Source organism: Agrobacterium sp. 16-2014-1-2a, assembly GCF_053522705.1.
This window is the reverse complement of sequence record NZ_JBNWBX010000005.1, coordinates 57,672-114,702: the sequence shown is the minus strand read 5'-3', so window position 1 is coordinate 114,702 and position 57,031 is coordinate 57,672. Positions and strand designations below refer to the sequence as shown.

The 57,031-nt window shown below is 58.5% G+C and carries 51 protein-coding genes (2 of these 51 only partly in view); 37 read left to right on the top strand and 14 right to left on the bottom strand.

Annotation, left to right across the window (positions count from 1 at the left end):
- The 3 genes in view from ACQZ45_RS16540 to ACQZ45_RS16530 are tightly spaced (at most 7 nt apart) and all read left to right on the top strand, a layout consistent with a single transcriptional unit that may run on beyond the window.
- On the top strand, positions 1-177 hold the 3' portion of the coding sequence (locus ACQZ45_RS16540) for a YciI-like protein (protein WP_003516711.1). 117 nt of this gene lie to the left of the window's left edge; only the last 177 of its 294 coding nucleotides appear in the window; its start codon lies beyond the left edge, outside the window; it ends in the stop codon at positions 175-177.
- A 6-nt stretch (positions 178-183) separates the two neighbouring features.
- The gene (locus ACQZ45_RS16535; RefSeq protein WP_003516712.1) at positions 184-627 is read left to right on the top strand and encodes an EVE domain-containing protein; all 444 of its coding nucleotides are present in this window, start codon (positions 184-186) and stop codon (positions 625-627) included.
- A 7-nt stretch (positions 628-634) separates the two neighbouring features.
- Positions 635-1,279 carry a class I SAM-dependent methyltransferase gene (locus ACQZ45_RS16530; RefSeq protein WP_003516713.1) on the top strand — a complete coding sequence of 215 codons (645 nt, stop codon included), beginning with the start codon at positions 635-637 and terminating at the stop codon, positions 1,277-1,279.
- A gap of 5 nt (positions 1,280-1,284) precedes the next feature.
- On the opposite strand, the gene ACQZ45_RS16525 is transcribed toward ACQZ45_RS16530, so the two are convergent.
- Complete coding sequence (locus ACQZ45_RS16525) at positions 1,285-1,653, bottom strand: hypothetical protein (RefSeq protein ID WP_448742382.1); 369 nt, start codon at positions 1,651-1,653, stop codon at positions 1,285-1,287.
- Positions 1,654-1,959: 306 nt separating this feature from the next.
- Between ACQZ45_RS16525 and sdhC the strand changes: the two genes are divergently transcribed.
- The 16 genes from sdhC (at position 1,960) to ACQZ45_RS16445 (ending at position 19,113) form a co-directional block, all read left to right on the top strand.
- The gene (sdhC, locus tag ACQZ45_RS16520) at positions 1,960-2,352 is read left to right on the top strand and encodes a succinate dehydrogenase, cytochrome b556 subunit (RefSeq protein ID WP_003516715.1); all 393 of its coding nucleotides are present in this window, start codon (positions 1,960-1,962) and stop codon (positions 2,350-2,352) included.
- Between the two features lie 14 nt (positions 2,353-2,366).
- Positions 2,367-2,747, top strand: a complete 381-nt coding sequence (gene sdhD / locus ACQZ45_RS16515; RefSeq protein ID WP_003516716.1) for a succinate dehydrogenase, hydrophobic membrane anchor protein — start codon at positions 2,367-2,369, stop codon at positions 2,745-2,747.
- Between the two features lie 7 nt (positions 2,748-2,754).
- A complete protein-coding gene (gene sdhA / locus ACQZ45_RS16510; RefSeq protein ID WP_003516717.1) occupies positions 2,755-4,596 on the top strand; it encodes a succinate dehydrogenase flavoprotein subunit in 1,842 nt (613 codons plus the stop codon).
- Between the two features lie 15 nt (positions 4,597-4,611).
- On the top strand, positions 4,612-5,391 hold the full coding sequence (locus tag ACQZ45_RS16505; protein WP_003516718.1) for a succinate dehydrogenase iron-sulfur subunit: 780 nt from the start codon (positions 4,612-4,614) through the stop codon (positions 5,389-5,391).
- Between the two features lie 205 nt (positions 5,392-5,596).
- Positions 5,597-6,139 (top strand): protease inhibitor Inh/omp19 family protein, encoded by a 543-nt coding sequence (locus ACQZ45_RS16500; protein ID WP_003516719.1) that lies wholly within the window; start codon positions 5,597-5,599, stop codon positions 6,137-6,139.
- A gap of 87 nt (positions 6,140-6,226) precedes the next feature.
- Positions 6,227-7,390, top strand: coding sequence for a cell division protein ZapE (gene zapE, locus ACQZ45_RS16495; protein ID WP_448742381.1), 1,164 nt, complete (start codon positions 6,227-6,229; stop codon positions 7,388-7,390).
- 176 nt (positions 7,391-7,566) lie between these two features.
- Positions 7,567-8,529: a malate dehydrogenase gene (gene mdh / locus ACQZ45_RS16490; RefSeq protein WP_003516723.1), complete on the top strand. Its 963-nt coding sequence runs from the start codon at positions 7,567-7,569 to the stop codon at positions 8,527-8,529.
- A gap of 131 nt (positions 8,530-8,660) precedes the next feature.
- The gene (gene sucC, locus ACQZ45_RS16485) at positions 8,661-9,854 is read left to right on the top strand and encodes an ADP-forming succinate--CoA ligase subunit beta (protein WP_003516725.1); all 1,194 of its coding nucleotides are present in this window, start codon (positions 8,661-8,663) and stop codon (positions 9,852-9,854) included.
- 17 nt (positions 9,855-9,871) lie between these two features.
- Complete coding sequence (sucD, locus tag ACQZ45_RS16480; protein ID WP_003516727.1) at positions 9,872-10,774, top strand: succinate--CoA ligase subunit alpha; 903 nt, start codon at positions 9,872-9,874, stop codon at positions 10,772-10,774.
- Between the two features lie 176 nt (positions 10,775-10,950).
- Positions 10,951-13,947: a 2-oxoglutarate dehydrogenase E1 component gene (locus ACQZ45_RS16475; RefSeq protein ID WP_003516728.1), complete on the top strand. Its 2,997-nt coding sequence runs from the start codon at positions 10,951-10,953 to the stop codon at positions 13,945-13,947.
- A 53-nt stretch (positions 13,948-14,000) separates the two neighbouring features.
- On the top strand, positions 14,001-15,233 hold the full coding sequence (gene odhB / locus ACQZ45_RS16470) for a 2-oxoglutarate dehydrogenase complex dihydrolipoyllysine-residue succinyltransferase (protein WP_019566052.1): 1,233 nt from the start codon (positions 14,001-14,003) through the stop codon (positions 15,231-15,233).
- Positions 15,234-15,301: 68 nt separating this feature from the next.
- Entirely contained in the window at positions 15,302-15,715 is a 414-nt protein-coding gene (locus tag ACQZ45_RS16465; RefSeq protein ID WP_013636885.1) for an MAPEG family protein, read from the top strand.
- A 14-nt stretch (positions 15,716-15,729) separates the two neighbouring features.
- Positions 15,730-16,374 (top strand): LysE family translocator, encoded by a 645-nt coding sequence (locus tag ACQZ45_RS16460; RefSeq protein ID WP_003516732.1) that lies wholly within the window; start codon positions 15,730-15,732, stop codon positions 16,372-16,374.
- A 64-nt stretch (positions 16,375-16,438) separates the two neighbouring features.
- Positions 16,439-17,845 carry a dihydrolipoyl dehydrogenase gene (lpdA, locus tag ACQZ45_RS16455; protein WP_003516734.1) on the top strand — a complete coding sequence of 469 codons (1,407 nt, stop codon included), beginning with the start codon at positions 16,439-16,441 and terminating at the stop codon, positions 17,843-17,845.
- A gap of 112 nt (positions 17,846-17,957) precedes the next feature.
- Entirely contained in the window at positions 17,958-18,458 is a 501-nt protein-coding gene (locus ACQZ45_RS16450) for a cytochrome b (protein WP_003516735.1), read from the top strand.
- A 166-nt stretch (positions 18,459-18,624) separates the two neighbouring features.
- On the top strand, positions 18,625-19,113 hold the full coding sequence (locus tag ACQZ45_RS16445; RefSeq protein ID WP_003516737.1) for a DUF2867 domain-containing protein: 489 nt from the start codon (positions 18,625-18,627) through the stop codon (positions 19,111-19,113).
- On the opposite strand, the gene ACQZ45_RS16440 is transcribed toward ACQZ45_RS16445, so the two are convergent.
- Both ACQZ45_RS16440 and ACQZ45_RS16435 read right to left on the bottom strand, forming a co-directional pair.
- On the bottom strand, positions 19,097-20,191 hold the full coding sequence (locus tag ACQZ45_RS16440) for a TraB/GumN family protein (protein ID WP_013636881.1): 1,095 nt from the start codon (positions 20,189-20,191) through the stop codon (positions 19,097-19,099). The two genes, ACQZ45_RS16445 and ACQZ45_RS16440, sit on opposite strands and share 17 nt — an antisense overlap.
- A gap of 80 nt (positions 20,192-20,271) precedes the next feature.
- Positions 20,272-21,219 (bottom strand): tyrosine recombinase XerC, encoded by a 948-nt coding sequence (locus ACQZ45_RS16435; RefSeq protein WP_041694501.1) that lies wholly within the window; start codon positions 21,217-21,219, stop codon positions 20,272-20,274.
- A gap of 144 nt (positions 21,220-21,363) precedes the next feature.
- Between ACQZ45_RS16435 and ACQZ45_RS16430 the strand changes: the two genes are divergently transcribed.
- From ACQZ45_RS16430 to fdhD, 8 genes are all read left to right on the top strand, one after another.
- Positions 21,364-23,580, top strand: coding sequence for a primosomal protein N' (locus tag ACQZ45_RS16430; protein WP_113291882.1), 2,217 nt, complete (start codon positions 21,364-21,366; stop codon positions 23,578-23,580).
- 77 nt (positions 23,581-23,657) lie between these two features.
- Positions 23,658-24,044: an AGROH133_08824 family phage infection protein gene (locus ACQZ45_RS16425; protein WP_113291854.1), complete on the top strand. Its 387-nt coding sequence runs from the start codon at positions 23,658-23,660 to the stop codon at positions 24,042-24,044.
- Positions 24,045-24,305: 261 nt separating this feature from the next.
- A complete protein-coding gene (locus ACQZ45_RS16420) occupies positions 24,306-24,872 on the top strand; it encodes a F0F1 ATP synthase subunit delta (RefSeq protein WP_448742380.1) in 567 nt (188 codons plus the stop codon).
- The gene (atpA, locus tag ACQZ45_RS16415; protein WP_003516747.1) at positions 24,872-26,401 is read left to right on the top strand and encodes a F0F1 ATP synthase subunit alpha; all 1,530 of its coding nucleotides are present in this window, start codon (positions 24,872-24,874) and stop codon (positions 26,399-26,401) included. Before ACQZ45_RS16420 ends, atpA begins: the two co-directional genes overlap by 1 nt.
- Before the next feature lie 30 nt (positions 26,402-26,431).
- Positions 26,432-27,310: a F0F1 ATP synthase subunit gamma gene (locus tag ACQZ45_RS16410; RefSeq protein ID WP_003516748.1), complete on the top strand. Its 879-nt coding sequence runs from the start codon at positions 26,432-26,434 to the stop codon at positions 27,308-27,310.
- A 23-nt stretch (positions 27,311-27,333) separates the two neighbouring features.
- The gene (atpD, locus tag ACQZ45_RS16405) at positions 27,334-28,788 is read left to right on the top strand and encodes a F0F1 ATP synthase subunit beta (RefSeq protein ID WP_003516750.1); all 1,455 of its coding nucleotides are present in this window, start codon (positions 27,334-27,336) and stop codon (positions 28,786-28,788) included.
- Positions 28,789-28,915: 127 nt separating this feature from the next.
- The gene (locus ACQZ45_RS16400; protein WP_003516751.1) at positions 28,916-29,326 is read left to right on the top strand and encodes a F0F1 ATP synthase subunit epsilon; all 411 of its coding nucleotides are present in this window, start codon (positions 28,916-28,918) and stop codon (positions 29,324-29,326) included.
- A 275-nt stretch (positions 29,327-29,601) separates the two neighbouring features.
- On the top strand, positions 29,602-30,417 hold the full coding sequence (gene fdhD / locus ACQZ45_RS16395) for a formate dehydrogenase accessory sulfurtransferase FdhD (protein ID WP_003516752.1): 816 nt from the start codon (positions 29,602-29,604) through the stop codon (positions 30,415-30,417).
- A 43-nt stretch (positions 30,418-30,460) separates the two neighbouring features.
- On the opposite strand, the gene ACQZ45_RS16390 is transcribed toward fdhD, so the two are convergent.
- The 5 genes from ACQZ45_RS16390 to ACQZ45_RS16370 all read right to left on the bottom strand — a co-directional run bounded on the left by ACQZ45_RS16390 (position 30,461) and on the right by ACQZ45_RS16370 (position 39,808).
- A complete protein-coding gene (locus tag ACQZ45_RS16390; RefSeq protein ID WP_035252390.1) occupies positions 30,461-32,233 on the bottom strand; it encodes a methyl-accepting chemotaxis protein in 1,773 nt (590 codons plus the stop codon).
- A 372-nt stretch (positions 32,234-32,605) separates the two neighbouring features.
- Complete coding sequence (locus tag ACQZ45_RS16385) at positions 32,606-33,082, bottom strand: chemotaxis protein CheW (RefSeq protein ID WP_003504949.1); 477 nt, start codon at positions 33,080-33,082, stop codon at positions 32,606-32,608.
- A 167-nt stretch (positions 33,083-33,249) separates the two neighbouring features.
- Positions 33,250-37,410: a translocation/assembly module TamB domain-containing protein gene (locus tag ACQZ45_RS16380; protein ID WP_113291856.1), complete on the bottom strand. Its 4,161-nt coding sequence runs from the start codon at positions 37,408-37,410 to the stop codon at positions 33,250-33,252.
- 45 nt (positions 37,411-37,455) lie between these two features.
- Positions 37,456-39,381 (bottom strand): autotransporter assembly complex protein TamA, encoded by a 1,926-nt coding sequence (locus ACQZ45_RS16375; RefSeq protein ID WP_019566066.1) that lies wholly within the window; start codon positions 39,379-39,381, stop codon positions 37,456-37,458.
- A gap of 175 nt (positions 39,382-39,556) precedes the next feature.
- Complete coding sequence (locus ACQZ45_RS16370) at positions 39,557-39,808, bottom strand: YMGG-like glycine zipper-containing protein (protein ID WP_003492347.1); 252 nt, start codon at positions 39,806-39,808, stop codon at positions 39,557-39,559.
- Positions 39,809-40,179: 371 nt separating this feature from the next.
- On the opposite strand from ACQZ45_RS16370, the gene hemA reads away from it, so the two are divergent.
- Positions 40,180-41,397, top strand: coding sequence for a 5-aminolevulinate synthase (gene hemA, locus ACQZ45_RS16365; RefSeq protein ID WP_019566067.1), 1,218 nt, complete (start codon positions 40,180-40,182; stop codon positions 41,395-41,397).
- 35 nt (positions 41,398-41,432) lie between these two features.
- On the opposite strand, the gene dxr is transcribed toward hemA, so the two are convergent.
- Positions 41,433-42,626 (bottom strand): 1-deoxy-D-xylulose-5-phosphate reductoisomerase, encoded by a 1,194-nt coding sequence (dxr, locus tag ACQZ45_RS16360; RefSeq protein ID WP_112153241.1) that lies wholly within the window; start codon positions 42,624-42,626, stop codon positions 41,433-41,435.
- Positions 42,627-42,789: 163 nt separating this feature from the next.
- Between dxr and ACQZ45_RS16355 the strand changes: the two genes are divergently transcribed.
- Both ACQZ45_RS16355 and ACQZ45_RS16350 read left to right on the top strand, forming a co-directional pair.
- On the top strand, positions 42,790-43,491 hold the full coding sequence (locus ACQZ45_RS16355; RefSeq protein ID WP_065662999.1) for a phosphatase PAP2 family protein: 702 nt from the start codon (positions 42,790-42,792) through the stop codon (positions 43,489-43,491).
- A 27-nt stretch (positions 43,492-43,518) separates the two neighbouring features.
- Entirely contained in the window at positions 43,519-44,775 is a 1,257-nt protein-coding gene (locus ACQZ45_RS16350) for an FAD-dependent oxidoreductase (RefSeq protein ID WP_038492321.1), read from the top strand.
- Between the two features lie 6 nt (positions 44,776-44,781).
- On the opposite strand, the gene ACQZ45_RS16345 is transcribed toward ACQZ45_RS16350, so the two are convergent.
- The 4 genes from ACQZ45_RS16345 to ACQZ45_RS16330 are packed head-to-tail and all read right to left on the bottom strand — an operon-like array spanning position 44,782 to position 48,679.
- The gene (locus ACQZ45_RS16345; RefSeq protein ID WP_113291858.1) at positions 44,782-45,708 is read right to left on the bottom strand and encodes an ROK family protein; all 927 of its coding nucleotides are present in this window, start codon (positions 45,706-45,708) and stop codon (positions 44,782-44,784) included.
- Between the two features lie 3 nt (positions 45,709-45,711).
- Positions 45,712-46,878, bottom strand: a complete 1,167-nt coding sequence (gene nagA, locus ACQZ45_RS16340; protein ID WP_065659919.1) for an N-acetylglucosamine-6-phosphate deacetylase — start codon at positions 46,876-46,878, stop codon at positions 45,712-45,714.
- Positions 46,875-47,897 (bottom strand): SIS domain-containing protein, encoded by a 1,023-nt coding sequence (locus tag ACQZ45_RS16335; RefSeq protein ID WP_113291859.1) that lies wholly within the window; start codon positions 47,895-47,897, stop codon positions 46,875-46,877. Before ACQZ45_RS16335 ends, nagA begins: the two co-directional genes overlap by 4 nt.
- A 26-nt stretch (positions 47,898-47,923) precedes the next feature.
- Positions 47,924-48,679 (bottom strand): GntR family transcriptional regulator, encoded by a 756-nt coding sequence (locus ACQZ45_RS16330; RefSeq protein WP_013636867.1) that lies wholly within the window; start codon positions 48,677-48,679, stop codon positions 47,924-47,926.
- 439 nt (positions 48,680-49,118) lie between these two features.
- On the opposite strand from ACQZ45_RS16330, the gene ACQZ45_RS16325 reads away from it, so the two are divergent.
- The 5 genes from ACQZ45_RS16325 (at position 49,119) to ACQZ45_RS16305 (ending at position 54,622) form a co-directional block, all read left to right on the top strand.
- Complete coding sequence (locus ACQZ45_RS16325; protein ID WP_003516769.1) at positions 49,119-50,300, top strand: Gfo/Idh/MocA family protein; 1,182 nt, start codon at positions 49,119-49,121, stop codon at positions 50,298-50,300.
- 12 nt (positions 50,301-50,312) lie between these two features.
- Entirely contained in the window at positions 50,313-51,197 is an 885-nt protein-coding gene (locus ACQZ45_RS16320) for a carbohydrate ABC transporter permease (protein WP_003516771.1), read from the top strand.
- Positions 51,194-52,051, top strand: coding sequence for a carbohydrate ABC transporter permease (locus tag ACQZ45_RS16315; protein WP_003516772.1), 858 nt, complete (start codon positions 51,194-51,196; stop codon positions 52,049-52,051). The genes ACQZ45_RS16320 and ACQZ45_RS16315 overlap by 4 nt, the downstream gene beginning before the upstream one ends.
- 40 nt (positions 52,052-52,091) lie before the next feature.
- On the top strand, positions 52,092-53,324 hold the full coding sequence (locus ACQZ45_RS16310) for an extracellular solute-binding protein (protein WP_003516773.1): 1,233 nt from the start codon (positions 52,092-52,094) through the stop codon (positions 53,322-53,324).
- Between the two features lie 185 nt (positions 53,325-53,509).
- Entirely contained in the window at positions 53,510-54,622 is a 1,113-nt protein-coding gene (locus tag ACQZ45_RS16305) for an ABC transporter ATP-binding protein (RefSeq protein WP_003516776.1), read from the top strand.
- Positions 54,623-54,768: 146 nt separating this feature from the next.
- On the opposite strand, the gene ACQZ45_RS16300 is transcribed toward ACQZ45_RS16305, so the two are convergent.
- Positions 54,769-55,254 (bottom strand): hypothetical protein, encoded by a 486-nt coding sequence (locus ACQZ45_RS16300; protein WP_013636865.1) that lies wholly within the window; start codon positions 55,252-55,254, stop codon positions 54,769-54,771.
- Between the two features lie 243 nt (positions 55,255-55,497).
- On the opposite strand from ACQZ45_RS16300, the gene ACQZ45_RS16295 reads away from it, so the two are divergent.
- Both ACQZ45_RS16295 and ACQZ45_RS16290 read left to right on the top strand, forming a co-directional pair.
- Complete coding sequence (locus tag ACQZ45_RS16295; protein WP_003516783.1) at positions 55,498-56,361, top strand: MurR/RpiR family transcriptional regulator; 864 nt, start codon at positions 55,498-55,500, stop codon at positions 56,359-56,361.
- Positions 56,362-56,476: 115 nt separating this feature from the next.
- On the top strand, positions 56,477-57,031 hold the 5' portion of the coding sequence (locus tag ACQZ45_RS16290; RefSeq protein WP_003516784.1) for an SDR family oxidoreductase. Its footprint extends 228 nt past the window's final position; 555 of the gene's 783 nt are visible here — the first part of the coding sequence; the start codon lies at positions 56,477-56,479; its stop codon lies beyond the right edge, outside the window.

Below are 57,031 nucleotides of genomic sequence, written 5' to 3'. Positions count from 1 at the left end.
GCCGGACCGTTTCTGGATGCCGAAGGCAAGCCGAATGGCAGCCTTGTCATCGTGGAAGCTGCCGACATCGATGCGGCTAAGGCCCTTGCCGATGCCGATCCCTATGCAAAGGCCGGCCTGTTCGAAAGCGTGGATGTGAAGCCCTATAACTGGGTCTTCAACAATCCGGGGGCGTGACCGGCCATGGCGAATTACTGGCTTTACAAGTCTGAGCCGTTCAAATGGTCCTGGGAAATGCAGAAGGCCAAGGGCGAGGCCGGCGAAGAATGGACCGGCGTGCGCAATTATCAGGCCCGCAACAACATGCGCGCCATGAAAATCGGCGACAAGGGTTTTTTCTACCACTCGAATGAAGGGCTGGATGTCGTCGGCATCGTGGAAGTCTGCGCCCTTTCGCACCCGGATTCGACCGCAGAGGGCGATCTGAAGTGGGATTGCGTGGATATCCGCGCCGTTTGCGACATGCCGAAACCGGTTTCGCTGAAGGATGTGAAGGCCAATCCGAAACTCGAAAAGATGTCGCTGGTCACCTCCATGCGGCTTTCGGTGCAGCCGGTGACGGAAGAGGAATATCTCGAAGTCTGCCGCATGGGTGGCCTTTCCAATCCACCGAAATCTCCGGACTGAGCTTTCGGTGAGGACCGATCCTGAACGCTTCATTCTCGACAATACCGGCATCATGCATCCACCACATGTGCCGGAATTGCGCCTCCATCTTGCGACCGAAGCCCATGAGCTGTGGCTGAAGACGGAGGAGGAGCTGGAAGAGATCGGCCTGCCGCCGCCATTCTGGGCTTTCGCCTGGGCTGGTGGACAGGGACTTGCCCGCTACGTTCTCGATCACCCTGAAAGTGTCTCCGGCAAGCGTGTGCTGGATTTCGCCAGCGGTTCCGGACTGGTCGCCATTGCCGCCGTAAAGGCGGGCGCCGCGGCTGTTGTCGCCGCCGATATCGATCCGTGGACGGAAACGGCCATTCGGCTGAATGCTGCTCTCAACGGTGTGGCCATCGATTTTACCGGCCGCAATCTGGTTGGGACGCCGGTTGAGGCGGATGTTCTGCTGGCCGGCGACGTGTTTTATGATCGCGCCTTTGCCGATCTCCTCGTGCCTTGGTTTCTGGAACTGGCGGATAGAGGCGTGACCGTACTCGTCGGCGATCCGGGGCGGGCCTACCTGCCCAAACAGCGCCTTTACGCCGAGGCAACCTATCAGGTGCCGGTGACGCGGGCTCTGGAAGACAGTGAAGTCAAAAAGACCACCGTCTGGCGTTTTGTCTGATCATATCAGGGCCTGATGATGCAGACGCCGTGCTGGTAATCGCAGGCGTCGCCTGTCGTTTCGGCGCGGACGTTGATGATTTTCGCCTTCGGTGCCAGCTGCGCGCCCATATTGACGGTTGCGCCTTGTCGCGAAAGCCCACCATTGATCGCGAAATAATTGCCGTTCCCACGGACCCTCAAGGCGGATATTCCACCCACATAAGTGCCGCCGGAAAGGGTGGAGGGCAGTCCGTCCGTGGAGAAGCTCAACTGTGACTGACGATCCTGATAATGGTGGCGACTATAAAAATCACCTGCCGCAGCAGGAGGCAGTGCCGTGAAAATAATGCCTGCAGTCATCACCGCCAGAGCTGCGATTCGATGCTGTAACATGAGCCTCATTCTCCGGATTTTTTCGGTTAACGAATAGTAAATTACATGATTTCGAAATTACGTAAAGGTAAATATTTTGAAGGCGTAAATCTTGGAAATGCTCGTTTTTTTATTTTCGAGCAAAAAAATTCCAAAAAAAATTCGTGAACCAATCGATTAAATTGGAATCGGTCATGAAATGTGCTTGTCGTGATGCTCCCATGTGATTAAACGTCGCGGTTGGTGCAATGCACATTCTTTCGTCATGTGCTGTTGCTTGGGGGCGCCCGATCTGACGGGTGCACGGGAAAACGCCGCGAGGTTCTGATGGCGAACGTGACAAATAACCGGCCTCTGTCGCCGCATCTTCAAATTTACAAGCCGATTCCGACGATGGTCGCATCCATCGTGCACCGCATCACGGGTGCGGCGCTTTATTTCGGAACGCTTCTTGTCGCCTGGTGGCTTATCGCACTTGCTTCCGGCCCTGCCTATTACGACTGGGTCAGCTGGGCAATCGGTACGATCATCGGCAAGCTTATCCTGATCGGATATACCTGGGCTCTCGTTCACCACATGCTGGGCGGCCTTCGCCACTTCATGTGGGATCTCGGCCATGGCTTCGAGAAGAACTTCAACACGAAACTCGCCAAGGCGACCTTTGTAGCGTCGATCTGTCTGACCGCGCTGATCTGGGTCATCGCCCTGATCGTGCGCTAAGGAGATAGCCTGTCATGGATATGCGTACACCTCTCGGAAAGGTTCGTGGCCTCGGCTCCGCCAAGGAAGGCACCGACCATTTCTGGCGCCAGCGCCTTACGGCCGTCGCCAACGTGCCCTTGCTGATCTTCTTCGTGGTCTTTCTCATCAAATATGCCGGCGCTCCCTATCCGGAAGTTGCGGCGGCGCTTTCCAACCCTCTCGTTGCGGTCATCATGGGTCTGGTGCTGGTTTCCGGCCTCATTCACATGAAGCTCGGCATGCAGGTCATCATCGAAGACTACGTTCACGGCGAGGTTTCGAAGCTCGTTCTTCTGATGCTCAATACGTTTTTCGCGGTTCTCATTGGCGGTCTTTGCATCTTCGCCATTCTGAAAATCGCATTCGCAGGATAAATCGGCCATGGCATCGATCAGTTCACCTTCCCAGAATGGCAAGGCTTACACCTACGTCGATCACTCCTATGACGTGATCGTGGTGGGCGCCGGCGGCGCGGGTCTGCGCGCAACGCTCGGCATGGCGGAACAGGGGTTCCGCACGGCCTGCATCACCAAGGTTTTCCCAACGCGCTCCCACACGGTCGCGGCGCAGGGCGGCATCGCCGCTTCTCTCACCAACATGACGCCCGACTGTTGGCAGTGGCACCTTTACGACACCGTAAAGGGCTCCGACTGGCTGGGCGACGTCGACGCGATGCAATATCTCGCCATGGAAGCGCCAAAGGCGGTCTATGAGCTGGAGCATTACGGCGTGCCCTTCTCGCGTAATGCCGAAGGCAAGATCTACCAGCGCCCGTTTGGCGGCCATATGCAGAACTACGGCGAAGGCCCGCCGGTGCAGCGCACCTGCGCCGCTGCCGACCGTACCGGCCACGCCATTCTGCACACGCTTTATGGCCAGTCGCTGCGCAACAATGCGGAATTCTTCATCGAATATTTCGCGCTCGACCTCATTATGGCGCCCGATGGCCGCTGCACGGGCGTCGTGGCGTGGAACCTCGATGACGGCACGATCCATCGCTTCTCCGCCAAGATGGTGGTGCTGGCGACCGGTGGTTACGGCCGCGCCTATTTCTCGGCGACCTCGGCTCATACCTGCACCGGCGACGGCGGCGGTATGATCGCACGTGCCGGGCTGCCGCTTCAGGATATGGAATTCGTTCAGTTCCACCCGACCGGCATTTACGGCGCGGGCTGCCTGATCACCGAAGGCGCGCGCGGCGAGGGCGGTTATCTCGTCAACTCCGAAGGCGAGCGCTTCATGGAGCGTTATGCTCCTTCGGCGAAGGACCTTGCTTCGCGTGACGTGGTGTCTCGCTGCATGACCATGGAAATCCGCGAGGGTCGTGGCGTCGGCAAGAACAAGGACCACATCTTCCTGCATCTCGATCACCTTGATCCGGCGATCCTGCATGAGCGTCTTCCGGGTATTTCCGAAAGCGCCAAGATTTTCGCCGGCGTTGACGTGACGCGCGAGCCGATCCCGGTCTTGCCGACCGTTCACTACAATATGGGCGGCATTCCGACCAACTATTGGGGCGAAGTGCTGAACGCCAACGCCGAGAACCCGGAACGCATCGCTCCCGGCCTGATGGCCGTTGGCGAAGCCGGTTGCGCCTCGGTTCACGGCGCGAACCGCCTCGGCTCCAACTCGCTGATCGACCTTGTGGTCTTCGGCCGCGCTGCCGCCATCCGTGCAGCCCAGGTCATCGACCGCGATTCGCCGGTTCCTGCTCTCGACACGGCTGCCTGCGACAAGATCATGGATCGCTTCGACAGCCTGCGTTATGCCAACGGCTCGACGCCGACGGCGGTGCTGCGTGACAAGATGCAGCGCGCCATGCAGGACGATGCCGCCGTATTCCGCACACAGGAATCGCTGGAAAGCGGTTGCCAGCGCATTTCCGCCATTTGGAAGGAACTGCCTGACGTCAAGGTTACCGACCGGTCGATGGTCTGGAACTCCGATCTGGTGGAAACGCTCGAGCTCCACAATCTGATGGCCAACGCGATCACCACGGTCTACGGCGCGGAAGCGCGCAAGGAAAGCCGCGGTTCGCATGCCCGCGAGGATTTCGTCGATGGTCCGTTCGGCGGTCGCGACGATGTGAACTGGCGCAAGCACACGCTTGCCTGGGTCAGCCCTGAAGGTGATGTCAAGCTCGACTACCGCCCTGTTCACACCGACCTGATCGCCGACGGCATCGATCCGAAAAAGATCGAGCCGAAGGCTCGCGTCTACTGATTTGAGGAACTGGATATGGTTGAACTCGCTCTCCCCAAGAATTCCCAGATCAGCGAAGGCAAAGTCTGGCCGAAGCCGGATGGTGCCAAGAACGTTCGCGAATACCGGATCTATCGCTGGAACCCGGATGATGGCCAGAACCCGCGCATCGATACCTATTATATCGATATCGACGATTGCGGGCCGATGGTTCTCGATGCGCTGCTGTACATCAAGAACAATATCGACCCGACGCTGACGCTGCGCCGCTCCTGCCGTGAAGGCATTTGCGGTTCCTGCGCTATGAACATCGACGGCACCAACACGCTCGCCTGCACCAAGGGCATGGAAGAGATCAAGGGAACGGTGAAGGTCTATCCGCTGCCGCATATGCCAGTGGTGAAGGACCTCGTTCCGGACCTGTCGAACTTCTACGCGCAGCACCGCTCCATCGAGCCGTGGCTGAAGACGGTTTCGCCGACGCCTGCCAAGGAATGGAAGCAGAGCCATGAGGACCGCCTGAAGCTCGATGGTCTCTACGAGTGCATTCTGTGCGCCTGCTGCTCCACTTCCTGTCCCAGCTACTGGTGGAACGGCGACCGTTACCTCGGCCCCGCCGTTCTGCTGCAAGCCTATCGCTGGCTGATCGACAGCCGCGACGAAGCAACCGGCGAACGTCTTGATGATCTCGAAGATCCGTTCCGTCTTTATCGCTGCCACACCATCATGAACTGCGCGCAGGCTTGCCCGAAGGGTCTCAACCCGGCCAAGGCGATCGCGGAAATCAAGAAGATGATGGTCGAGCGTCGCGTCTGAAGACGATTCGTTTGGACAGAAAATCTATCGGGCCGCGGTTTGGACCGCGGCCCTTTTTTACAACCGGGCGCGGGAAATTTCGGTAAAAATCGACCGAAATGGTAATTATCCCAGCCATCGCTTGCGCAAGATAAGGCTTTGGTAATAATTCAGCCTTCTTGTTTGATCATGGTCTTTCCGGAAGCGAGAGAATCGGGAGCTTGATATGCAATTCAGATATGTGGTGACGGGTCTTGCGGTTGTAATGAGCCTGGCCGGTTGCCAACGTACCTCCTACGATTACAACAACAACACCAGCAACAATCCCGGTTATACGCCGCCGTTGCAGGCACAGCCGGTTCCCTCCGTTCAGTCTGGCGCCCTGCCGCCACCCGGTGGTGCTTCCGGCAGTCAGTTCCCGTCAGCACCCGCTTCTGCGACGCCTGGCGGCACTGATATGGCGTCTGCCGCTCCGCCGACAACGGCGCTTGATGTCACCAAGGAATCCATGGTTGGCAACTGGCGCGTTTCCAATGGCGGCGCCAATTGCGACATGTTCCTGACGCTTACCAATCTCGGCAGCGGTTCTCGTGGCGGCACGCGTGGCTGCTCCGGCGAACTCACGGCGATGGGGTCCTGGGAAGTGTCCGGCAAGATGGTCCTCTTCAAGAACCGTTCCGGCGATACGATCGGCCGCGTCTACAAGAGCGCCGATGCGCGTTTTGACGGCACGACGAATAGCGGCCAGCCGCTGAGCCTCAGCCGATAGAGCATCTCCGGTGCATCCGGATCGCCTCGCCTGTTTCAAGCCATTCCATTCGTCGCGGGCGTCCGTCCGCGACCGGGGCGCTTTTCCATGAAGCCATTGCCTGACTACAACCATAGTGTCGTTGAACAGCTCAACGCATTGACGGCAGCTGGCACTTTGCAGGCGGATGCCGCGCAACGCGGCGTTGCGGCCCACCTCGACCGTATCCTTGCCGATTTGAAAGCGCGCAAACCCGCCAGGAAAAAAAGCGCACTCGGCTGGATGTTCGCTCGCAAGGCTGGCCCGTCCGCCTTCGTCAAGGGACTGTATGTCCATGGCAGCGTTGGCCGCGGCAAGACGATGCTGATGGACATGTTCTACGAGATGGCGCCCGTCTCTTCCAAACGGCGCTGCCATTTTCACGAATTCATGGCTGATGTCCATAATCGCGTGCACGCGCATCGGCAGAAGCTCAAGAATGGCGAAACCAAGCAGGCCGATCCCATTCCTCCAGTGGCAGCCCAGCTTCTGGCGGAAGCGGAGCTTCTTTGCTTCGATGAGTTCACCGTCACGGATATTGCCGATGCGATGATCCTCGCCCGGCTGTTCAGCGAGCTTTTTGCCAATGGCTGCACATTGGTAACAACGTCCAATGTTGTGCCCGACAATCTTTACAAGGACGGGCTTAATCGCGGCCTGTTTCTGCCCTTTGTCGATTTGCTGAAGAAGCATGTGGAAGTGGTGACGCTGGACAGTCCCACCGATTACCGCATGGAAAAGCTGGAAAGCCTGCCGGTCTATGTCACGCCACTCGACGGTGCGGCGGATCAGGCGATGGATATGGCCTGGCGGCACATGACCGGTGGCCATCTTGTCGCGCCAACCGAAATACCGATGAAGGGCCGCTCCATTCTGGTGCCGCGCGCCAGCGGCCGTGTGGCCCGCTTTTCCTTCTCCGACCTTTGCGAAAAGCCGCTCGGCGCTTCTGATTTTCTCGCGATAGCCAATCGTTTCGATACAGTCTTCATCGACCACATCCCGTTTCTCAATGCCGACAAACGGAACGAAACCAAGCGTTTTATCATTCTCATAGACGCGCTGTACGATCACCGCGTCCGCCTCTTCGCCTCCGCTGCGGCCATGCCCGAAGACCTGCTCGGCAAGCGCAAGGGCACCGAAGGTTTCGAGTTCGATCGCACCGCCTCGCGCCTGTTTGAGATGCGCAGTGCAGATTATCTGGTGCTCCACCATGAAAAACGGCAGAAAGTTTGACACTTTCGTGACGCATTCTCTTACGTTTACGTAAGAAAATAATGATCTAAACGATTGAAAATATTCATGCCAAAAGAATCTGTTGCCAATTTTGGTCAATGGGGCTAATCGAAGTGCGACAATTTGGCTGCCGGTGGCGTGGTGAAATTGAATTGAAGCTCTAGAGGAAGCATTCGATGGCTCGCAAAAAGATTGCACTTATTGGTTCTGGCATGATCGGCGGCACGCTGGCGCATCTCGCCAGCCTGAAGGAACTGGGCGATATCGTCCTCTTCGATATTGCCGACGGCATCCCGCAGGGCAAAGGTCTGGATATTGCCCAGTCCGGACCGGTTGAAGGTTTCAATGCCAAGCTCACTGGCGCGTCCGACTACGCTGCCATCGAAGGCGCTGATGTCTGCATCGTCACCGCAGGCGTCGCCCGCAAGCCCGGCATGAGCCGCGACGATCTTCTCGGCATCAATCTCAAGGTCATGGAGCAGGTCGGCGCCGGCATCAAGAAATATGCCCCGAACGCTTTCGTCATCTGCATCACCAACCCGCTGGACGCCATGGTCTGGGCGCTTCAGAAGTTTTCCGGTCTTCCGAAGAACAAGGTCGTCGGCATGGCCGGCGTTCTCGACAGCGCTCGCTTCCGCCTGTTCCTCGCCGAAGAGTTCAACGTTTCGGTTCAGGACGTAACGGCATTCGTTCTCGGCGGCCACGGCGATACGATGGTGCCTTTGGCGCGTTACTCCACCGTTGGCGGCATTCCGCTGACCGATCTCGTCAAGATGGGCTGGCTCACCGCCGAGCGTCTCGAAGAGATCATCCAGCGCACCCGCGACGGCGGTGCGGAAATCGTCGGCCTGCTGAAGACCGGCTCGGCCTATTACGCGCCAGCCGCTTCGGCGATCGAAATGGCTGAATCCTACCTCAAGGACAAGAAGCGCGTTCTGCCCGCGGCTGCCCATCTGTCGGGCCAGTACGGCGTGGACGATATGTATGTCGGCGTGCCCACCATCATCGGCGCCGGTGGTATCGAGCGCATCATCGAGATCGAGCTGAACAAGGATGAAGAAGCCGCCTTCCAGAAGTCCGTCGGCGCTGTTGCCGGTCTCTGCGAAGCCTGCATCAACATCGCTCCGTCGCTGAAGTAATAGCCTGACGCATCGGCGCAAAACCGGATTGGATTTTTGCAAGGCACGATGCGTAGATTCAACAGCTTGAAGCGCCCTGCGTCAGATAAGGATGCAGGGCGCTTCAAGCGGCTCCAAACAGGGATTATTCCATGAATATTCACGAATATCAGGCCAAGGCTCTTCTGAAGGGCTATGGTGCGCCGGTCGCTGAAGGCGTCGCCATCCTCAAGGTTGAAGAAGCCGAAGCCGCCGCAAAGCAGCTTCCCGGCCCGCTCTACGTCGTCAAGAGCCAGATTCACGCCGGCGGCCGCGGCAAGGGCAAGTTCAAGGAACTCGGCCCCGACGCCAAGGGTGGCGTTCGTCTCGCAAAGACGATCGAAGAAGTCGTTTCCCACTCCAAGGATATGCTCGGCAACACGCTGGTAACGGCGCAGACGGGCGATGCCGGCAAGCAGGTCAACCGCCTTTACATCGAAGACGGTGCGGATATCGCTCGCGAGCTTTACTGCTCGCTGCTGGTCGATCGCTCGGTCGGTCGCGTTGCTTTCGTGGTTTCCACCGAAGGCGGCATGGATATCGAAGCTGTTGCCCACGACACGCCCGAGAAGATCCACACCATCGCCATCGACCCGGAAAAGGGTGTGAGCGACGCTGACGTTGCCGCGATCTCCAAGGCGCTCGAGCTTGAGGGTGTTGCTGCGGAAGACGCTAAGGCGCTGTTCCCGATCCTCTACAAGGCCTTCAACGAGAAGGACATGGCTCTCCTCGAGGTTAACCCGCTGATCGTCATGGAAAACGGTCATCTGCGCGTTCTCGATGCCAAGATGTCCTTCGACGGCAACGCGCTGTTCCGCCATGACGACGTCAAGGCGCTGCGCGACGAGACCGAAGAAGACGCCAAGGAAATCGAAGCCTCCAAGTGGGACCTCGCTTACGTTGCGCTCGATGGCAACATCGGCTGCATGGTCAATGGTGCCGGTCTCGCAATGGCGACGATGGACATCATCAAGCTTTACGGCAAGGAGCCGGCAAACTTCTGTGACGTCGGCGGCGGCGCCGGCAAGGAGAAGGTTGCTGCAGCTTTCAAGATCATCACTGCTGACCCGAAGGTCGAGGGTATCCTCGTCAACATCTTCGGCGGCATCATGAAGTGCGACGTCATCGCCGAAGGTGTTATCGCCGCGGTGAAGGAAGTCGGTTTGCAGGTTCCGCTCGTTGTTCGCCTCGAAGGCACCAACGTCGAACTTGGCAAGAAGCTCCTGAACGAATCGGGCCTTGCGATTACGGCTGCTGACGACCTGGACGACGCAGCCAAGAAGATCGTCGCGGCGATCAACGGCTAATTGAGGGACCGGAAATAATGTCTATTCTTGTTAATAAAGACACCAAGATCCTCGTTCAGGGTCTGACCGGCAAGACCGGTACCTTCCACACCGAACAGGCGCTTGCTTATTACGGCACGCAGATGGTTGGTGGTATTCACCCGAAGAAGGGTGGCGAAACCTGGACCGGCTCCAAGGGCGAAAGCCTGCCGATCTTCGCAACGGTTGCCGAAGCCAAGGAAAAGACCGGTGCAGACGCATCCGTGATCTATGTTCCGCCGGCAGGTGCAGCCGACGCCATCATCGAAGCCATCGAGGCTGAGATCCCCTTCATCACCTGCATCACCGAAGGTATTCCGGTGATGGACATGGTGCGCGTCAAGGCTCGCCTCGACCGTTCGAACTCGCGCCTGCTCGGCCCCAACTGCCCGGGCATCATGACGCCTGAAGAATGCAAGATCGGCATCATGCCGGGCTCGATCTTCCGCAAGGGTTCGGTCGGTATCGTTTCGCGCTCCGGCACGCTGACCTATGAAGCCGTATTCCAGACATCCAACGAAGGCCTCGGCCAGACGACGGCTGTCGGCATCGGCGGCGACCCGGTCAAGGGCACCGAGTTCATCGACGTCCTGGAAATGTTCCTGGCCGACGAAGCCACGCAGTCGATCATCATGATCGGCGAAATCGGCGGTTCGGCTGAAGAAGATGCGGCACAGTTCCTGATCGACGAAGCCAAGAAGGGCCGCAAGAAGCCGATGGCTGGCTTTATCGCGGGCCGTACGGCTCCGAAGGGCCGCACCATGGGCCACGCCGGCGCTGTCGTTTCCGGCGGCAAGGGTGATGCGGAATCGAAGATCGCAGCAATGGAAGCTGCAGGCATCAAGGTATCGCCTTCCCCGGCGCGCCTCGGCAAGACGCTGGTTGAAGTCCTCAAGGGCTGAGACCACATGAGACCGGTAACGGGCGGTGCGGCTTTAACGCCACGCTGCCCGAAGCCGCAAAGAACGACAGACAGACGGCATACCGCCCCGGCGGCAGACAGCAATAATCAAGCGGCAGGCCGATAAACGGCCCTAACGGCATCGAGGAGGCGGACGGACAAGTCCGCAAGAACACAATGGCAAGGCAAGAAGCGAACGAGCAGTTTCAGATCACGTCGTTTCTGGACGGCGCGAATGCAGCCTATATCGAGCAGCTCTATGCCCGGTACGAAGAGGATCCCTCTTCCGTGTCGCCGGAGTGGCAGAGCTTCTTCAAGGCGTTGTCCGACAATCCGGAAGACGTGAAGAAGGCAGCCAAGGGCGCCTCCTGGAAGCGCGCCAACTGGCCGATCCCGGCAAACGGCGACCTGGTATCCGCGCTTGATGGCAACTGGGCTACGGTCGAGAAGGCCATCGAGAAGAAGGTTCAGGCGAAAGCCGAGGCCAAGAGCGCCGATACCGGCAAGGCCGTCAGCCCGGCCGAAGTGCTTCAGGCGACCCGTGACAGCGTCCGCGCCATCATGATGATCCGCGCCTACCGCATGCGTGGCCATCTGCACGCCAAGCTCGACCCGCTTGGCATCGCCAGCGCCGTTGAGGACTATAACGAGCTTTCGCCGAAGTCTTATGGCTTCGAGGAAAGCGACTACGACCGCAAGATTTTCATCGATAACGTCCTCGGTCTCGAATACGCGACCGTGCGCGAAATGGTCGATATTCTCGAGCGCACCTATTGCTCGACGCTCGGCGTCGAATTCATGCATATGTCCAACCCGGAAGAAAAGGGCTGGATCCAGGAACGCATCGAAGGTCCGGACAAGGGTGTGGACTTCACGCCGGAAGGCAAGAAGGCCATTCTGTCCAAGCTCGTCGAAGCCGAAGGTTACGAGCAGTTCCTCGACGTGCGTTTCAAGGGCACCAAGCGTTTCGGCCTCGATGGCGGTGAATCGCTGATCCCGGCACTTGAGCAGATCATCAAGCGCGGCGGCCAGGACGGTCTGGAAGAAGTCGTGCTCGGCATGGCTCACCGCGGCCGCCTGAACGTTCTGACCAACGTGATGGGCAAGCCGCACCGCGCCGTGTTCCACGAGTTCAAGGGCGGTTCGTTCAAGCCTGATGACGTCGAAGGTTCCGGTGACGTGAAGTACCATCTCGGTGCCTCCTCAGACCGCGAATTCGACGGCAACAAGGTTCACCTCTCGCTGACGGCAAACCCGTCGCACCTTGAAATCGTCAACCCTGTCGTCATGGGCAAGGCCCGCGCCAAGCAGGACCAGCTTGCCAAGACATGGGACGGCGACATCATTCCGCTATCGGAACGCGCCAAGGTGCTGCCGCTCCTGTTGCACGGCGATGCCGCTTTTGCGGGTCAGGGCGTGGTTGCCGAAATTCTCGGCCTCTCCGGCCTGCGCGGTCACCGCGTTGCCGGTACCATGCACTTCATCATCAACAACCAGATCGGCTTCACGACGAACCCGGCCTTCTCGCGCTCGTCGCCCTATCCGTCCGACGTTGCCAAGATGATCGAGGCGCCGATCTTCCACGTTAACGGTGATGATCCGGAAGCGGTGGTTTATGCGGCAAAGGTTGCAACCGAATACCGCATGAAGTTCCACAAGCCTGTCGTCATCGACATGTTCTGTTACCGTCGCTTCGGCCATAACGAAGGCGACGAGCCTGCGTTCACGCAGCCGAAGATGTACAAGGTCATCCGTGGCCACAAGACTGTTGCCCGCATCTATGCTGACCGCCTGATTGCGGAAGGCCTGATCACCGAAGGCGATTTCGAGAAGATCAAGGCCGATTGGCGCGCCCATCTCGAGCAGGAGTTCGAGGCAGGCCAGTCCTACAAGCCGAACAAGGCCGACTGGCTGGATGGTCAGTGGTCCGGTCTGCGCGCCGCCGACAATGCCGATGAGCAGCGTCGTGGCAAGACCGGCGTGCCGATGAAGCAGCTGAAGGAAATCGGCAAGAAGCTGTCGACCATTCCGGAAGGCTTCAGCGCACACCGCACGATCCAGCGCTTCATGGAAAACCGTGCCCAGATGGTAGAGACCGGCGAGGGGCTGGACTGGGCGATGGCTGAGGCTCTGGCCTTCGGTTCGCTGGTCGTAGACGGCCACAAGATCCGTCTGTCCGGTCAGGATTGCGAACGCGGCACCTTCTCGCAGCGCCACTCGGTTCTCTATGATCAGGAGACAGAAGAGCGTTACATCCCGCTTGCCAATCTTTCGCCGACGCAGGCCCGTTACGAAGTCATCAACTCGATGCTTTCGGAAGAAGCGGTTCTTGGTTTCGAATATGGCTATTCGCTTGCCCGCCCGAATGCACTGACGCTCTGGGAAGCCCAGTTCGGCGACTTCGCCAACGGCGCCCAGGTTGTGTTCGACCAGTTCATCTCTTCGGGTGAACGCAAGTGGCTGCGCATGTCCGGTCTCGTCTGCCTCCTGCCGCATGGTTATGAAGGTCAGGGTCCGGAACATTCGTCCGCCCGTCTGGAACGCTGGTTGCAGATGTGCGCCGAAGACAACATGCAGGTTGCCAACGTCACGACGCCGGCTAACTACTTCCATATCCTGCGCCGCCAGATGAAGCGTGACTTCCGCAAGCCGCTCATCCTGATGACGCCGAAGTCCCTGCTGCGTCACAAGCGCGCCACCTCGTCGCTTGCGGAGCTTGCAGGCGAGTCCTCCTTCCACCGTCTCCTGTGGGACGATGCGGAGGTCATCAAGGATGGTCCGATCAAGCTGCAGAAGGATTCGAAGATCCGCCGCGTCGTCATGTGCACGGGCAAGGTCTATTACGATCTGCTCGAGGAGCGTGAAAAGCGCGGTATCGACGACATCTACCTGCTGCGTGTCGAACAGCTCTATCCGTTCCCGGCCAAGGCGCTCATCAACGAGCTTTCCCGTTTCCGTAACGCGGAAATGGTCTGGTGCCAGGAAGAGCCGAAGAACATGGGTGCGTGGTCGTTCATCGATCCCTACCTTGAATGGGTTCTGGCGCATATCGACGCCAAGTACCAGAAGGTCCGTTACACGGGCCGTCCGGCTGCCGCCTCTCCGGCGACCGGCCTGATGTCCAAGCATCTGGCGCAGCTTGCTGCGTTCCTGGAAGACGCGCTGGGAGAGTGAGAACTCTCCCGCATCGCCCCGCAAAAAAGACACCCGAATAACGGAACTAGATCATGGCCACTGAAATCCGCGTACCAACCCTCGGCGAATCCGTCAGCGAAGCGACCGTCGGCACCTGGTTCAAGAAGGTCGGCGATACCGTCAAGGCCGACGAACCTCTCGTTGAACTCGAAACCGACAAGGTTACCGTCGAAGTTCCGGCACCCGCCTCCGGCGTGCTGACCGAAATCGTCGTGCAGAACGGCGAAACCGTCGGTCTCGACGCCCTTCTCGGCCAGATCGCCGAAGGTGCTGCCGGCGCTGCAACTTCTGCACCCGCGGCAAAGCCTGCTGCGCCTGCTGCTGCACCGGCACCTGCCGCAGCCGTGGCCGCCGCTCCGGCTGGCAGCGCCATGCCGCCGGCACCTGCCGCCGGCAAGCTGCTCGCTGAAAACAACCTTTCCGCCGATCAGGTCGACGGTTCGGGCAAGCGTGGCCAGGTTCTGAAGGGCGACGTTCTCGCCGCTGTTGCCAAGGGTGTTTCGGCACCTGCCGCCGCTCCGGTCGCTGCTGCTGCTCCCCGTCCGGTTTCGGCCGAGCAGGATCAGGTTCGCGAAGAGCGCGTCAAGATGACCCGCCTGCGCCAGACGATCGCACGTCGCCTCAAGGATGCACAGAACACGGCCGCCATGCTGACCACCTATAACGAGGTGGACATGAGCGCCGTCATGGATCTGCGCAACCGCTACAAGGACGTTTTCGAGAAGAAGCACGGCGTCAAACTCGGCTTCATGGGCTTCTTCACCAAGGCCGTGACCCACGCGCTGAAGGAACTGCCCGCCGTCAACGCTGAAATCGACGGCACGGACATCATCTACAAGAACTATTGTCACGTCGGCATGGCTGTCGGCACCGACAAGGGTCTCGTCGTTCCGGTCATTCGCGATGCCGACCAGCTCTCCATCGCTGGTGTCGAAAAGGAACTCGGCCGTCTCGCCAAGGCAGCGCGCGACGGTTCGCTCGGCATGGCCGACATGCAGGGCGGCACCTTCACCATCACCAATGGCGGCGTCTACGGCTCGCTGATGTCCTCGCCGATCCTCAATGCGCCGCAGTCGGGCATCCTCGGCATGCACAAGATCCAGGAGCGTCCGGTCGCCATCGGTGGTCAGGTCGTCATCCGTCCGATGATGTATCTTGCGCTCTCCTACGATCACCGTATCGTTGACGGCAAGGAAGCCGTGACCTTCCTCGTTCGCGTCAAGGAAAGCCTCGAAGATCCGGAACGTCTGGTTCTCGATCTCTGATCGGTCTTGCTTTTCGTTTCAGCGGGGTTTCAAGTCGATCCCGCTGAAATGCCATCAGGAGAGCGAAAGTGCAGCCGACATTTCTTGCCGCGTCACCCTTTTTGCCGCTGATCGGGCTCAGCGTTCTGCTGCTGGCCGCCCACATTGCGCTGCAGGGAATGACGGCAACGCGTGAATTCGGGCTGGACTGGAATGCCGGTCCGCGGGATGCTGAAAAGAAGCCGCAGGGCAGGGTTGCCGGACGCGCCGCGCGTGCCTCGGCGAATTTTCGCGAGACCTATCCCGCTTTCATTGCGCTCGCCTTCGGTGTCATCATGGCTGGCGATCCGTCCGGGCTGGCCTTCACCGGCGCTTTGATCTGGCTGATCTGCCGGGTGGTCTATATTCCACTTTATCTCGCTGGTGTGCCCTATATCCGCTCGCTGGTCTGGCTCGGTTCGATGCTCGGTCTTGGGCTGATGCTTTTCGTGTTGATGTTTTAGAGGTTGATTTTCCCATGCATCAGTATCTGATCGAACTTGCATCCCTGATGGCGATCTTCTTTTTCGCGATCGTTTCTCCCGGCGCCGATCTGGCGATGGTCATGCGTCAGGCCATGGTGCATGGGCGCAAGCAGGCCATCATCACCAGCTTCGGTGTTGGCACATCCCTGATGTTCCACGTCACCTATACGATCCTTGGACTTGGTCTCATCATTTCCCAGTCGATCTATCTCTTCAACATCGTCAAGTGGTTGGGTGTCGCCTACTTGATCTATATCGGCATCAAGGCGCTGCGCGCCGGCAAGACCGAATTGCCGGCTGCGGAAGGCGAAGATGGCGTTCGGGCCAGAAGCGGCCAGACTGCATTGAAGGCCTTCACGCTCGGTTTTGCCGCCAACGCGCTTAACCCCAAACCGGTGTTTTTCTTCCTGTCGATCTTTTCGACGGTGGTTCACGCGCATACGCCTGTTGGCATCAAGTTCGGATATGGGCTCGTCATGGCAAGCTGCCTTATCCTGTGGTTCGTCGGCGTCAGCCTGTTCATGACGACGCCTCGCATGCGCGCAGCTTTTCAGCGCGCCAGCCAATGGATCGACCGCACCAGTGGCGTGGTCTTCATCGCTCTCGGTATAAAACTCGCAACGGAAAAAGCGGCCTGAGTTTCAGGTCAAACGGAAGCAGGGCGGTTCAAAATCCTGCCCGCAATCAATCAGGAACAGAAACATGGCATATGATGTAGTGGTAATCGGTACGGGTCCCGGCGGTTATGTTTGCGCGGTCAAGGCGGCACAGCTTGGCTTGAAGGTCGCAGTGATCGAAAAGCGCGCGACCTATGGCGGCACCTGCCTCAATGTCGGCTGCATTCCTTCCAAGGCATTGCTGCACGCTTCCGAAACCTTCGCGCATGTGGCCCATGGCGTTGATACGCTTGGTATCGAAGTCGCCGCTCCGAAGCTGAACCTCGAGAAGATGATGGGGCACAAGGACAGCGTGGTGAAAGCCAATGTCGACGGCGTTGCCTTCCTGTTCAAGAAGAACAAGATCGATGCCTTCCAGGGCACGGGCAAGGTTGTATCCGCCGGCAAGGTCTCCGTCACCAACGACAAGGGCGAGAGCCAGGAAATCGAAGCCAAGAACATCGTCATCGCCACCGGTTCTGATGTTGCTGGTATTCCCGGCGTCCAGGTGGATATCGATGAAAGCGTCATCGTTTCCTCCACCGGCGCGATTGCGCTTTCCAAGGTTCCGGAAAAGCTCATCGTGGTGGGCGGCGGTGTCATCGGCCTCGAGCTTGGTTCGGTCTGGTCGCGTCTTGGCGCGAAGGTCACCGTCGTCGAATATCTCGACACCATTCTCGGCGGCATGGATAGCGAAGTCTCCAAGCAGGCTCAGCGTCTGCTCGCCAAGCAGGGTCTCGATTTCAAGCTCGGTGCCAAGGTGACGGGCGTTGAAAAGACGGGAACTGGCGCAAAGGTGGTGTTCGAGCCGGTCAAGGGTGGCGCGGCTGAAACGCTGGAAGCCAACGTTGTGCTGATCTCCACCGGTCGCAAGCCCTACACCGAGGGTCTCGGCCTTGCGGAAGCCGGTGTCGTGCTCGACAGCCGCGGCCGTGTCGAAATCGACGGCCACTTCAAGACCAATGTGGATGGCATCTACGCCATCGGCGACGTGGTGAAGGGCCCGATGTTGGCACATAAGGCGGAAGACGAGGGCGTCGCTCTTGCGGAAATTCTTGCCGGCCAGCGCGGCCATGTGAACTACGATGTCATTCCGGCCGTGGTCTATACGCAGCCGGAAGTCGCTTCCGTCGGCAAGACGGAAGAAGAACTGAAGGCCGCTGGTATCGCCTACAAGGTCGGCAAGTTCCCCTTCACCGCCAATGGTCGCGCCCGCGCCATGCAGGTGACTGATGGGTTCGTGAAGATCCTCGCTGACAAGGAAACCGACCGGGTTCTCGGCGGCCATATCGTTGGTTTCGGCGCTGGCGAAATGATCCACGAGATCACCGTGCTGATGGAATTCGGTGGTTCCTCGGAAGATCTCGGCCGTACCTGCCATGCGCATCCGACCATGTCGGAAGCGGTGAAGGAAGCGGCGCTGGCAACTTTCTTCAAGCCGATCCATATGTGATTTTAGCCAATATTAAATTTCAGCCATAAAGCGAACCCCGGCTTGCAATGCAGGCCGGGGTTCAGCATATTTGCGCCATAGCCTGTCTAACCTTTTGATAAAAGGCAATAAAATGGCGTCCTCCACTCAAGTTTCCTTCTCCGTTCCGCAGCGTATCCTTCACTGGACGATGGCGCTTCTGATCTTTTTCAACCTTCTGTTTCCAGATGGCATGGCCCATGCGTATCGGTTGATGCGGCGGGGTGAAACGCTGACGCCGGAACAGATCTCCTCGGCCAATATTCACGCGTATGTCGGCTTTGCCGTCCTGTCCCTTGCGGTTCTGCGCCTCTGTCTGCGGTTTTTCCAGGGTGTGCCGCCGCATCCCGCCAATGAACCGCGCGCTTCTCAAATCGCCGCGAAGGTCGCGCATTTCACCTTTTACGCGCTGTTTTTTGCCCTGCCATTGTCGGGCATTGCGGCCTATTATTTCGGCGCGCGAGTAGCAGGAGAATTGCATTCCGGGCCGTTCAAGGGGCTGATGTGGGTGTTGATCGCCGGCCACGTCGCCGCAGTTCTGGTTCACCAGTTCTACTGGCGCACCAATGTTCTGAAGCGTATGACGCACGGCTAAAGCACTACGCTTTTCCAAAAGCGAAAACGCTCTATCTCTCTGTCTCTTCGTATTTTCTGAAGCTAAACCCGCTCGAATTGCCATTAGCGGCGGTTTGTCACGTTCCCGGATGATCGGAAATAGTGATGATGAGCCTCGCCACACAAGGCGGCAATGAGGTTATGGGATGCGGGACAGCGAAGACATATTGCCGGGCGCGGACTGGCGGGATTGCTTTGAAGGAGAGATGGTGACGGCCGCATCGAGTTCACTCGATGTGAGCAGACTTCTCCTCGATCATCCTCCGGCATGGATCAGCGGCCTTATGGCGCTTCGAAACCGTCTCGTATCGCTTTTCGGTCTCAGAACGGTCGAGCTGGCGGCGGGTACTTCGGCGGGCGGATTTCCAGTGCTGTCGTCTACTGCGGACCGGACCGTGCTCGGCTTTGACGACAACCATCTCGATTTCCGTATCGTCGTCGATGTGGAACAGGAGCCTGGTCGGCAGATCGTGAAGGTCACTACTATCGTCCGGCGCAAGAACCTGTTCGGGCGTCTCTATCTTTTCGTCGTCGGGCCGTTTCATCGTCGCATCGTGCCGGCGACGATGCGGCCGTTTTGCGCCAATGTCCGCCCCGTCAAGACCGGAGACGAGTGGATCAGTCGACCCGTGTGAGGGTAAAGCCCTGCGCACGCAGGAGTTCAATTACGCCTTCTTCGCCCGGCAGGTGCAAAGCGCCGACGGCCATGAAGACATTGCCTTTGGCAAGCTCAGGGGCCGATCGCTCCGCCATGACGTGGTTGCGATCGGTGATGATGCGTTGCTCGAAGGCGGCGTAGCCTTGGTCATTTTCAGACGCTTTCTTGGGATCGATGCTCTTCAGCATGGGCATGGTCATGCCGATATCACCGCTGACATAAAGATCGGTCATTGTCGTCATGATGTCGTCCATGCGGTCGCCCAATTCGAGCGTTTCGATCAGCGCCTGCAGATGAAATTCCATTGGCAGCTCAGACATGGCCGCAAGCTGCTCCACCATGGTCTCCAGCCCGACAAGATGCTTTCCGTCCGCGACCGCATCTTCAGCGAGCTTCTTATCCAGGAAAGACAGGCCAGTGGCCTTGCGGGCAAATTCGCAGGCGGGAAGGGCGACGAAACTCGACAGCATCCATGGCTTCATGCGCGAAACGGCACTCAGCGGAATGCCGCGCTCCTTAAGACCCTTTTCAAGGCGTGCGACATTTTCGGGTGACAGGATGTCGGTGATCGACTTGCCGTCCAGAAACATGGTGAGGTCGGGTCTTGTCAGCAGCGATGCCGCAATTTTCTTGTCATCGACGATTTCGTCCGATTCCACGATGACCGTCGCGGCTTTTTCAAACGCGGGTGTTGCGGCGGCTGGCATGCCAAGAACACGTGGATCGGTGACATGCATGGTGCCGAGAAGAAAGGACGGTGCCGTCCCAGCTTTTTCGATGCGCCAGAAGTTGCCCTTGCCGTTCGGGATAGCTGCCGCTTCCTGTTCGATCTTCGCGAAGCCCTGCGGGTCGCTCTTGCGCATCTCCACGAGAATATCGCTGCCCGTGCAGCTTATCTCCTGTTCGGCGGCTTGCGCCTCACCCAACGATAGCAACGTCGCGAAGAGGATTGCGACAGCAGTGACGTGCAGCGCGGCGAGCAACCAGAGCAGGGTGTCGCCGGTCTTGCCCATCAGGGTGGCGGTGAGATTTTGTGGCTTTATCAGGCTTTGCATAGGTACTATCCGGTTCTAGTCCACTTATAGAACGGCGGCTTGGACGTCTGATTAATGACTATGGTTAAGCATTTCCTGCTTCATGCGCGCGGGTGGGCATTATCGTAGATTTCCAGCAATCTTGCGGTATCGACGCCGGTATAGATCTGCGTGGTGGAGAGGCTGGCATGGCCGAGCAGTTCCTGAATGGTGCGCAGGTCGCCGCCGCCGGCCAGTAGATGGGTGGCGAAGGAGTGGCGCAGCGCATGCGGTGTGGCGTTTTCCGGCAGGCCGAAAGCGCCACGCAACTTCTGCATCTCGCGCTGGATGATGGCAGGTTGCAGCTTGCCGCCGCGCGCGCCTAGGAATAGCGGCTGGTCGGCAGCCAGATGATATGGGCAGAGCTTTTTGTAGGCCTCAACCGCTTCCGTTACCACCGCCAGCAAAGGCACCATCCGGGTCTTGTTGCCTTTGCCGGTGATGCGAAGGCTGCGGGCGTCGGGCGTGAAATCGGCCGGAGCCAGCCCGAGCGCCTCGGAGATGCGAAGACCGCAGCCATAAAGAAGCGAGAGAACCGCAGCGTTACGGGCGGCAATCCACGGCTCTTCATTCAATTGTGCCTCGGTGGTGGTTATTTTCAGCGCCTGCCGGTCCGTCAGCGGTTTCGGCAGAGATTTCGGCTGTTTCGGCGAGCGCATGGCGGTGGCCCCGGCCGCATTCACCAGACGTTTCTTTTGCAGATAGTGGAGAAAGGAACGCAGGCCCGCCAGATGCCGCCCCAGCGAGCGTGCGCCGGCGCCTTCCTTGCGACGACTGGCCAGAAAGGCGCGAAGATCGACCGGGCGCAGATCGGCGATATCGGCGATTGAAGCTGGCTTGCCGATATAACCGGTGAGGAATGTCAAAAACTGGCGAGTGTCGCGCTCATAGGCCTCGACGGTATTGTCCGCAAGGCGGCGTTCACCGGCAATCGCGGCAAGCCAGGATTGGCGCTCGTTCAAGAGATCGGGTGTGGCAAAAGTCAGAATTTCGGTCACGGGGCGCTCCATTCCTCTTCCAACGCTATGCCCTTATGGTCAGTATTTGGTTAAGGCTCGCGCCTGGGCTTCGCATCTGGCGTGGACTTTACCGGGGTCAGCCATTACATCCGGGCGGTTTCCTTTTTCATTCCGCCGGGGCATGTTCGCCACATCATGGCAAAAGATTCGTCCGATCTGTTTGGGGCTCTGTTCGACCCGCCGTCGCTCACGCGCACGGTGCCCGTTCTCGTGCCGATGCCGGCGCCGGGACCCTACAGTTATGCCGTGCCTGACGATATGGTGGTGGAGACCGGCTCCATCGTTCAGGTGCCGCTTGGACCACGGCAGGTCTTCGGCGTGGTGTGGGACGATGCAGGAGAGAAGAGCGTCGATCCGAAAAAGCTGCGGCCCATCACCAAGAGTTTCGAGTGCCCGCCGCTGAAAGCGGAAATGCGGCGCTTCATCGACTGGGTTGCCGCTTACACGCTTTCTCCGCCCGGCCTTGTGGCGCGCATGGCCCTACGCGCGCCCGCCGCCTTCGATCCCGAACCCATGATCGAGGGGCTGCGGCTGACCGAAGGCAGGCCGGAGCGCCTTACTCCCGCGCGCGAGAGAGTGATGGAGCTGGCGGCCGAGGTCCATGGCTGGACGAAGAGTGGCCTTGCCCATGCCGCCGGCGTTTCTACCAGCGTTGTCGATGGTCTGGTCAAGCAGGGCGTATTCGAGACGGTTTTTCTGCCCGCGCCGCCCGTTGTGGCCGAGCCTGATCCTGACTATGCCGAGCCGCGACTGGAAGGCCCGCAGAAACAGGCGGCATCGGAAATTCTCGAGGATGTGCGCAAGGGTGGTTTCCATGTTTCACTGATTGATGGTGTGACCGGCTCCGGCAAAACCGAGGTCTATTTCGAGGCGGTGGCGGAAACGCTGCGACAAGGCAAGCAGGTCCTCATCCTGTTGCCGGAAATCGCGCTGACCGCGGCCTTCCTGGATCGCTTTCACGACCGCTTCGGCGCCAAGCCGGCTGAATGGCATTCTGACCTGTCGCCGCGCATGCGCGAAAAGGTCTGGCGACAGGCGGTGACGGGTGAGGTGAAGGTGGTGGCCGGCGCGCGCTCGGCGCTGTTCCTTCCCTTCGACAATCTCGGCCTCATCATCGTCGATGAGGAGCATGACCCGGCCTACAAGCAGGAAGACCGCGTCTTTTACAACGCCCGCGACATGGCGGTCGTCAGAGCCCGGATCGGGGATTTCCCGGTGGTGCTGGTCTCCGCCACGCCGTCAGTGGAAAGCCAGGTCAACGGCAGTTCTGGCCGCTATAATACCATCCATCTGCATACGCGCTTCGGCGATGCGGCGATGCCCGATCTGCATCTGATCGATATGCGTCGCCATCCGCCGGAAAGGGGAGGGTTTCTTTCGCCGGTTCTCCTGCGCGGCATCGGCAAAACCATCGAAAAGGGCGAGCAGTCCCTGCTCTTTCTCAATCGTCGCGGTTACGCGCCGCTGACGCTCTGCCGGGTCTGCGGTCACCGTTTCCAGTGCCCGCAATGTTCGAGCTGGCTGGTGGAGCACCGGTTCCGCAATCAACTGCAATGCCACCAGTGCGGTCACAACGAACCGACGCCGGACCATTGCCCGGAATGCGGCACCTTCGATCATCTGGTGGCCTGCGGGCCGGGGGTAGAGCGGATCGCGGAGGAGGTGGAGAAACATTTTCCCGAGGCCCGCACCATCGTGCTCTCCTCTGACCTGATGGGCGTCAAGCGGCTGCGTCTGGAGCTGGAGGCGATCGTCAAGGGAGAGGCGGACATCGTCATCGGCACGCAGCTGGTTGCCAAGGGGCACAACTTCCCCCTTATGACGCTTGTCGGTATTGTCGACGCCGATCTCGGGCTTGCCAATGGCGATCCGCGCGCAGCGGAGCGAACGTTCCAGCTGCTCTCGCAGGTGACCGGTCGCGCCGGGCGAACCGGGCTGAAAAGCCACGGCCTGTTGCAAACCTACCAGCCGCAACACCCTGTCATGCAGGCAATCGTGTCCGGCGATGCATCTGCCTTTTACGAAAGGGAGATCGTGGAGCGGGAAAAAGCCGTTCTTCCGCCTTTCGGACGGCTTGCCTCAATCATCGTTTCCGCCGATACGCGTGCGGAGGCCGAAACCCATGCGCGGGGTTTAAGGGCAGCAGCACCGCAGGTTACGGGCATCATGCTGCTCGGCCCGGCGGAAGCGCCGCTGGCGCTTATCCGTGGCCGGCACCGTTTTCGTCTGCTGGTGCATGGGCGGCGCAATTCCGACATGCAATCCTTCCTTCGAACGCTTCTGGCCAATGGCCCGAAGGAACGGGGCAGCGTGCATGTGCAGCTCGATATCGATCCGCAAAGTTTCCTTTGAACTTTATCAATGGGGACGTTTTCCCGCTGTCATGACCGTGTCATAACGCAGCAGGCAAAAATGATTTGGGGAACGAGATGGAGTTTTATTTTCCCGCCGAATTCGGCGAGCAGCTGGCCTTCGGCGCTGCGGTGGTGTCGGTCGTGATCGGCCTCTTTTTCATGTTTGCACCAGGCGTTACTCTGCGTGCCTTCGGTCTGCAGGCGATCGGCGAGCGCCGGGATGGTTACGCGCTTGTGCGCTCGTCGCTTGCCGGTTTTTATCTCGGCCTCGGTGCTTCCGCCCTGCTTCTGGCGCAGCCCATGGTCTATCTCGCCTTCGGTGCGGCTTTCGGTCTCAGCGTGTTCGGCGGCATTCTCTCCATTCTCTCGGATGGAGGCGCAACAGCGCGGAATTTCATACTTCTGGTTGTACACCTTCTGTTGTCTGCACTGTCGTTGAGCTACGTGTTCGGACTGGTCTGAGACGGGCTTTTTGGCTTTTGTGCCGCACCTGCGGCGCATCCTGGGCGGAATCGGAAAATTTAAACGCATTCCCCCTTGCCCAAACGGCGCTTTCCGCTATTACGCGTGTTGCGAGTCCCGGCGTCCTATGCTAGACGGACCGCGAAATTGGGAAAAGGCAGGGGGGAATTCCGGTCTTTTTCGGGGAAATTGAAACGATTTCAAGAATTTGATGCGGAGGATCCCCCTCGCTGATGTTCTTGGACGATTAGCAGGGAAAAAGTGCCCGTGGCAGATACCTCCCATGGAACATCCGGTGTAGCCGAAAGGTATGCATCGTCGCTTTTCGAGCTTGCTTTGGAAGCGGGTGCGGTCGAGGCAGTTGGAGCCGATCTGGACAGGTTCGGCGCACTTCTCGATGGAAGTGACGATTTGAAGCGTCTGGTTGCGAGCCCGGTGTTTTCTGCCGAGGATCAGTTCAAGGCAATCACCGCAATCTGCGAGAAGGCCGGTATTGCTGGTCTTACTGTCAATTTCCTCAAGGTCGTTGCGAATAACCGCCGTCTGTTTGCCGTTCCCGGCATGATCCGCGCCTATCGCTCCATTGCTGCTGCCCATCGCGGCGAAATTACCGCCGAGGTCACCTCGGCACATGCGCTCGACGAAGCGCAAGAAACTGAACTGAAGGCGGCGCTGAAGAGCGTTACCGGCAAGGATGTGACGGTTTCCGTTACCGTTGATCCTTCGATCCTCGGTGGCCTGATCGTCAAGGTTGGTTCTCGCCAGATCGATACGTCTCTTCGCACCAAACTTTCCACCCTTAAGCTTGCACTGAAAGAGGTTGGCTGATGGATATCCGCGCCGCGGAAATTTCCGCAATTCTGAAAGATCAAATCAAAAATTTCGGCAACGAGGCGGAAGTCTCGGAAGTCGGTCAGGTGCTTTCCGTCGGTGACGGTATCGCCCGCGTCTATGGTCTCGACAATGTTCAGGCCGGCGAAATGGTCGAGTTTCCTGGCGGCGTTCGCGGCATGGCGCTCAACCTCGAAGCCGACAACGTCGGTGTGGTTATCTTCGGTTCCGACCGTGCCATCAAGGAAGGCGACACCGTAAAGCGGACTGGCGCTATCGTTGACGTTCCGGTTGGCCCGGAACTGCTCGGCCGCGTCGTTGACGCCCTTGGCAACCCGATCGACGGCAAAGGCCCGATCAATGCCGCCAAGCGTTCGCGCGTGGACGTCAAGGCTCCCGGCATCATTCCGCGTAAGTCGGTTCATGAGCCGATGTCGACCGGCCTCAAGGCTATCGACGCCCTCATCCCGGTTGGCCGCGGCCAGCGCGAGCTCGTCATCGGAGACCGCCAGACCGGCAAGACCGCGATCATTCTCGACGCGATCCTGAACCAGAAGGCCATTCACGACAATGGTCCGGAAGGCGACAAGCTTTATTGCGTCTACGTTGCTATCGGCCAGAAGCGTTCGACCGTTGCCCAGTTCGTAAAGGTTCTGGAAGAGCGCGGCGCCCTGCAGTATTCGATCATCATTGCTGCCACGGCTTCCGACCCGGCTCCGATGCAGTACCTTGCACCGTTTGCCGGTTGCGCCATGGGCGAATACTTCCGTGATAACGGCAAGCACGCCCTCATCGGTTATGACGACCTTTCCAAGCAGGCCGTTGCTTACCGTCAGATGTCGCTTCTGCTGCGCCGTCCTCCGGGCCGCGAAGCTTATCCGGGCGACGTCTTCTACCTTCACTCCCGTCTTCTGGAGCGCGCTGCAAAGCTCTCCGACGAAATGGGTGCTGGCTCTCTGACGGCTCTGCCTGTCATCGAAACCCAGGGCAACGACGTTTCGGCGTTCATTCCGACCAACGTGATCTCGATCACCGACGGCCAGATCTTCCTTGAAACCGACCTGTTCTACCAGGGTATCCGTCCGGCCGTTAACGTCGGCCTGTCGGTTTCGCGCGTTGGCTCTGCGGCCCAGATCAAGGCGATGAAGCAGGTCGCCGGTTCGATCAAGGGTGAACTTGCCCAGTATCGCGAAATGGCCGCCTTCGCCCAGTTTGGCTCGGACCTTGACGCTTCCACGCAGCGCCTGCTTAACCGCGGTGCCCGCCTGACCGAGCTTCTGAAGCAGCCGCAGTTCTCTCCGCTCAAGACGGAAGAGCAGGTCGCGGTGATCTTCGCCGGTGTCAACGGATATCTCGACAAGATCCCGGTCGCGCAGGTCGGCAAGTTCGAGCAGGGTCTGCTCTCCTACCTCCGCTCGGAAGGCAAGGCGATCCTCGACACCATCCGCACGGAAAAGGCAATCAGCGACGATACCAAGAGCAAGCTCAAGGGCGCTCTCGATAGCTTCGCGAAGTCTTTCTCGTAATTAGGGCTCTTTTACTCGGACGGATAACGGATGCCTTCACTAAAGGATCTGAAAAACCGCATTGCCTCCGTAAAGGCGACGCAGAAGATTACCAAGGCGATGAAAATGGTCGCCGCGGCGAAGCTTCGGCGCGCCCAGGAAGCTGCGGAGGCCGCCCGGCCTTACTCTCAGCGCATGGGCGCCGTTCTTGCCAACATCGCCAAGGCGGTAGAGGCGGACGTCGCTCCGGCGCTGATGACCGGCACCGGCAAGGACAACGTGCATCTGCTCGTTGTCTGCACCGCTGAACGTGGTCTTTGCGGCGGTTTCAACTCGCAGATTTCCCGTTTTGCCCGCGATCAAGCCCGCAAGCTGATTTCCGAAGGCAAAACGGTCAAGATCATCACGGTCGGCAAGAAGGGTTACGACAGCCTTCGTCGCGAATTCGCAGCTAATATCATCGAGCGCATCGAACTGCGCGAAGTGAAGAAGGTCGGTTTCGAAAACGCCGACCAGATCGCCAAGAAGGTGATCTCCCTGTTCAATGCGGGTGAATTTGACGTCTGCACGCTGATCTACTCGGAATTCAAGTCCGTCATCAGCCAGATCCCGACCGGTCTGCAGCTTATTCCTGCCGCAGTCCCTGTTGTGGAAGAGGTTGAGGCAACGCAGAGCGCCGTCTACGAATATGAGCCTGATGCGGCTTCTATTCTGGAAGACCTTATTCCGCGCAACATTTCGGTTCAGGTTTTCCGGGCTCTGCTCGAAAACGTTGCCGGTGAAATGGGCGCCAAGATGAGCGCGATGGACAACGCAACGCGCAATGCCGGTGATATGATCAACAAGCTGACGCTTTCCTACAACCGTCAGCGTCAGGCTCAGATCACCAAGGAACTCATTGAAATCATTTCGGGCGCGGAAGCGCTCTGAGGTAAGGAAAGAGGGTAAGGATAATGGCTAAGGCAGCTACCCCCAAGAAAACCGCAGCGGTGAACGGCGCGGGCAAGGTTACCCAGGTTATCGGCGCTGTTGTCGACGTGGCGTTCGAAGGCGAACTGCCTCCGATCCTCAACGCGCTCGAAACCGATAACAACGGCAACCGCCTCGTTCTGGAAGTCGCTCAGCATCTCGGCGAAAACGTCGTACGCACGATCGCCATGGACTCGACCGAAGGTCTCGTCCGTGGTCAGGTCGTCGCTGATACGGGCGCCCCGATCGAGGTTCCTGTCGGTCTGGAAACGCTCGGCCGCATCATGAACGTCATCGGTGAGCCGGTTGACGAAGCAGGTCCGATCGTAACGGCCAAGAAGCGCGCCATCCACCAGGACGCACCGTCTTACGTCGAGCAGTCGACTGAAGGCCAGATCCTCGTTACCGGCATCAAGGTCGTTGACCTTCTGGCTCCTTACGCCAAGGGCGGCAAGATCGGCCTGTTCGGCGGCGCTGGCGTTGGCAAGACGGTTCTCATCATGGAACTGATCAACAACGTCGCCAAGGCGCACGGTGGTTACTCGGTATTCGCCGGCGTGGGTGAGCGTACCCGCGAAGGTAACGACCTCTATCACGAAATGATCGAGTCGAACGTCAACAAGCTTGGCGGCGGCGAAGGTTCCAAGGCAGCTCTCGTTTACGGCCAGATGAACGAACCGCCGGGCGCCCGCGCTCGCGTCGCTCTGACCGGTCTGACGATCGCTGAAAACTTCCGCGACGAAGGCCAGGACGTTCTGTTCTTCGTGGACAACATCTTCCGCTTCACGCAGGCTGGTTCGGAAGTGTCGGCTCTTCTCGGCCGTATTCCTTCGGCTGTGGGCTATCAGCCAACGCTCGCAACCGACATGGGCCAGATGCAGGAGCGCATCACCACCACGAACAAGGGTTCGATCACCTCGGTTCAGGCGATTTACGTTCCCGCCGACGACTTGACCGACCCTGCACCGGCCACGTCGTTCGCGCACCTTGACGCAACGACGGTTCTGTCGCGTTCGATCGCAGAAAAGGGTATTTACCCGGCTGTTGACCCGCTCGACTCCACCTCGCGCATGCTTGACCCGATGATCGTCGGTGAAGAACACTACGAGGTTGCCCGTAAGGTTCAGTCGACCCTGCAGCGCTACAAGTCCCTTCAGGACATCATCGCCATCCTCGGCATGGACGAACTGTCGGAAGAAGACAAGCTGACGGTTGCCCGCGCCCGCAAGATCGAGCGCTTCCTGTCGCAGCCGTTCTTCGTTGCCGAAGTCTTCACCGGTTCTCCGGGCAAGCTCGTCGCACTCGAAGACACGATCAAGGGCTTCAAGGGCCTGGTCAACGGCGAATACGACAGCCTGCCGGAAGCAGCTTTCTACATGGTCGGTTCGATGGAAGAAGCCATCGAAAAGGCAAAGAAGCTGACTGCTGAAGCTGCCTGATTATGAATTGGCGGGCGCGTGGTTCGACCACGCGCCTTGCCGACGATGACGGTGAAACCGGAACGGCTTTGCCGGCGTTTTAATAAAAGTCCGTGACGCCCGCGTAATTGAAAAGAAGTGAATAGCCATGGCTGACAGTTTCAAATTCGATCTCGTTTCCCCGGAACGTCTGCTCGTTTCCGAAACGGTTACGGAAGTCGTCATTCCGGCTACGCTGGGTGAGATGACGGTTCTGGCCAATCACGCGCCCACCATGACGACGATCAAGCCGGGCCTGGTGACGGTGAAATTCGCCTCTGGCGAAACCCATAAATACGTCGTTTTCGGTGGTTTTGCCGATATTCTTCCGACAGGTTGCACGCTTCTCGCCGAATCCGCTGTTTCGGCTGACGATATGTCCCCTGACACGCTGCAGAAGCGCATCGATTTGGCCAAGGCCGAAATCCAGGAAGGCAATCATCACCACGAACATCTGACCAAGCTTGAAAAGCATCTCTACGAACTGACGAACCTGCATGAGGTTCTCGTCGCCGCTTGAAAGCACCGGGCGGGTTCGAAAGAATGACTGTCCACACAATACCCAAAACAGAAAGCGGCCGTTTCGGTCGCTTTTTTGTTCTCGGCCACTGCCTGTTTTCTTAAGCAGGCAGAAAATCTGAGTTGTCGTTCCAGTAGAAGCGCCTCGGTCCGCTCATTACGTTTGCGGAAATCGATTCCGATTTTCAGGGCGATAGGCTAGACATGAGGGTGAAAAGTAACATCGCTGTTGTCGATCGAGAGCAGACGAGAAGTCATGTTTCTTGTCATGGAGGGATGATCGCCGTGTCGATAGAAGCCAGTTATCGAAGGGTCGCAAGATCCGCGCTGCGACAGGGCGTCCTTAGCACGGGTGAGCGCGCCGTGCCGGAGGAGGTGCCGGTTGCCTTTTCTTACGGCGGCAGCACCCATGCCGTGATGATGGCTAGTCCCGCTGATCTTGTCGATTTCGCCGTCGGCTTCAGCCTGACAGAGGGCATCATTTCGGCACGCACCGAAATCCGGGCGATAGAGGTCATTGAAGCCGGGCAGGGCTATGATGTCCAGGTGGATCTGATGGACGCCGAGGCCGATGCCCTGCGGGCGAGACGGCGGCATATGGCAGGTCCGGTTGGTTGCGGTCTGTGCGGGATCGAATCCATAGAACAGGCGGTTCGCGTGGTCCCCGATCTCAGCGGCGTGAGAATGTCGATCCACGGTGATGACATCGTTGCTGCGGTGAAAGCACTGAGCGACGCACAAAGCCTCAACCGCGAAACGAGAGCCGTTCACGGTGCGGGTTTTTATAGTCCTCAAGATGGTTTGCTTGCGGTGCGCGAAGATGTCGGTCGCCACAATGCGCTCGACAAGTTGGCCGGTGCTGTCGTGAATGCCGGTATTTCCGCCAAGACAGGCATTGTTGCCGTCACCAGTCGCCTGTCGGTGGAGATGGTTCAGAAGACAGCGATCCTTGGTAGTCCGGTTATGGCAGCAATTTCGGCTCCTACCGCGCTTGCCATCGAAACTGCCGAGAGTGCGGGCATCACGCTTGTTGCGCTGGTGCGGGGTGAAGACTTCGAAATCTTCACCCGTGCGGACCGTGTTATTTTATAATGCCAGTTGCCGGTCGGCATTGGCATCCGGGGTTCGAAGCATACTAAAACTCCGCCCATTCGGGCGCAGCATTTCCGTGAGACCTTGCCGTTGCGTATCGCGGCTGTGGTGCTGTCAGCCTCGTTATTGCAGCGGGTCTTTTATTGATCTGCTGGGCGGATGATATCTGTCCTTCGCGCGATATTCTAAACTGCCGCAACAATTCGTGCAGGTTGTCCGCTTCATTGGCGAGGCCGTGGCTGGCGGCAGTGGTTTCTTCCACCATGGCGGCGTTCTTCTGAGTCGCCTGATCCATAACGTTGACGGCTTGGTTGATTTCTCTCAGACCGTTGGCCTGTTCGCGCGAGGCCTCGACGATGGCCGAGACGTTGGCATCGATTTCGCCCATTTGCGATTGAATATCCCGCAGCGCACCGCCGGTTCTGCCAACCAGATCGACGCCATTGGCGACCTGTTCGCGGGAGGTGTTGATGAGGGACTTGATTTCCTTGGCAGCAACGGCGGATCGTTGCGCGAGTTCCCGCACCTCTTGGGCGACCACAGCGAAACCCTTGCCCGCTTCACCGGCACGGGCAGCTTCCACGCCGGCATTCAGCGCCAGAAGATTGGTCTGGAATGCGATGTCGTCAATGACGCCGATGATGTTGGTGATTTCACCGGAGGAGCGCGAAATCGCGTCCATAGCGGAAATTGCCTGCTGAACGACTTCACCGGAATGTTCGGCATGTTCTCTCGTGCGCAACACCAGTTTCCCGGCCTCGCCGGCGCGCTGGCTCGCATCGGTCACGGTGGTGGTGATTTGCTCCAGCGCCGCTGCTGTTTCTTCCAGCGAGGCCGCCTGCTGTTCGGTTCGCTGCGAGAGCTGATCGGCGGCTATGCGGATTTCACCCGAGCCGGATGCGATTGTCGAGGCATTGTGAGCGATCGTCTGCATGGTGGACTGAAGTTTGCCGACCACGCCGTTGAAGTCCTGGCGCAATTTCTCCATGCTGGGCACGAAGCTGCTATCGAGGCGCTGCACCAGGTCACCCTCGGCCAGTGCCTGCAAGGCATCGGCGAGAAGGGTGATGGCGCTCATACGCGGCGTCACGTCGGTTGCGAATTTCACAACCTTCACCACCTTGCCTGTCTCATCCAATACCGGGTTGTAAGCGGCCTGGATCCATATCTCCTTGCCGTTCTTTCCATAACGAACAAATTCGTCTGAGATGAATTCTCCGGATGCCAGCCGCGGCCAGAAATTGGCATAGGCTGGCGATGCTGCATAGGCCGGATCGCAGAACATACGGTGGTGCCGGCCTTCGATTTCCTTGAGGTCGTAGTTGACAGTGGCGCAGAAATTCGGATTGGCGGTAATGATCGTACCATCCGGCAAAAATTCGATGGTGGCCTGGGAGCGTGAAAGCGCTTCGAGTTTGCCAGCATCTTCTACAGCCTTGATCTTCTTGGCTGTGATGTCGGTCGCTATCTTGACAACCTTATAGGGTTTGCCTGACCTGAAGACGGGGTTGTAGGAGGCCTCGATCCATATGGTCGATCCATCCTTGCGTATGCGGCGATATTCCTTGCCCTGAAATTCGCCGCGCGCAAGAGATTCCCAGAATTCCTGGTATGCGTGCGATGCGACAAATTCCCGGTCGCAGAAGATACGATGATGCTTGCCGACGATCTCTGCGAGATCATAGCCCAGCGTCACACAGAAATTGCTGTTTGCCGTAAGAATATTGCCTTTAAGATCGAATTCTATGACTGCCTGCGATCTGGATATCGCATCGAGCATATTTCGATTGTCTGCGCTTTTCCCTAACCCCAGCATTAACGTCCCCCAAATAGCGGCCTCGGCGCGCGCTGCCGCACAGGAGGTGTGGTCGGCGCCGTATCATGTTGAACAACGAACAGGTTCTGCCGCCAAAGGCAGCAATGCAGGCACTTGCGACTTGTCAGCCTCGGTCAGGTATCGGAACCCGCGTGATGTGATGTAGGCGCGATACTGTTCGTCGGCTTTTAATATTAGATATCTATAATATTAAAATGTTCTTATTTAATAAAAGAGACGGTCATGAAAACAAAAACCGCCGGGCAGGTGCTCCGGCGGTTTGGTTCAATGGTCAATAGTCTCGTATTTGAGCCTTTGTTCTTAGGTTGCCTAAGAACGCGAACCGGCCGTCATGCAAAGGAATTGCAACGATCAGGCGGCGAGATCTTCCGCTTCGGTTCCCTTGAACATCTTTGCAAGGTTCAGGAAGCAGATCATGCCATGTTCGTTGGCAATGATGCCTTCGGAGTAGGACTTGTCGAAAGAGGCCGAGATTTCCGGAACCGGCTGGACCTGATTTGCCGGGATCGTCAGAATGTCCGAAACGCGATCGACGAGCATGCCGATGACCATGTTGTGCACTTCGGCCACCACGATGGCGCTTCTTTCATTTGCGACGGTGCTTTTCATTCCGAGTTTGTGTGCGAGATCGATGATCGGAATAACCGAACCGCGCAGGTTCATGACGCCGATGACGTCTTTCGGCGCGTGGGGAATGGGCGTTGAAGGCGCCCAGCCGCGAATTTCGCGGATAGTCGTCGTCTTCACGCAGAATTCCTGATCATGCAGGCGGAATGCGATGATTTCGAGCGTCTCGCCGCCAAAGTTGGTAGAGTTTATCATTGCCATCAGAATTCTTCCCAATGCTCGCTGTGGAGGCCAGCGCAAGTGCACCGACACTTGCATATGCGAATTTGGCGTTCTGCCTGGTGCCTGAACAGCCGGAAACAATATTTTCCGCCTTCAATGGAAGATTCGTAGCATGAGATGGTTTCGCAAACCTAAATGCGAAGACTTCAATATTCTTTCTCGTAAAATATACCGGCTGCACCTTCGCCATTACCGCCCGCTTCACCGCGCAGCTTCACGCCGCGCCCGACATCGAGGTTGATGATGGCCTTTGCGCCGGAATCGCCGCTTTGCTGCAGTTCGAGATAGGTTCGCTCGTTGAGATATTTGCCGGCGGAAACGCGGGCCTGGCCTTCCGAATCCGTCGAGATGTCGAGATCGTCGACACCGAGATTGCTTCGGAGCTTGTCGAACAACGAGGTGGAGCGCCCACCGGCAAGCTGGGCTGCCGCATCCGCCAGCCGCGCGATCTGCAAGGCCGAGAGCTTGGACATGGATTGGCCGAAGATCAGCTGTGCCATAACCTCATCCTGCGGCAAAGCCGGGGTTGAGGAGAAGGCGAATGTCGGGTCGTTGGCATTGCCGGAAACCGCAACGGTGATGGTGGCGGAACCAGCGGTGGACTGCGCCTCCATATCCAGAACCGGCACGAGGCCGCCGCCGAAGGTTATCTTGCCCGTATTGAAATCGAGACGGCGGGTGAGAATTTCGAGCCGTCCACGGCGCATTTCAAAACCGCCGGAGATGACGGGAACAGCTGCCGTACCGCGAATGGTCAGATTGCCGGTCAGTTCTGCGTCGATGCCGCGTCCGCGCACGAAGATGCCGCTCGGTGCGTTTATCTGAAGATCGAGATTGATGGTCGATGAACTACCACTGCCGCCCTGATCGTTGCCGAGTGCCTTTACCTGCGCCCGCACCTGCGGCGGGGCGTTCTTGTGCTTGACGTCGATTTCCGTCAGCGAGGCTGGAAGTTTCTCCGGGATGGTGATGGCGCTTCTGTCCAGCGTCAGCTTGCCGCCAAGCACGGGCGAATTCAGAAGCGGACCCTTCAGTGTCAGCGTGCCGCTCACGATTGTCGTCACCAGTGTGCCATCATTGTAACCGGCGCGGTCCAACGTGATCGTGATGTCGGCTGGAAAGCCCGAACCGCCCGTTATACCGACGCTACCCGTTCCCGAGATCGTTCCACCGCCAGCAAGCTTTCCCGTCAGCCGGGATATGACGGCGCGATCACGATCGAAGGTGACCGTTGCTGCCAGCCCGTTGACCGTGAGGTTACGGCGCACATCGGTCAGGCGCGTACCATCGGTGGTGATGCTGCCGGTAACGACAGGCGCGGAAGCGCTGCCGGAAATCTTCACATCGATGGCGGCGGTGCCGTCCACATCGAGGCCCTGTGCTGCGGTTTGTGCGGCAACGGCGGAGAAGGGCAACCTCCCGGAAAAGGCCATGGAAAGCGGACGGTTACCGGCAATGCCGAGGGAGCCGCCGCCCGAAAGCGACATGCCGCCCTGACCGGTTACATTCGTATCGATCTGCAGGGTGCCGCCGGCGAAACGGCCGTTTGCCTTGATGCCGAGCGCTGCAAGCCCTGCCGCACGCGTCTGGACAACCTCGGCATTCGTCCAGTTCAGATTATAATCGACCGCCGGGTCTGAAGCCGTGCCCTTGGCGCTGACCGTTCCGGATATACTCCCCGCCGCATCCAGCCCGGTGGCGAAGGCATTTGCGAGGTTCGCGGGAAGCGAGCGGATATTGGCGTTGATGTCGAGTGTCGAACCCGCCGTGCCGTTTACCTCGACGCGCCCGTCGCCGGTGATGATAGTCAGACCGGAGATGCGGGCCGTGCCGTTCTCGATCGCAATTGTACTCGGCTTTTCAAGCCGTACGGCAATGCCCTTGGGGGCGGCCGAGAAGGCATCGAGCCGCACGGTCATCGGCGATCCTGCGGTATTGGCACTGCCCTTTACCACGAGCGGCGCATTGTCGTAGCGTCCGTTGACATCGAAGTTGGTGGTCGTGCCGGAATGGCCAATGGTCGCATTCAGCGCCGAAATCGCCGCGGTGCCAGCATTGACGCTGTCGGCGCTGACCTTGCCGTTGATGGCGAGCGCCCGAAGGTCGTCAATGGAGATATCGGCAGCGAGCTTCGAAATAACCGTTGTGCCCTGGCGGATACTGCCGCCATTCGCCTTTATCGTCGCGGCAATCCGGCCGTTATCGTTACTGAGTACGATGTCGCCGGCAATATCGCCATCTGCCTGTTGCGCGGCAAGTGCCGCCAGCAGGGCCAAGTCCGGGAAATTGAACGACAGATTGCCAGATGGCAGGAACTGTTGCGAGAATTGCAGCTTGCCGTTCAAGATGTTGCGACCCACTGCCACATGAAGCTCGGGTATTGCCGTGCCGTTTTCTGTCTGCACCACATTGGCGTTGGCGTCGATCTTCTGCCGGTCGAGGCTGCCGCTGGCGGTCAGTTTTGCCTGCGGTGCGGCCGGATCGGCCTTGCCTGCGGCATTGACCTTCAGGGCTTCAAGCTTCCGTCCGGCAAGAGTGGCACTTTCGGAGCTTAAGGTGACATTGAAGTCGGGCGCGGCAAGCGCGCCGCTGGCTTCAATTGCAAAATCGGCAACGCCCTTTGCCTGTGGCGTCAGTTTTTCGAGAGCGGGAAACTTGCCCGTCAGATTGGCGCTCAACGCGTCGTCTTCGAGACTGACATCACCTGTCGCTTCAATTGTTCCGGATTTGACCACGAGGTTCTGAACGCTTGTGCGCCCGCCAATGATCAGGTCGATATCGCCCTGCAAAGCTATGGTGGTATCGAATTTTTCCGCCAGCGCTGGCGGCAGGGTGGCGGGCAACGCAAAGAGCTGCACGCTGGATGTCAGGCGATTGTTGGCGAGGTCGAAACTGCCGTTCAGCGTTCCGCCGACACTGGCGCTCTCCAGCGTCGCGCCGTCAAAGCCGATGGTCGACGAGGTGAGGCTGACCGGCGCCTTGATGGTGACCGGCGCACGCACTAGCCGGTCGATATCCGGGCTGACGAAGGACGATTGTGCCACGGAGAGAATGGTGTCGATGGTGCCGCTGCGATCGGCAATGTTGAGATTGCCGCTCCTGGCCGTCAGCTTGACATCATCAAGCCTACCCTGTGGCAGGGAAAGGCTGCGCAACGATGCCGTGGTGTTGAGATGAGCGGCATCAGCGTTGCCCTTCAGGGAAAGATCAATGCCATTGATGAGGGCCTGGATCTCGCCATTGTTCAGCGGCCAGCGGAAATCCACTGGCCCGGCGGTGCCGATGAGGTTGGCACTAAGATCGTTCTGGCCGTTCGGATCCACGGTGCCCGAGGCAGTCAGCAGCAATGTGCCGGTTTCCAGCGTGCTGCTGCCGATTTCGATGCGGCCCTGTGGTGAGAGCGTGGCGTTTGCATCAAGTTTCGTCTCGCCGGCAAAAAGCTGCCGGAAAGCGGGGGGCAGAAGCAGATCGGGCTGGCCGCCGCCTGCGACCTCGATACGCCGCGTGCCGTCGTCTCCAAGTAGATGGTGGCCGGTGACGTTGAGCACGGGGTTGCCGGCGACGTTGCCGCGCAGAGTGCCGGTCCAGTCAGAAAGCGGACCTTCACCGTTCACATCGATCGCCACGGCGGGTGTGCCCGGAAGCGAGAGCAGCGTGGCCAGAAGCCCGCCCTCGGGCTCCTTCATCTCCGCTTTCAACTTCAAGACATTTTCATTCGGCAGAAACGCGATGTCCGCATTGATGGCAGCGTCCGGCGTGCTCTGCCGGTGGGCGGTGAGCGATAGCCTGATATCGTCCTGCGCGGCCTTGAGATTGCCCTCGGCGGTCAGCTCGAAGTCGCGGCCAAGAAGGGATTGTCCGAGGCTAATATCGGGGAAATCGAAACTGTCGATGTCGATTTCAATCGGCAGGGACGAACTGCCGGAGCTTTTGGTCGATGTTTGCTCAGCGGGAAGCGGTTTGCGATCGACATCAATCGATCCGGCCGACACCCGGTCGGCGTGGAAGGTTCCGGCAAGAAGCGAGAGCGGCGACCAGTCAACGGCGATCTGGTTCACGCGGGCGTAAGGTCCCTGCCGATCCGAAAGGGTGACATTGTCGAGCCGCAGGCGACCGGTCAAAAGACCGCTGGGTGGAGAGATTTCGATTGTCTGGTCGGGCGTGGAAACGAGCGATGAAATCTGCTTTGCGGCAATTCTTGCACCCATCGGGGTAAGACCGACGAACAGAACCGCAAGCAACACCAGCACCACGCCGCAAAGAGCAGCGTAGCCCAGCCATTTCAGCAATCGAATCAACGTTGTCATCAAGCGTAATCTACACTTTGTTGCTAGGGTGTTCGATGGCGGCGTTTAAAAAGACTGGCCGATGCCAGCATAAATGCCGAAATTGTTGCCACCATCATATTTTTCAAGCGGCATGGCGACATCAAGACGCAAAGGCCCAAAGGGCGTTGCGTAACGCAAACCAATACCGGCGCCAGCCCGGATATCGGAGAAATCAGGGGTCACGCTGTCGGATACCACACCCGCATCGATGAAGGGCACGATTCCGATCGTATCGGTGACCTTGATACGGGCTTCGATGGAGCCAACCACGTAAGAGCGGCCGCCAGTTGCATCACCGGCTGCATTATAGGGCGATATTTCCTGGTAGCTATAGCCGCGGACGGATCCACCGCCGCCGGCATAAAAGCGCCTTGTGGTCGGTATGTCCTGCAGATTGCTGCCGCCGACGAGCACGCCGCCGGAAAGCTTTCCGGCCATGATCAAGCGATCTTCGGCGCCGAGTCCCTTATAACCCGAAATAGAGCCTTCAAAGGAGGAAAAGAAAGTGCCGTTCAGCGCTTCGTAGCTGGGCTTGGCGGCCACCGATGCACGAAAGCCTTCAGTGGGGTTGAGCTTGTCGTCGCGCGTATCGCGAACGAATTCCAGCGGTATGGAGGTGGTCAGATATTTGTTCTTGCCGAATGCGTCTTCGGTATCTGCCCACTGCACCTCGAGACCGGCGGCTGCGGTATCGGTGTCGTTCAGCTCATAACTGAAACCGGCGGCTCCAGTTATGGTCTTGGCCTCATAGGTATCGGGATGTTCGGTCTTGGCGATCAGGCTGGTCTTGAATGTGGTGCGCGGGTTGAACATGCCGGGCTTTGTGAAGGTGATGCCCGCCGAATAGTCCATGCCTTCAACGCTCGATGCTTCGGCGATGCGTGAAACCGAACCCTCGATCCGCAGCGATTCCGCCTGCCCGAACAGGTTCCTGTGGCCCCAATACCCCTGGAGGCCAATGCCTTCCGTGGTGGAATATTGTGCGCCGACGCCGAAATAACGGTGCTTGCCCTCTGACACCTCGATGGTGAGCGGAATGGAGCCATCGCGCGACAGCGTTCCTGCTTCCTTGATTGTCAGGCTGGAAAAGACGCCGAGCTGGCGTAGCCGGTCTGCGGCCTTGCGCAGTTTTTCCGGCGAGTAGGGTTCGCCGCCATTGAGGCGCGAATAACGGCGGATGAAGTCGCCGTCGACGGTTTTTTCGCCGGTGACGGTAACCGCGCCGAGGGGTGCCACGGGGCCACCTTCGGCAGCCATGGTAATATCGACCGTGTTCGTCGCGTGGTTTGCAACGGCCTCGCGTTTCGTCAGCTTCGCAAGCGGGCGGCCTTCGGCTTTCAGATCATCGATCAGCTTGTTGCCGGCGCGGATGATTGCCAGAGATCCGGCATCGCCGCCGGTGACGAGACCGTATTCTTCAAGGTTGCGGCCCGTCACATCGCCCTCGAGCCTGATATTGCCGAGCGTGAAGACCGGGCCGGGGGTGACGGTTATGACAACGGGCACCGGAGCGGAGTGATCGAACACCGGATTGGGTGGCAGATCGTCCACATCCTTGCCGGCGACCGTGACCTTGACGATGCCGCCATATCGGGCGTTTTCGTAAAGCGCTGCGATCAGCCTGTCCCTGTCATCACGCGCCTTGATCAGAAGGCCGAGATCGCCGGAGGCCGGTTTGTCCTTGTCGGCCAGAAGAAGCGAGCTGTTTTCCAGGCTGCCTTTGAGAGATTTGTCTGCATCAGCAGCATTCAGCGTCACGGCATATTTGACCGGATTTATAACTTCGATCTCCGGTTCTTCCGAACCCCAGAGACGCACGCCGAACAGCTTGAAAGCAAAAGCATCGCGAGTAAACGCCGGGTACAGGGCGAACGTAACGGCAACCGCAAGAGCGGTGCCAGCTTTCCGATACGCAATACCTGTCTTCGGGTTAGTCCGTGTTCTTCGCATAAGCTGCTTTATGGTTGAGCATTTATTATGGCTCTGACCCGTTTCCTGTCCGTTAACAGTGCAGTTTAATCATAAATAAACGGCGTTGAGGACCCTTCGGACTGTGTTTTGCCCGCCTTAACGCAAAAAGCCCCGGATGACCGGGGCTTCTGTGCAACGGTATCTCGTGCAGCTATTAACGGCAACGCGCCGTGTAACGCTGACCGTACTGGTCGCGATAATAGCAATAGCCCGGTTCGGATGCATTGCCGATCAACGCGCCGCCAACGCCACCGATCGCCGCGCCCACTGCCGCGCCACGAACGTTGCCCGTGATAGCGCCGCCCAGGACCGCACCGGAAACGGCACCGATCGAAGCACCCTTTTCAGTCTGCGTGCAGCTTGCAAGCGACAGGCCGACCAGCGCAAATATGATTGCCTTTTTCATGAAACTCTCTCCAACGTTACAATGAGCTCTTCGGCTCGGTAGGCGTCCCATATTTATCTGCGGCGACTGCTACCTCCGACCGCCACAGATAACTAACAATTCGATACCGTTTAGGGAAGCCTCCTCTTTCAGGCGTTCTTCCGCGCGTAAATCGATTGCGTCCCAAACAACGGCGCCGTTTGAAAAAGGTTCCAAATTTCCGGGTTTTTTGATGTGAATCAATTTTGTACTTTTCATCGGCGTCTATAAACGGTTTATTGGAATGGTTCAAAACAACGGCGAATTGACGCAGACGTGGTTAAAGCAGCTCGCAAGGGTTGACGGTCCCGGTGTCGAGGCAGAAAACGATCTGGTCAATTCTGGAGCATGGCATGGACTTCGAGGCATTTTTTACGACGGAACTGCAGAGCCTGCATTCTGAGGGACGCTATCGCGTTTTTGCGGATATCGAACGCCAGCAGGGGAATTTTCCCCGCGCGACACGGTACAACGCCAATGGCGAGCGCAAGGACGTAACCGTCTGGTGTTCCAACGATTATCTGGGCATGGGCCAGAACCCCAAAGTCATCGAAGCCATGAAAGCCGCCATCGATCACTGTGGCGCGGGTGCGGGAGGCACCCGCAACATTTCTGGGACCAACCATCATCACGTCCTGCTGGAACAGGAACTTGCCGATCTGCACGGCAAGGAATCGGCGCTGATCTTCACGTCGGGTTACGTTTCCAACTGGGCGACACTCGGCACACTTGGCCAGAAAATTCCGGGCCTCGTCATTTTCTCCGATGCGCTCAACCATGCCTCGATGATCGAAGGCATCCGTTACGGCCGTTGCGAGCGGGTGATCTGGAAACACAATGATCTCGAAGATCTCGAGGCGAAGCTCAAGGCAGCCGATCCAAGCGCGCCGAAGCTCATCGCCTTTGAATCCGTCTATTCGATGGATGGCGATATCGCCCCGATCAAGGAAATCTGCGATCTTGCCGATCGTTATGGCGCCATGACCTATCTCGACGAAGTCCATGCCGTTGGCATGTACGGACCGCGCGGCGGCGGCATTGCCGAGCGCGAAGGCCTGATGGATCGCCTGACGATCATCGAGGGAACGCTCGGCAAGGCTTTCGGCGTGATGGGCGGTTATATTGCCGGGTCCACGGCGGTCTGTGATTTTATCCGTTCTTTCGCCTCCGGTTTCATCTTCACGACGGCCCTGCCGCCGTCGCTCGCTGCCGGCGCAATCGCCTCGATCCAGCATTTGAAGGCAAGCCCCTTTGAGCGCGCCCGCCATCAGGACAGGGTGCGCAAGCTGCGGGGGCTTCTGGATGCACGCGGCATTCCGCATATGGACAATCCCAGCCATATCGTACCGGTCATGGTGGGCGATGCCGCCAAGTGCAAATGGATTTCGGATATCCTGCTCGACAATCACGGCGTCTATGTCCAGCCGATCAATTATCCAACCGTGCCGCGCAAGACCGAGCGTCTGCGCATCACGCCGACACCGCTGCACACCGATGCCGACATCGAACAGTTGGTCGGCGCGTTGCACCAGCTCTGGTCGCATTGTGCGCTGGCGCGGGCGGTGGCTTAAGGCCGCAGTTCAAACAAGAGAAAATCTGGCCGCGTTTACGCGGCCTTTTCTTTGCTGGCGATCAGTTCCCGCGCGTGATTGCGGGCTTCCCCGTCCGCCGAAAATACGTCTTCAATGCTGTTGGCTGATCGGCCGTCATGCATGCGGTCCATGACCGTTTCGACGATTTCGGCCATATCGAGAAAACCGATGCCGCCTTCGACGAAGGCGTGAAAGGCGGTTTCTTCGGCGGCATTCAGGGCCGCGCCCTGCAAGCCTCCGCGCTCCAGCGCCGTGCGCGCCAGTCGGAGTGCTGGAAACCGGGTTTCATCAGGCGCTTCGAAATCGAGCCGCGCCAGTTTGGCGAAATCCAGGCGTTCGACATTGAGATTGCCGCGCTCAGGATAGGTGAGGGCATAGGAGATGGCGGTGCGCATATCGGGCGAGCCGAGCTGGGCGATGTAGGAGCCATCAGTATAACCCACCATCGAATGTATGATCGACTGCGGATGGACGATCACTTCGACCTGATCGGGCCTGAGATCGAAGAGATATTTCGCCTCGATCATTTCCAGGCCCTTATTGAACATGGAGGCGCTGCCGATCGATACCTTCAACCCCATAGACCAGTTGGGATGGGCACGGGCGATATCTGCCGTGACATTGGACATCTGCTCACGCGACCATGTGCGGAACGGTCCGCCGGATGCGGTGAGTACGATGCGCTCCACGGCCTGTTTGTGATCGCCCGTCAGGCACTGGAAGATCGCGCTATGTTCGCTATCGACCGGGATCAACCTGCCGCCGCCCTGTTTGACCGTGCGGAGGAAAACATCGCCTGCGGAAACGAGGCATTCCTTGTTTGCAAGCGCTATGTCTGCGCCGCGCCGTGCGGCTGTCAATGTCGGGGCAAGACCAGGTGTTCCGGCAATCGCTGCCATTACCCAGCCGGCCTCCATCGAGGCCGCTTCTTCGAGGCCGGATTTGCCTGCCGCAACTTCAATGCCGGTGCCGGCAAGGGCCGCTTTCAGCGCTTCGTATTTGCCATCCTCGGCGGTTACCGCAAGCTGCGCGCCGAATTCACGCGCCTGTTGCGCCAGAAGATCGATGTTTCCGGCGCCGGTGAGCGCCAAAACCTCGAATTGTCTGCGACCACCCAGCTGACGGACGACATCCAGTGTGTTCGTACCGATCGAACCCGTCGAACCCAATATCGTCAGCCTGCGTGGCATTTCACTGGTATCTGTCATCTTCCGTCCGTCGGTCGTTTCCGGTTGCCCGAAACCGATGCATAGTTTCTGGCGACATGCACTAGCCTCTACTCGTGAAAACCGATCATAACAAGGACACAGCCGGGCTATTGTTTTTGCGGATGGCAAAGCCATATGCAAGAAAAACGATGTGAGAATATTGATGCGACGTTTTCTGGTTTCCAGCGGTTGGATTTTTGCGGCAAGCCTTGTGCTGGTTCTGGTCTTTATTCCTTTCGACCCACGCCTTTCGGAACATGCTCAAGCCCTGCCGGGAAGGATAGTTTCCTTCAATCGCTCCATTACCGATTTCGGTACTTTCAGCTGGATGCTTTATTCCACCGGCGCTCTTGCCATCCTCGCCTATGTCGGCGCGCGGGTCCTGCAGGCGCGGACCTACGCCGGGCGGCTGAGAACGGCATGGCGGCTTCTCGCTTACTTCTTCCTGACGATCGGAACGGCGAGCATATTGGTCCACACGCTGAAATTCCTGATCGGGCGGGCGCGGCCGGAGCTTTTTCTGGAAATGGGTGCCTATAGCCTCACGCCTTTTACCGGTGACAATCTTTATGAGAGCTTCCCGTCAGGCCATTCGACGGCTGCCGGAGCGTTTTTCGGTGTTTTCGCCATGCTGATGCCGCGCTTCCGCTGGGCGTTCCTGCTGCTTGCGCTTGTCATTGGTGTTTCACGCGTCATCGTCGGCGCGCATTATCCAAGCGATGTGGCCGCCGGGCTGTTGCTTGGCATGTGGACGGCCATGGCCTTCGCCTTTATCTTTGCCCGGTCCGAAATGCTTTTCCGTTTCGATGCACATGGTTGGCCACAGCCGAAAAATGCAAACCTGCCGCCGGCGGATGCACGATAGAGACGTTTAACGGACAGGGGGGCGGTGATGGAAGAAGCGAAAGTCGTGCCGAAGAATGACGGCAGGGCCGTTCAGCACATCCGCACGTCCGTTGTCGTGGCCGGTGGCGGGCCGGCCGGCCTGATGCTTGGCCTTTTGCTTGCCCGCAGCGGTATAGACGTAACGGTTGTCGAGAAACATGGAGATTTTCTGCGCGATTTTCGCGGCGACACCATTCACCCCTCCACGCTTGAACTGATGGAGCAGCTGGGTTTCGCCGAGGAGTTCCTGAGCCTCCCGCATACGCGTGCGCCACGGCTGAACGCAGTCATCGGCGGCGAGCGTATCACGATCGCAGATTTTTCGCGGCTGCCGGTCCATCATCGTTTCATTGCCTTCATGCCGCAATGGGATTTTCTCAATTTTATCGTCGGCAAGGCCGGGCAATATGAGAATTTCCGGCTGCTGATGAATGCGCCGGTAACCGGCCTGATCGAGAGCGACGGGCGTGTTGGTGGCCTCATGGTCAATACGCCGGAAGGCCCAATCGAGATCGCCGCTGATCTGGTGGTGGGCGCGGATGGCCGCAACTCCATCGTCCGCGAGGCGGCGGGACTTGAAGTACAGCACTTCGGCATCCCGACCGAGGTGCTTTGGATGCGCCTTTCGAGACAGCCGGGTGATCCGGCCGACACCATGGGCCATGCGGGTTCGCGGCAGGGTTTCGTGATGATCAACCGCGGTGACTACTGGCAATGCGGGTACGTGGTGCGCAAGGGCTTTTTCGCTGACATGAAGATTGAGGGACTTGAAGCCTTCAGGAACCGGGTTGCGGAAATCTGCCCTTTCCCGCGCGAGAGGCTCGACGAAATTACGAGCTGGGATGACGTGCATCTGCTCACCGTCCGTATCGATCGGTTGAAGCGCTGGTGGAAGCCCGGCCTGATCTGCATCGGCGATGCGGCCCATGCCATGTCGCCCGTCGGCGGTGTCGGCATCAATCTTGCCATTCAGGATGCGGTTGCTGCGGCCAATGTTCTGGTGCCGGTATTCACATCCGGCCGGACCATTGCCGATGATGACCTCGCCGCCATAGAGAAACGGCGATCCTTTCCAACCAAGGCCACGCAATTCTTGCAGCGGATGATGCGTGTCGGTCGCAAGAAAGAGCAGACGGAAACGGCGGAAAAGCCGAAAGGCCCACCCGCCATCGTGCGGGCGATCATGCGGTTTCCACTTTTTGCCCATCTGACCGGCAGGCTGGTGGGGTTGGGCTTTCGTCGGGAAAAGATCGAGACGGTGTGACGCGGCTTAAACCGCGTTCACGATTTCCTTCGCATATTTCAGCCCGATAACGGCGGAACCAATCAGCCCCGGCTCGATCCGGCAAATGGCAGGCACGACGAGCGGCCTGTCGAAGCGCCTGAGAATGCGGCCCCTGACGGCTTCGTCCAGAGCTGTCACGAGTTCCCTTGAATTCGAAAGCCCGCCGCCGACGGGCACGATGGTTGCGCCGGTGACATTGATCACCATCGCCAGCGGCGAGGCGAGAATATCAATGAGTACATCGATGGTTCTTGCGGCTTGCGCATCGCCTGCCTGCCAGGCGGCAATAATATCCTCACTGGTCATATCCTGCCCGTGAAGATGCAGATGCAGCTTTTCCATGCCGCGCGCGCTGCCGATCGCGTCGACACAGCCGGTAAGGCCGCAACCGCATTCGAATCGCGGCAGCGATACCGGTGGATTGCCGGCCAATGTCGCGGCCACTGGCCCATGTCCCCATTCGCCGGCAAAGCCGCCGTCGCTGTTGATGAGCTTGCCGTCAATCACCAGCCCGCCGCCGACACCTGTTCCAAGGATAACGCCGAAGACGACGCGATGTCCTTGTCCGGAGCCGATTTCCGATTCGGCGATCACGAAACAATCCGCATCGTTCGAAACGATAACGGGAAGGTCCAGGGCTTTTTCCAGATCGTCTTTTAACGTTCTGCGGTGAATGCTGGGAATATTGGCGACTGTCGCCTTTCCCGTATCAAGATCGATGACGCCCGCGATCGACAGTGATACGCAGTCGGGTGTGCCGCCGCTGTTGTCGATGACGGATTTCAAGCCGGCAGCGAAGTCTTCGAAGCTGGTTTTGGGCGTTGGTATACGCGGTACGGGGCGAATATCGTCCGGGGCATGGGCAATCGCGCCCTTGATGGTCGTTCCGCCGATATCGAAACAAACGATCATGGTTCAGACTCCGGAACGTGTGGCATCGTAGATTTTTTCTCCGCCAATCCATGTTGAATGCATCTGGAGGTCTGGTGTCAGCATCACGAAATCAGCATCGAAACCGGGCAGGAGTTTTCCCTTGCCGGAGGCGCCGATTGCCTGCGCCGGATAGGCGGATGCCATTCGCAAAGCTTCTTCCAGCGGCATTTCCATCTTCTCACGCATGAAGCGGATGCAGGAGAGCATGTCTATATCCGCTCCCGCCAGCGTGCCGTCGGCCAATGTTAGCCGTCCACCGTTGCGATAGACGCGCCGGCCGTTCAGTTCGAAACCGTCATCATCCGTGCCGATGGTGGACATGGCGTCGGTGACAAGGAAGATGCGGGCCGGGCCATTCTTGGCGCGCAGCGCAATGCCGATTGCGGCCGGATCGACATGGAATCCGTCGGCTATAAGCCCGCAATGCAACTTGCCGTTCGAAAGTGCGGCCCCGACCAGCCCCGGCTCGCGGTGGCCAAGCGGGCTCATGGCATTGAAGAGATGCGTCACCATGGAAGCGCCTGCATCAGCATAGGCCGTCGCAACATCGAGACCGGTGTCGGTATGGCCGAGGCTGACGACGATGCCGGCGTCGCTGAGTGCTGCAACCTGCTCGACAGTAACATTTTCCGGGGCAATGGTTGTCAGCACGAAGGGGAGTTCCGCCCTGCAGCCGGTCAGGACCGCGAGGTCGTCTGTCTCCATCTTGCGGATCAACGCCGGATCATGCGTGCCCTTGCGCGCGACGGAAAGATGCGGCCCCTCGAAATGCAGGCCGAGGAAACCGGCCACATGCTCCTTGCCCGCGGCAATCCCCGCCTGCGCCGCCCTGAAAGTCACGTCCGACCGGTCGGTGATGAGCGTCACCATCAAAGCCGTCGTGCCGAACTGGGCGTGGGCGGAGCAGATGCGGGCAATGCCAGCCACATCCGGCTGGTTGTTGAACATGACGCCGCCACCGCCATTGACCTGAAGGTCGATGAAGCCCGGCGCGATCAATAGTCCATCTGTATCGATCACTTCGGCGTCGGCAGGCACGCTGTCCAGGACAGCGGCAACGCGCCCTTCGCGGATCAGGAGCACCTTGTCATCATGCCATTCGGCGCCATCGAAAATGCGGGCGCCGACAAATGCCTTTATGCCGCTCATTGGGTTTCAGTCACCTTCTTCAATGCCACGGGAGCATCCGGGTTGAAGCCTCTTGCGCGCGACAATTGCTCGATGAAGCCGTAAAACGGCGCGATAAGCAGCAATGCATCGGTCAGGGGATGGTTGGTTTCCACAAATGGCAAGGGCTTGGCCGGGCTACCCTTGGCAGATGTGACGAAAACATTGGCGCCTTTATGGGCAAGGCTTGCGGCAATATCCGTAACGGAGGTCTCGGCGCGGTCGCGCGCGGCAAAGGCGATTACCGGAAATTTCGGTGCGACCAGCGAAACCGGGCCGTGCATGACTTCTGCCGACGAATAGGCTTCCGCGTGCAGCTCGCAGGTTTCCTTGCATTTCAGCGCGGCTTCCGCGGCAATCGCAAGGGCGGGGCCGCGGCCCAGCATATAAAGTGAATCCTCACCCTTCACAGCCTCGCCAATATGGCTCCAGTCAAGTCCGATCGCCTTGGCGAAATTCTGCGGCAGGGTGCTGACGGCCTTCGCGAGCAGGCTGTCTTCCGTCCATTCGGCAAGGATGGCCAGACCGGCGACAATGGAGTTGACGAAGGACTTGGTTGCGGCAACTGCCTTTTCCGGTCCCGCCTGGATGTCGATGGCGTGATTGGCTGCGTCTCCAAGGGGGGAAGGCAGGGTGTTCACGAGGGAGAAGGTAAGCGCTCCGCCCTTGCGGGCACTTTCCGCCAAAGCGACGATGTCAGGGCTTTTGCCCGATTGCGATACGGCGAAGGCTGCCGCCCGTTCCAGCCGCAGTTTCGTCTGGTAGATCGATGCGAGCGAAGGGCCGAGAGAGGCGACTGGAAGCCCCGTCTGTAACTCGATCGCGTATTTCAGGAAATGCGCGGCGTGATCGGACGATCCGCGGGCAATGGTGACGATAACGGCCGGGTCACGGGCTTTCAGCTTGTCTCCGGCCTGCCGGAAGTCGGCACTGGTATTGTCCAGCAGACGGGCGACGGCATCGGGAATCTCGTTGATTTCCTGGCGCATCAGGGTTGTCATCGTTTTCTGTCCTTGGTCGATGTGTTTCAGTCGGAGGTCATCGTCAGTTCGGCGACGAGATCGTAGGCGTCGCTGCGATAAAGGGCGCGCGATATTTCCATGAGGCGGCCGCTTTCGAGATAGGCCATGCGCTGGACGGAAAGTGCAGCAGACCCGGGGGGAACTCCAAGCAGCATCGTTTCCTCATCCGTAAGGTTGCGCGCAGAGATGCGCTGGATGGCGCGGACGGGGCGAATATCGCTTTTCGCAAGCTCCTGATAAAGCGAGTTTTCCACCAGCTGTGGGTCCGGCAGAATATCGCCCGGCAGGCTCGTGACTTCGAGCGCGATCGGCTGGTCGTTGGCAAGGCGCAGTCGCGTCAACCGGGCAACCATGGCGGATTGGGAAAGGCCGAGAGCCATCATTTCGTCACCGGTCGGATAAAACAGGCCTCTTTCAAGCCAGCGCGTGCTCGCCACCATTCCCCGGCGGCGCATATCCTCTGTAAACGAGGTAAGCTTGGTCAACGGCTGCTGCATACGGGTGATGGGTTTGACGACAAAGGTGCCCGACCCATGCCTGCGCACGAGAAGTCCGTCGCGAACGAGATCGTCCACAGCCTTGCGCACCGTGACGCGGCTGACGCAGGCGCTTTCGGCAATGTCGCGCTCGGGCGGCAGGGCATCGCCATGTTTGAGGCGGCCGCCATTGATGGCGTCTTCAATCGTCTGACGCAGTTTCAGGTAAAGCGGGCCGCCGCCTCCCGATTGCAGGTCGTCCAGATTAAGCACTGCCCCGTTCATCCATAACCTCTGTCACAATCGATGTGGCGAATTCCGGCTATACCATATGCGTCACAATCGGCAATACCAAAATAGAACCATTAGTGGATTTGTACGATTAATCGGTGGTTTTTTCGATCATTTGCTGAATAATGTGGCCTGTTGCTTGAAATTTCCGCATTAACCAAAAAAAATTTCCGGCAATTGGAATTGCTATAGACGATTGGCATTTTTTTGGTATTGTTTTTGTATCAGTGGCTGACGGCGCTCTATCTTGCGCCTGTCTCCGCTGGGGAAATCGGTCTCCGGTCCTCACTAGGATTTGCGAGATCGAATTTAACTTGACCGTTATGAAAATTAATTTCATCGTGGCGGAAAATTATCGCAGATATCAGAATAACCAGCACAGAAATGGTTGCCTCTGCGAAAATGAATTACGAGTGAACAGGGAACAAAGTTCATGAAGGTGGGAATTATCGGACTCGGATTCCGTCTCGGTTATCTGGGCTACGTTTTTCACGAGATCGACAAGGATTTCGAGATCGTCGGTTATGTCGATCCTGCCCCGGCCGGTCTGCCGGGTCTTGAGGAAAAGGGCATTTCGGCTGGCAAGGCCTATGACAGCCCCGAGGCGCTGATTGCCGGCGAGACATTCGACCTTTTGATGATCGGCTCACCGAACCATATGCATCTGGAGCATATCCGCATCGGGCTTGAAGCCGGTTGCACCATCTTCTCGGAAAAACCCATCGTCGTCAGCATCGAGGAAAGCCTCGAACTCGCCCGGTTGCTCAACAAGCATGGACATGAGCGGCTGCTGGTCGGTCTGGTCCTGCGTTACTCGCCGCTTTACCGCGATCTGCGCGCCGCGCAGGCCGAAGGCAAGCTGGGTGACGTCGTATCCATCGAGGCTTCGGAACATATCCCGCCCTATCATGGCGCGTTCTTCATGCGCGACTGGCGGCGTTACGAGAACTATTCCGGCTCCTTCATGCTGGAAAAATGCTGCCACGACCTCGATCTCTATAATGGCGTGGTGGGTGCCCGGCCGCGTTTCGTGTCGAGCTTTGGCGGGCGCAAGAGCTTCACGCCTGCAAATGCTCCGCAAAATGACGGCATCAACGACATGGAAGTCTACCATCGCAAGCCGAGCGGCTGGATGGGTTCCGACAAGGTTTTCGACAGCGACGGCGATATCATCGACTACCAGACCGCGATCGTCGAATATGAAAATGGCGCATCGCTCGCCTTCCATACCAATCTGAACGTTCCCGACGATTTCCGCCGTTTCTGTGTCATCGGCGCCAAGGGCATGGCCGAGGGCGATTTCGTGCGCGGCTTCCTGAACGTGCACAATGCCCGCACCAACGAAAAGACCGTTGCCAAGACCTATTCGGCGGCAACCGTGCTCTCCCAGCATTATGGCGCGGATGAGCAGATGGCCGAGGACGTGATCAACCATGTCGTCAAGGGGACGCCCCTGCCGGTTTCCGCGCTCGACGCGATCGAGGCCGGTATTCTGGCGCTCGCCATGGACGAGGCGCGCCATGGCCGCAAGGTGGTCGATCTCAAGCCGGTGTGGGAGGAATATGATCTGGCACTCCACGGGCAGTTGAAGTCGCCCGCCGTGAAATCGGCTTAAGGGGGCGCTGCGATGGATGCGAAACGCAGCGCGGTTATCTTTGCCTGGCTTCTTCTTTTGCCGGCGCTTTTATACATCACTGTTATTGTTGCTTATCCGCTCGTCGATACCTTCATCCTGTCCTTCACGGACGCGTCGTTGAAAAAGACGACGAACTGGGTGGGTTTCATCAATTACGAGAAGATCTTCAACGAGACTTTCGCCGGGGTCATCACGCGGACCTTTATCTGGACGTTCTTTTCCGTCTCGATAAAGATGATCATCGGCACTTTCGGTGCGGTGTTGCTGAATTCGGCCGTTCCCGGTCGGGCCCTGTTTCGCATCCTGACGATGCCGCCATGGATCGTGCCGATGGCTATCGGCATCTTCATGTGGGGCTGGATGTATAACGGCCAGTTCGGCATGATTTCCGGTGTTCTACAGAATCTTGGCCTGGTGGACGGTCCAGTCGCCTTCCTCGCCTATGGCAGCACGGCTTTCTGGGCGACCATCATCACCGACGTATGGATCGGCGTGCCGATGGTGACGCTTTATCTGCTAGCGGCAATTCAGGCCATTCCGCAGGATCTTTACGAGGCAGCCTGGACCGACGGCGCCAGCCGCACCTACCGCTTCCGCCGCATCACGTTGCCGCTGATGCTGCCGGCCATGATTACCATGTCGATGATCTCGCTGATTTCGACCTTCAATTCCTTCGACATCATCTGGATCCTGACACAGGGCGGACCGACGGGCCAGACGACGACCATGATCATCGACACCTACAAGACGGCGATCGGTTCCTACAAATACGGTGAGGGCGCAGCGCGTGCAGTGCTGATCTGCATCTTCCTGTCCATATTCACCTACTTCTACTTCCGCATCACCAGCCGTATCTCGCAGGAGACCAGCCGATGACCGACAAAAATGCGATGATCAACCGTTACAGATGGTATGAGATCGTCGGGATTTATTGCGGCATCGCCGTATTCCTGACCTTCGTGCTGGCGCCGTTTGTCGAAGGGTTTCTAGTTTCACTGAAACCGCTCAGCCTGCTTTTTTCGTCACCGTATAAGTTTTGGCCAGAAAACGGCTCCTTCGAAGCTTACCGGACCATGTGGGTCAGCGTTCCCGGCTTTGCCCGCTACGTCTTCAACTCCTTCTTCATCTCGACGATATCGACGATCATCGTTCTGCTTCTGGTGGTGCCGGCGTCCTATGCTTTCGCGCGGTTCCAGTTTCGCGGTCGCGGGCAATTGCTCGGCGCGTTTCTGGCGATCAACATGTTCTCCGGTGCTGTGCTTCTGATCCCGCTTTACCGGCTGATGCGCAATATGGGCGTGCTGAACACCTATCTGGCGATGATCATTCCCGGCGCCGCCTTTTTGATCCCCACTGCCATCTGGCTTTTGCGAACCTACATGCTGCGTATTCCGCGCGAACTGGAAGAGGCGGCCTATGTGGACGGCGCGAGCTATTTCTATACCTTCCGCCGGGTGATCCTGCCGCTTGCGATGCCTGGCATCGCCGTCGTGTCCATCACCACCTTCATCGGTGCTTATGCGCAGCAGTTCATCTTCGCGCTCACTTTCAATTCCAAGACCGAATATATGCCGCTGCCCATCGGCCTGTTTGCCTATTTCGGTCGTCAGGAAGTCGTCTGGAATGAGTTGATGGCGGCCAGCTTCGTCGGCATTGCGCCGGCCATGGTCGTCATCTTCTTCATGCAACGCTATCTCGTCAGCGGGCTTACCGCCGGCGCGGTGAAATAATCAACAATAGGAACGACCACCAGAAAACGGGAGACTATCTATGGCACTGAAACATTACGGATTGGCGCTTTGCGCCTTCGCATTTGCCGGTTCCACTGCCCTTGGCACGGTGGCGGCACACGCCGCCGACAAGGAGATCAGCTGGATCTATTGCGGCGACAAGATGGACCCCATCCATGAAAAATACATCAAGGAATGGGAAGGCAAGAATGCCGGCTGGAAGGTCGTTCCTGAAGTCGTCGGCTGGGCGCAGTGCCAGGACAAGGCAACCACGCTCGCAGCCGCCGGCACTCCGGTCGCCATGGCCTATGTCGGTTCGCGCACGCTGAAGCAGTTCGCACAGAACGACCTCATCGTTCCGGTGCCGATGACCGAAGACGAAAAGAAGACCTATTATCCTAACATCGTCGACACGGTTACCTTCGAGGATACGCAGTGGGGCGTGCCCGTCGCCTTCTCGACCAAGGCGCTCTATTGGAACAAGGACCTCTTCAAGCAGGCCGGTCTCGATCCGGAAGTGCCGCCGAAGACCTGGGCTGAAGAGATCGCCTTTGCCAAGCAGATCAAGGAAAAGACCGGCGTCGCCGGTTATGGTCTGCCCGCCAAGACCTTCGACAACACCATGCACCAGTTCATGCACTGGGTTTACACCAATAACGGCAAGGTCATCGACGGCGACAAGATCACCGTCGACAGCCCGCAGGTTCTTGCAGCTCTGAAGGCCTACAAGGACATCACGCCTTACTCCGTCGAGGGTCCGACGGCCTACGAGCAGAACGAAATCCGCGCCATCTTCCTCGATGGCAAGGTTGGCATGATCCAGGCGGGATCGGGTGCTGCAACCCGCCTGCAGGAAACCAAGATCAACTGGGGTATCGCAACCCTGCCGCTCGGCCCTGAAGCCAAGGGTCCCGGCACGCTGCTCATCACCGACAGCCTCGCAATCTTCAAGGGAACCGGTGTCGAAGAAAAGGCGACCGAATTCGCCAAGTTCATCACCTCTCCCGGCCCGCAGGGCGAATACGAACTGCAGGGCGGCGCTGGCCTGACCCCGCTTCGTCCGTCGCCGAAGGTTGATGAGTTCATCGCCAAGGACCCCTTCTGGAAGCCGCTGATCGACGGTATCGCCTATGGCGGTCCCGAGCCGCTCTTCACTGACTACAAGGGCTTCCAGGACACGATGATTGAGATGGTGCAGTCTGTCGTTACCGGCAAGGCGACACCGGAAGATGCCGCAAAGAAGGCCTCTGCCGCTCTCGAGCAGTACAAGTAATCCACATTTATACGGTTGCGGGCGCAGGTCGCCCGCAACCTCATAATTCGTTGCGAGAATACCCGCCGCTATGACGGCAGGAGCTTCTCGTGTGTTTTAACGGTTCCGATAAGGCGCGATTTTTCCGTGTCGCGGAACGTCTCTGAACGCAGCCTGATGTCGGCTGGTGACGGGAGAGGCAAGTTTTGGGTCAGCTTTATCTCAACAACGTCCGCAAGAACTATGGACATTTCGAAGTCATCAAGGGCGTTCAGCTCGACATCAGGGATGGCGAGTTCGTCGTTTTTGTCGGTCCCTCGGGATGCGGCAAATCCACATTGCTGCGCATGATCGCCGGCCTTGAGGATATTTCCGCCGGCGACATCGTCATCAACGGCGTGAAGGTCAATGACTTGCCGCCGGTTAGACGCGGCATCGCCATGGTGTTCCAGTCCTATGCGCTCTATCCGCATATGACGGTTTTTGAAAACATCGCTTTTCCCCTCCGCGTCGAAAAGATGGAAGAGGGCAAGATCAAGGAAAAGGTCGAGGCCGTCGCGAAGATCCTGCAACTCGACCAGCGCCTGCAGCAGCGTCCCGGCATGTTGTCCGGCGGCCAGCGCCAGCGTGTAGCGATCGGTCGCGCCATCGTTCGCGAGCCGAAGATATTCCTGTTCGACGAGCCGCTTTCCAACCTTGACGCCGCACTTCGCGCCGACATGCGTATCGAGCTCACCAATCTGCATCGGACGCTGAAGGCGACGATGATCTACGTGACGCATGACCAAGTGGAAGCCATGACCATGGCCGACCGCATCGTGGTGCTGAATGCGGGCGAAATCTCCCAGGTCGGCGCGCCGCTGGAACTTTACCACAAGCCCGCAAACCTGTTCGTCGCCGGTTTCATCGGCAATCCGAAAATGAATTTCCTGAAGGTCACCTGCAAATCCGTCAGCGCCGATGGTGTGACCGTGGAGTATGAGGGCCAGACAATCACCGTGCCGGTGGAGCCGCGCGCCGGTCTTGAAGGCACGCAACTGACGCTCGGCATTCGCCCGGAACACACCGGTCTCGAAACGGCCGACCTGAATATCAAGGTCGCGCCCAGCGTTATCGAGCGGCTGGGTGTGAATACGATCGCTTATGGCGTCGCGCCCACGGGTGAAAATTATTGCGCGCTTCTTTCCGGTTCTGCGCCTGTTGTCGTCGATGAAACCATCGTCACCGGTATCAAGGCGTCGGATTGCCATCTGTTTGATGAAAGCGGCACATCGCTCGAACGGCGTGTCGATCTTTCTGTCCTCAAACTGATACAATAAAGGGCGGGAACCGGGCCATGAAATCTGTCTCGCCATGCCCGGTTTTCTGCGACGCTATCGTTTTTGAGCGGCCTTCGTCCTCCAGACGAAAAAGCAACGCCGGGCTTTCGGCCCGGCGTTCAAATCGGTCTGGCAGGTCCGCTGGATCACGGCATGGGATTGGGCATGTATCCGGTGAAACCGCTGATTTTCCAGCGGCCCTCATGCAGTCGGCAATAATAGAGCGTCTGCCATTTCATGACGTCGAAGCTGCCGTCGGCCTTGCGAAGCCCGCCGTCGAACTTCTTGCGAACCAGCGCGGTCTCACCTTCCACTTCGATTTCTTCCAGCGTGGTGGTGGTGAAGATCGCGTTGCGCGGGTCTTCAGCGAATTGCTGGGTCTGGAAATCCTGCGCCTGTCGCAGCCATTCGTCGCGATAGGCGTCAAGCGAGGGGAAGGACAGGCGCCAGTTGTCCGGGTTTGCATCCCGGTTGGCGTTGATGCCGAGAAAGCCGTCCTTTACGAAATCATCCGCGACTTTCGACCAGTCGGCAGTGAGGAAGGCGTCGATATCCCGCGTTACCAGCATGTCCCAGATGGAGTGGCGGGCGACGTCTGTTTCGGGAAAAGGGTTTTTGAATGGGTCGCGCATGATTCAGGTCCGTTGTTGAAATTATTTTCAAGATTTGGATATTTCTCTGGCGAAGATTGTTGGCATATGCTCATCTCGCAATCAACAGAGAAAATAATTTTCAAATCAAAGGTGTCCGGCGTGTCGTCAACGGGGCGAAACATGGTCGATTCATGGGTGTGTACGGTTGACGGGCGTCTCGGATTAGGGTGCATCGGAAACGGGGCCAAGCCTTAAGTTTTGGCGGAACGGAGACCGGTGAGCATGGATATTTTCGCAAAGATTCAAGACGACAGGGGACAGTTCTCGCAATCGGAGCGGCGGATCGCCGATATCCTGGTTTCGGACTTCGAGTTTGCGGTCAATGCATCGATCATCGAGCTTGCCGCCCGCGCCGAGGTTTCCCCGCCAACTGTGACGCGGTTCTGCCGCCGTCTTGGTTGCCAGAGCTTTTCGGATTTCAAGGTCAGCCTTGCCAAGACCGCTTATGTCGGCATCCGCTACCTCACCTCGGAACCGACAAGCACGGGCCCGTCGGACGTCGCCGAGGAAGTGCTTGCCAAGGCGCAGGAGGCGCTTTTCCTGCTGCACAAGACGCTCGATCCCGCCCTGGCCGACGAAGCGGCCGTCCGGATTGCCAATAGCGGCATGATCTACGCGTTTGGAGCCGGTGGTAATTCCTCGATGATCGCCTCGGAAATTCAGAACCGGCTGTTTCGCCTTGGCCTGCGCGTTTCGACCAGCGCCGATCACAGCATGCAATTGATGATGACTGCCGCTGCGCGGAAGGAAGACGTCATCATCGGATCCTCCTTTTCCGGCCGCAACATGGAATTGGTGAAGTGCTTCAGGCTGGCGCGGGAAATGGGGGTCACCACCATCGCGCTGACCCAGAGCGATACGCCCGTCGCCTTGGCCGCCGATATGGTGGTGGCCGTCAACGTGCCTGAGGGAAACAATATCTTCCGCCCAACATCATCGCGTTATGCCTATCTGGCGGCGGTTGATGTTCTGGCGACGCTAGCTGCCTATCACCACCGGCAGCGGTCGATGGTGACCCTGCGGCACATCAAGCAGCAGCTTGTGGAGCATCGTGATCCGGACGACCGGCAATTGCTGGGTGACTAGAGCATTTCCAGTGAGCCGCGTAGCGGTTTCACGCCCGGAAAATGCATAAAAACAAAGATGTAGAGCGGCTTGACCTCAAAACCCGCTCTGGAAAGCCTCGAAGGAGTAGCATGACATGCAGGACAGGAAAGACCAGGTCGCCGTCGTAACGGGCGCGGCGGGCGACATCGGCCGGGCAATTGCCGCGGCGCTTTCTGAAAGCCACGCGAAGGTGGTGTTGGTCGATATCGATCCCGACGCCCTTTCCAATGCGCTTTCCCTGCTTTCCGGTTCCGCCTTCGTTTCGAAAACCTGCGACGTCACCGATCCGCAGGATCTTGCAAGGCTGGCCTTGGAGGTTGCGGAGCTGGGTGATGTCGCGACCCTCGTCAACAATGCCGGTGCTGCAAGGGCCGTCAGCCTGCACGACACGACCGCAGAGATATGGCGCAAGGACAATGCCCTTAACTTGGAAGCACCGTTTCTCTGCTTCAGGGCTTTCGAGGACGCGCTTAAGCGCACGCAAGGGTCTGTCATCAATATCACCTCCGTCAACGGCATGGCTGTGTTCGGCCATCCCGCCTATAGCGCGGCAAAGGCAGGCTTGATCCATCTGACGAAGCTGATCGCTGTCGAATACGGAAAATTCGGCATCCGTTCCAATGCTGTTGCTCCAGGAACCGTGCGCACG

What these genes read in the sequence shown, in the direction of transcription:
- ACQZ45_RS16325 (WP_003516769.1), top strand. Translation starts at nt 49,119, where the DNA reads ATGAAGGTGGGAATTATCGGACTCGGATTCCGTCTCGGTTATCTGGGC.
- ACQZ45_RS16440 (WP_013636881.1), bottom strand. Translation starts at nt 20,191, where the DNA reads ATGCAAAGCCTGATAAAGCCACAAAATCTCACCGCCACCCTGATGGGC.
- ACQZ45_RS16430 (WP_113291882.1), top strand. Translation starts at nt 21,364, where the DNA reads ATGGCAAAAGATTCGTCCGATCTGTTTGGGGCTCTGTTCGACCCGCCG.
- ACQZ45_RS16425 (WP_113291854.1), top strand. Translation starts at nt 23,658, where the DNA reads ATGGAGTTTTATTTTCCCGCCGAATTCGGCGAGCAGCTGGCCTTCGGC.
- zapE (WP_448742381.1), top strand. Translation starts at nt 6,227, where the DNA reads ATGAAGCCATTGCCTGACTACAACCATAGTGTCGTTGAACAGCTCAAC.
- ACQZ45_RS16345 (WP_113291858.1), bottom strand. Translation starts at nt 45,708, where the DNA reads ATGATCGTTTGTTTCGATATCGGCGGAACGACCATCAAGGGCGCGATT.
- ACQZ45_RS16350 (WP_038492321.1), top strand. Translation starts at nt 43,519, where the DNA reads ATGGAAGAAGCGAAAGTCGTGCCGAAGAATGACGGCAGGGCCGTTCAG.
- nagA (WP_065659919.1), bottom strand. Translation starts at nt 46,878, where the DNA reads ATGAGCGGCATAAAGGCATTTGTCGGCGCCCGCATTTTCGATGGCGCC.
- ACQZ45_RS16400 (WP_003516751.1), top strand. Translation starts at nt 28,916, where the DNA reads ATGGCTGACAGTTTCAAATTCGATCTCGTTTCCCCGGAACGTCTGCTC.
- ACQZ45_RS16370 (WP_003492347.1), bottom strand. Translation starts at nt 39,808, where the DNA reads ATGAAAAAGGCAATCATATTTGCGCTGGTCGGCCTGTCGCTTGCAAGC.
- sucD (WP_003516727.1), top strand. Translation starts at nt 9,872, where the DNA reads ATGTCTATTCTTGTTAATAAAGACACCAAGATCCTCGTTCAGGGTCTG.
- ACQZ45_RS16295 (WP_003516783.1), top strand. Translation starts at nt 55,498, where the DNA reads ATGGATATTTTCGCAAAGATTCAAGACGACAGGGGACAGTTCTCGCAA.
- sdhD (WP_003516716.1), top strand. Translation starts at nt 2,367, where the DNA reads ATGGATATGCGTACACCTCTCGGAAAGGTTCGTGGCCTCGGCTCCGCC.
- ACQZ45_RS16445 (WP_003516737.1), top strand. Translation starts at nt 18,625, where the DNA reads ATGCGGGACAGCGAAGACATATTGCCGGGCGCGGACTGGCGGGATTGC.
- ACQZ45_RS16535 (WP_003516712.1), top strand. Translation starts at nt 184, where the DNA reads ATGGCGAATTACTGGCTTTACAAGTCTGAGCCGTTCAAATGGTCCTGG.
- ACQZ45_RS16460 (WP_003516732.1), top strand. Translation starts at nt 15,730, where the DNA reads ATGCATCAGTATCTGATCGAACTTGCATCCCTGATGGCGATCTTCTTT.
- ACQZ45_RS16385 (WP_003504949.1), bottom strand. Translation starts at nt 33,082, where the DNA reads ATGGCAATGATAAACTCTACCAACTTTGGCGGCGAGACGCTCGAAATC.
- ACQZ45_RS16320 (WP_003516771.1), top strand. Translation starts at nt 50,313, where the DNA reads ATGGATGCGAAACGCAGCGCGGTTATCTTTGCCTGGCTTCTTCTTTTG.
- ACQZ45_RS16355 (WP_065662999.1), top strand. Translation starts at nt 42,790, where the DNA reads ATGCGACGTTTTCTGGTTTCCAGCGGTTGGATTTTTGCGGCAAGCCTT.
- fdhD (WP_003516752.1), top strand. Translation starts at nt 29,602, where the DNA reads ATGATCGCCGTGTCGATAGAAGCCAGTTATCGAAGGGTCGCAAGATCC.
- sdhA (WP_003516717.1), top strand. Translation starts at nt 2,755, where the DNA reads ATGGCATCGATCAGTTCACCTTCCCAGAATGGCAAGGCTTACACCTAC.
- atpD (WP_003516750.1), top strand. Translation starts at nt 27,334, where the DNA reads ATGGCTAAGGCAGCTACCCCCAAGAAAACCGCAGCGGTGAACGGCGCG.
- ACQZ45_RS16335 (WP_113291859.1), bottom strand. Translation starts at nt 47,897, where the DNA reads ATGACAACCCTGATGCGCCAGGAAATCAACGAGATTCCCGATGCCGTC.
- mdh (WP_003516723.1), top strand. Translation starts at nt 7,567, where the DNA reads ATGGCTCGCAAAAAGATTGCACTTATTGGTTCTGGCATGATCGGCGGC.
- ACQZ45_RS16505 (WP_003516718.1), top strand. Translation starts at nt 4,612, where the DNA reads ATGGTTGAACTCGCTCTCCCCAAGAATTCCCAGATCAGCGAAGGCAAA.
- ACQZ45_RS16300 (WP_013636865.1), bottom strand. Translation starts at nt 55,254, where the DNA reads ATGCGCGACCCATTCAAAAACCCTTTTCCCGAAACAGACGTCGCCCGC.
- ACQZ45_RS16410 (WP_003516748.1), top strand. Translation starts at nt 26,432, where the DNA reads ATGCCTTCACTAAAGGATCTGAAAAACCGCATTGCCTCCGTAAAGGCG.
- ACQZ45_RS16310 (WP_003516773.1), top strand. Translation starts at nt 52,092, where the DNA reads ATGGCACTGAAACATTACGGATTGGCGCTTTGCGCCTTCGCATTTGCC.
- odhB (WP_019566052.1), top strand. Translation starts at nt 14,001, where the DNA reads ATGGCCACTGAAATCCGCGTACCAACCCTCGGCGAATCCGTCAGCGAA.
- ACQZ45_RS16450 (WP_003516735.1), top strand. Translation starts at nt 17,958, where the DNA reads ATGGCGTCCTCCACTCAAGTTTCCTTCTCCGTTCCGCAGCGTATCCTT.
- ACQZ45_RS16500 (WP_003516719.1), top strand. Translation starts at nt 5,597, where the DNA reads ATGCAATTCAGATATGTGGTGACGGGTCTTGCGGTTGTAATGAGCCTG.
- ACQZ45_RS16315 (WP_003516772.1), top strand. Translation starts at nt 51,194, where the DNA reads ATGACCGACAAAAATGCGATGATCAACCGTTACAGATGGTATGAGATC.
- ACQZ45_RS16435 (WP_041694501.1), bottom strand. Translation starts at nt 21,219, where the DNA reads ATGGAGCGCCCCGTGACCGAAATTCTGACTTTTGCCACACCCGATCTC.
- hemA (WP_019566067.1), top strand. Translation starts at nt 40,180, where the DNA reads ATGGACTTCGAGGCATTTTTTACGACGGAACTGCAGAGCCTGCATTCT.
- ACQZ45_RS16380 (WP_113291856.1), bottom strand. Translation starts at nt 37,410, where the DNA reads ATGACAACGTTGATTCGATTGCTGAAATGGCTGGGCTACGCTGCTCTT.
- atpA (WP_003516747.1), top strand. Translation starts at nt 24,872, where the DNA reads ATGGATATCCGCGCCGCGGAAATTTCCGCAATTCTGAAAGATCAAATC.
- sdhC (WP_003516715.1), top strand. Translation starts at nt 1,960, where the DNA reads ATGGCGAACGTGACAAATAACCGGCCTCTGTCGCCGCATCTTCAAATT.
- ACQZ45_RS16390 (WP_035252390.1), bottom strand. Translation starts at nt 32,233, where the DNA reads ATGCTGGGGTTAGGGAAAAGCGCAGACAATCGAAATATGCTCGATGCG.
- dxr (WP_112153241.1), bottom strand. Translation starts at nt 42,626, where the DNA reads ATGACAGATACCAGTGAAATGCCACGCAGGCTGACGATATTGGGTTCG.
- lpdA (WP_003516734.1), top strand. Translation starts at nt 16,439, where the DNA reads ATGGCATATGATGTAGTGGTAATCGGTACGGGTCCCGGCGGTTATGTT.
- ACQZ45_RS16525 (WP_448742382.1), bottom strand. Translation starts at nt 1,653, where the DNA reads ATGTTACAGCATCGAATCGCAGCTCTGGCGGTGATGACTGCAGGCATT.
- sucC (WP_003516725.1), top strand. Translation starts at nt 8,661, where the DNA reads ATGAATATTCACGAATATCAGGCCAAGGCTCTTCTGAAGGGCTATGGT.
- ACQZ45_RS16375 (WP_019566066.1), bottom strand. Translation starts at nt 39,381, where the DNA reads ATGCGAAGAACACGGACTAACCCGAAGACAGGTATTGCGTATCGGAAA.
- ACQZ45_RS16330 (WP_013636867.1), bottom strand. Translation starts at nt 48,679, where the DNA reads ATGAACGGGGCAGTGCTTAATCTGGACGACCTGCAATCGGGAGGCGGC.
- ACQZ45_RS16475 (WP_003516728.1), top strand. Translation starts at nt 10,951, where the DNA reads ATGGCAAGGCAAGAAGCGAACGAGCAGTTTCAGATCACGTCGTTTCTG.